The sequence below is a fragment of the Chitinophaga sp. MM2321 genome, from assembly GCF_964033635.1.
GTDB lineage: Bacteria > Bacteroidota > Bacteroidia > Chitinophagales > Chitinophagaceae > Chitinophaga.
The window spans coordinates 4,325,353-4,383,023 of sequence record NZ_OZ035533.1 but is presented as its reverse complement, the minus strand read 5'-3'; the positions used below and the strand labels follow the sequence as shown (position 1 = coordinate 4,383,023).

General features: G+C 46.8%; 46 protein-coding genes (2 of these 46 only partly in view). 32 read left to right on the top strand and 14 right to left on the bottom strand.

Annotated features, from left to right (window positions below):
* The 10 genes from ABQ275_RS16925 to tkt form a co-directional block, all read left to right on the top strand.
* Positions 1-498: the 3' end of a type III polyketide synthase gene (locus ABQ275_RS16925; protein ID WP_349314333.1), read on the top strand. 555 nt of this gene lie to the left of the window's left edge; 498 of the gene's 1,053 nt are visible here — the last part of the coding sequence; its start codon lies beyond the left edge, outside the window; the stop codon is at positions 496-498.
* Complete coding sequence (locus ABQ275_RS16920) at positions 492-1,289, top strand: SDR family oxidoreductase (protein ID WP_349314332.1); 798 nt, start codon at positions 492-494, stop codon at positions 1,287-1,289. The genes ABQ275_RS16925 and ABQ275_RS16920 overlap by 7 nt, the downstream gene beginning before the upstream one ends.
* A gap of 3 nt (positions 1,290-1,292) precedes the next feature.
* Positions 1,293-1,727 carry a hydroxymyristoyl-ACP dehydratase gene (locus ABQ275_RS16915; protein ID WP_349318798.1) on the top strand — a complete coding sequence of 145 codons (435 nt, stop codon included), beginning with the start codon at positions 1,293-1,295 and terminating at the stop codon, positions 1,725-1,727.
* Entirely contained in the window at positions 1,720-2,991 is a 1,272-nt protein-coding gene (locus tag ABQ275_RS16910) for a beta-ketoacyl-[acyl-carrier-protein] synthase family protein (protein WP_349314331.1), read from the top strand. The genes ABQ275_RS16915 and ABQ275_RS16910 overlap by 8 nt, the downstream gene beginning before the upstream one ends.
* A gap of 32 nt (positions 2,992-3,023) precedes the next feature.
* On the top strand, positions 3,024-3,278 hold the full coding sequence (locus ABQ275_RS16905; RefSeq protein ID WP_349314330.1) for an acyl carrier protein: 255 nt from the start codon (positions 3,024-3,026) through the stop codon (positions 3,276-3,278).
* Positions 3,275-3,835 (top strand): 4'-phosphopantetheinyl transferase superfamily protein, encoded by a 561-nt coding sequence (locus tag ABQ275_RS16900; RefSeq protein ID WP_349314329.1) that lies wholly within the window; start codon positions 3,275-3,277, stop codon positions 3,833-3,835. The genes ABQ275_RS16905 and ABQ275_RS16900 overlap by 4 nt, the downstream gene beginning before the upstream one ends.
* An 81-nt stretch (positions 3,836-3,916) precedes the next feature.
* Positions 3,917-4,582 (top strand): PIG-L family deacetylase, encoded by a 666-nt coding sequence (locus tag ABQ275_RS16895; RefSeq protein WP_349314328.1) that lies wholly within the window; start codon positions 3,917-3,919, stop codon positions 4,580-4,582.
* Positions 4,579-5,721 (top strand): glycosyltransferase family 4 protein, encoded by a 1,143-nt coding sequence (locus ABQ275_RS16890; RefSeq protein ID WP_349314327.1) that lies wholly within the window; start codon positions 4,579-4,581, stop codon positions 5,719-5,721. Before ABQ275_RS16895 ends, ABQ275_RS16890 begins: the two co-directional genes overlap by 4 nt.
* A complete protein-coding gene (locus ABQ275_RS16885; protein WP_349314326.1) occupies positions 5,718-6,902 on the top strand; it encodes a glycoside hydrolase 100 family protein in 1,185 nt (394 codons plus the stop codon). Before ABQ275_RS16890 ends, ABQ275_RS16885 begins: the two co-directional genes overlap by 4 nt.
* Positions 6,903-7,050: 148 nt before the next feature.
* Positions 7,051-9,066, top strand: a complete 2,016-nt coding sequence (gene tkt, locus ABQ275_RS16880; protein ID WP_349314325.1) for a transketolase — start codon at positions 7,051-7,053, stop codon at positions 9,064-9,066.
* 96 nt (positions 9,067-9,162) lie between these two features.
* Here the strand turns inward: tkt and bioB are convergent, their stop codons facing one another.
* From bioB to ABQ275_RS16855, 5 genes are all read right to left on the bottom strand, one after another.
* Positions 9,163-10,143 carry a biotin synthase BioB gene (gene bioB / locus ABQ275_RS16875; protein ID WP_349314324.1) on the bottom strand — a complete coding sequence of 327 codons (981 nt, stop codon included), beginning with the start codon at positions 10,141-10,143 and terminating at the stop codon, positions 9,163-9,165.
* Positions 10,144-10,279: 136 nt separating this feature from the next.
* The gene (locus tag ABQ275_RS16870) at positions 10,280-11,380 is read right to left on the bottom strand and encodes a M42 family metallopeptidase (RefSeq protein WP_349314323.1); all 1,101 of its coding nucleotides are present in this window, start codon (positions 11,378-11,380) and stop codon (positions 10,280-10,282) included.
* A gap of 43 nt (positions 11,381-11,423) precedes the next feature.
* Entirely contained in the window at positions 11,424-12,257 is an 834-nt protein-coding gene (locus tag ABQ275_RS16865; protein ID WP_349314322.1) for a UbiA family prenyltransferase, read from the bottom strand.
* Between the two features lie 119 nt (positions 12,258-12,376).
* Positions 12,377-13,915: an acyl-CoA carboxylase subunit beta gene (locus ABQ275_RS16860; RefSeq protein ID WP_349314321.1), complete on the bottom strand. Its 1,539-nt coding sequence runs from the start codon at positions 13,913-13,915 to the stop codon at positions 12,377-12,379.
* Between the two features lie 131 nt (positions 13,916-14,046).
* Positions 14,047-14,493, bottom strand: a complete 447-nt coding sequence (locus ABQ275_RS16855) for a hypothetical protein (protein WP_349314320.1) — start codon at positions 14,491-14,493, stop codon at positions 14,047-14,049.
* A gap of 150 nt (positions 14,494-14,643) precedes the next feature.
* Between ABQ275_RS16855 and ABQ275_RS16850 the strand changes: the two genes are divergently transcribed.
* Both ABQ275_RS16850 and ABQ275_RS16845 read left to right on the top strand, forming a co-directional pair.
* On the top strand, positions 14,644-15,627 hold the full coding sequence (locus ABQ275_RS16850; protein ID WP_349314319.1) for an acyl transferase: 984 nt from the start codon (positions 14,644-14,646) through the stop codon (positions 15,625-15,627).
* Positions 15,628-15,705: 78 nt separating this feature from the next.
* On the top strand, positions 15,706-16,569 hold the full coding sequence (locus ABQ275_RS16845; protein ID WP_349314318.1) for a hypothetical protein: 864 nt from the start codon (positions 15,706-15,708) through the stop codon (positions 16,567-16,569).
* 11 nt (positions 16,570-16,580) lie between these two features.
* Here ABQ275_RS16845 and ABQ275_RS16840 read toward each other — a convergent pair whose 3' ends face one another.
* Entirely contained in the window at positions 16,581-17,294 is a 714-nt protein-coding gene (locus ABQ275_RS16840; protein WP_349314317.1) for a hypothetical protein, read from the bottom strand.
* 284 nt (positions 17,295-17,578) lie between these two features.
* Here ABQ275_RS16840 and ABQ275_RS16835 point away from each other — a divergent pair, with 284 nt between their 5' ends.
* The 12 genes from ABQ275_RS16835 to ABQ275_RS16780 all read left to right on the top strand — a co-directional run bounded on the left by ABQ275_RS16835 (position 17,579) and on the right by ABQ275_RS16780 (position 34,482).
* Positions 17,579-17,926, top strand: a complete 348-nt coding sequence (locus ABQ275_RS16835; RefSeq protein WP_349314316.1) for a hypothetical protein — start codon at positions 17,579-17,581, stop codon at positions 17,924-17,926.
* Between the two features lie 58 nt (positions 17,927-17,984).
* Positions 17,985-18,812, top strand: coding sequence for a DUF692 domain-containing protein (locus ABQ275_RS16830; RefSeq protein WP_349314315.1), 828 nt, complete (start codon positions 17,985-17,987; stop codon positions 18,810-18,812).
* A complete protein-coding gene (locus tag ABQ275_RS16825) occupies positions 18,796-19,545 on the top strand; it encodes a putative DNA-binding domain-containing protein (protein WP_349314314.1) in 750 nt (249 codons plus the stop codon). Before ABQ275_RS16830 ends, ABQ275_RS16825 begins: the two co-directional genes overlap by 17 nt.
* Before the next feature lie 83 nt (positions 19,546-19,628).
* On the top strand, positions 19,629-20,054 hold the full coding sequence (locus ABQ275_RS16820) for a PepSY-like domain-containing protein (RefSeq protein ID WP_349314313.1): 426 nt from the start codon (positions 19,629-19,631) through the stop codon (positions 20,052-20,054).
* 615 nt (positions 20,055-20,669) lie between these two features.
* The gene (locus ABQ275_RS16815; protein WP_349314312.1) at positions 20,670-23,666 is read left to right on the top strand and encodes a SusC/RagA family TonB-linked outer membrane protein; all 2,997 of its coding nucleotides are present in this window, start codon (positions 20,670-20,672) and stop codon (positions 23,664-23,666) included.
* A gap of 17 nt (positions 23,667-23,683) precedes the next feature.
* A complete protein-coding gene (locus ABQ275_RS16810) occupies positions 23,684-25,165 on the top strand; it encodes a RagB/SusD family nutrient uptake outer membrane protein (protein WP_349314311.1) in 1,482 nt (493 codons plus the stop codon).
* Between the two features lie 12 nt (positions 25,166-25,177).
* Positions 25,178-26,320: a carbohydrate-binding protein gene (locus tag ABQ275_RS16805; protein WP_349314310.1), complete on the top strand. Its 1,143-nt coding sequence runs from the start codon at positions 25,178-25,180 to the stop codon at positions 26,318-26,320.
* An 11-nt stretch (positions 26,321-26,331) separates the two neighbouring features.
* On the top strand, positions 26,332-27,375 hold the full coding sequence (locus ABQ275_RS16800; RefSeq protein ID WP_349314309.1) for a DUF5007 domain-containing protein: 1,044 nt from the start codon (positions 26,332-26,334) through the stop codon (positions 27,373-27,375).
* A gap of 40 nt (positions 27,376-27,415) precedes the next feature.
* Positions 27,416-30,646 carry a SusC/RagA family TonB-linked outer membrane protein gene (locus tag ABQ275_RS16795; protein WP_349314308.1) on the top strand — a complete coding sequence of 1,077 codons (3,231 nt, stop codon included), beginning with the start codon at positions 27,416-27,418 and terminating at the stop codon, positions 30,644-30,646.
* A 21-nt stretch (positions 30,647-30,667) separates the two neighbouring features.
* The gene (locus tag ABQ275_RS16790) at positions 30,668-32,149 is read left to right on the top strand and encodes a RagB/SusD family nutrient uptake outer membrane protein (protein WP_349314307.1); all 1,482 of its coding nucleotides are present in this window, start codon (positions 30,668-30,670) and stop codon (positions 32,147-32,149) included.
* A 17-nt stretch (positions 32,150-32,166) separates the two neighbouring features.
* Positions 32,167-32,865, top strand: coding sequence for a fasciclin domain-containing protein (locus ABQ275_RS16785; RefSeq protein ID WP_349314306.1), 699 nt, complete (start codon positions 32,167-32,169; stop codon positions 32,863-32,865).
* Between the two features lie 18 nt (positions 32,866-32,883).
* Positions 32,884-34,482: an IPT/TIG domain-containing protein gene (locus ABQ275_RS16780; RefSeq protein WP_349314305.1), complete on the top strand. Its 1,599-nt coding sequence runs from the start codon at positions 32,884-32,886 to the stop codon at positions 34,480-34,482.
* Between the two features lie 47 nt (positions 34,483-34,529).
* On the opposite strand, the gene ABQ275_RS16775 is transcribed toward ABQ275_RS16780, so the two are convergent.
* From ABQ275_RS16775 to ABQ275_RS16740, 8 genes are all read right to left on the bottom strand, one after another.
* Positions 34,530-35,369: a ThuA domain-containing protein gene (locus ABQ275_RS16775; RefSeq protein WP_349314304.1), complete on the bottom strand. Its 840-nt coding sequence runs from the start codon at positions 35,367-35,369 to the stop codon at positions 34,530-34,532.
* A 13-nt stretch (positions 35,370-35,382) separates the two neighbouring features.
* On the bottom strand, positions 35,383-37,290 hold the full coding sequence (locus ABQ275_RS16770) for an AAA domain-containing protein (protein WP_349314303.1): 1,908 nt from the start codon (positions 37,288-37,290) through the stop codon (positions 35,383-35,385).
* A 178-nt stretch (positions 37,291-37,468) separates the two neighbouring features.
* Positions 37,469-39,007 carry a sulfatase gene (locus tag ABQ275_RS16765; protein WP_349314302.1) on the bottom strand — a complete coding sequence of 513 codons (1,539 nt, stop codon included), beginning with the start codon at positions 39,005-39,007 and terminating at the stop codon, positions 37,469-37,471.
* A gap of 41 nt (positions 39,008-39,048) precedes the next feature.
* Positions 39,049-40,458 (bottom strand): alpha-L-fucosidase, encoded by a 1,410-nt coding sequence (locus ABQ275_RS16760; RefSeq protein ID WP_349314301.1) that lies wholly within the window; start codon positions 40,456-40,458, stop codon positions 39,049-39,051.
* A 28-nt stretch (positions 40,459-40,486) separates the two neighbouring features.
* Positions 40,487-41,869, bottom strand: a complete 1,383-nt coding sequence (locus ABQ275_RS16755) for a RagB/SusD family nutrient uptake outer membrane protein (RefSeq protein WP_349314300.1) — start codon at positions 41,867-41,869, stop codon at positions 40,487-40,489.
* A 124-nt stretch (positions 41,870-41,993) separates the two neighbouring features.
* A complete protein-coding gene (locus ABQ275_RS16750; protein ID WP_349314299.1) occupies positions 41,994-45,068 on the bottom strand; it encodes a TonB-dependent receptor in 3,075 nt (1,024 codons plus the stop codon).
* 93 nt (positions 45,069-45,161) lie between these two features.
* Positions 45,162-46,193: a FecR family protein gene (locus ABQ275_RS16745; RefSeq protein WP_349314298.1), complete on the bottom strand. Its 1,032-nt coding sequence runs from the start codon at positions 46,191-46,193 to the stop codon at positions 45,162-45,164.
* A 121-nt stretch (positions 46,194-46,314) separates the two neighbouring features.
* Complete coding sequence (locus tag ABQ275_RS16740; protein WP_349314297.1) at positions 46,315-46,866, bottom strand: sigma-70 family RNA polymerase sigma factor; 552 nt, start codon at positions 46,864-46,866, stop codon at positions 46,315-46,317.
* 114 nt (positions 46,867-46,980) lie between these two features.
* Here ABQ275_RS16740 and ABQ275_RS16735 point away from each other — a divergent pair, with 114 nt between their 5' ends.
* The 8 genes from ABQ275_RS16735 to ABQ275_RS16700 all read left to right on the top strand — a co-directional run.
* Positions 46,981-47,544, top strand: a complete 564-nt coding sequence (locus ABQ275_RS16735) for an RNA polymerase sigma-70 factor (protein WP_349314296.1) — start codon at positions 46,981-46,983, stop codon at positions 47,542-47,544.
* 94 nt (positions 47,545-47,638) lie between these two features.
* Entirely contained in the window at positions 47,639-48,781 is a 1,143-nt protein-coding gene (locus ABQ275_RS16730; RefSeq protein ID WP_349314295.1) for a FecR domain-containing protein, read from the top strand.
* 34 nt (positions 48,782-48,815) lie between these two features.
* Positions 48,816-52,328 carry a TonB-dependent receptor gene (locus ABQ275_RS16725; protein WP_349314294.1) on the top strand — a complete coding sequence of 1,171 codons (3,513 nt, stop codon included), beginning with the start codon at positions 48,816-48,818 and terminating at the stop codon, positions 52,326-52,328.
* Positions 52,329-52,338: 10 nt separating this feature from the next.
* Complete coding sequence (locus ABQ275_RS16720; protein WP_349314293.1) at positions 52,339-54,162, top strand: RagB/SusD family nutrient uptake outer membrane protein; 1,824 nt, start codon at positions 52,339-52,341, stop codon at positions 54,160-54,162.
* A gap of 43 nt (positions 54,163-54,205) precedes the next feature.
* Positions 54,206-54,589, top strand: a complete 384-nt coding sequence (locus tag ABQ275_RS16715) for a BACON domain-containing protein (RefSeq protein ID WP_349314292.1) — start codon at positions 54,206-54,208, stop codon at positions 54,587-54,589.
* A gap of 78 nt (positions 54,590-54,667) precedes the next feature.
* Positions 54,668-56,224 carry a sulfatase gene (locus tag ABQ275_RS16710; RefSeq protein WP_349314291.1) on the top strand — a complete coding sequence of 519 codons (1,557 nt, stop codon included), beginning with the start codon at positions 54,668-54,670 and terminating at the stop codon, positions 56,222-56,224.
* Positions 56,225-56,722: 498 nt separating this feature from the next.
* Positions 56,723-57,292 (top strand): RNA polymerase sigma-70 factor, encoded by a 570-nt coding sequence (locus ABQ275_RS16705; RefSeq protein ID WP_349314290.1) that lies wholly within the window; start codon positions 56,723-56,725, stop codon positions 57,290-57,292.
* A gap of 75 nt (positions 57,293-57,367) precedes the next feature.
* Positions 57,368-57,671 carry the start of a FecR domain-containing protein gene (locus ABQ275_RS16700; RefSeq protein WP_349314289.1) on the top strand. The gene runs 884 nt beyond the window's last position, so the window shows 304 of its 1,188 coding nt (coding positions 1-304); its start codon is at positions 57,368-57,370; its stop codon lies off the right edge, out of view.

Here is a 57,671-nt window from a genome sequence, read left to right as displayed (position 1 = left end):
GTCAGTGCCGCCATCTTTGGTGATGGTGCGGCCTGTGCGATCCTGTCTTCCCATGAAGCCGACAAAGGTCCTGCTATCATGGCGGCAGAGATGTATCATTTTTATGACGCTACCCACCTGATGGGTTTTCAGCTTACCAATGCCGGGTTGCAGATGGTACTGGATGTAGCCGTGCCGGAACAGATTGCTGCACAGTTTCCCGATATCATCCATCCTTTCCTGGCCCGCCATGGAAGCAGCATGGAGGCGGTAAAACACCTGATCTTTCATCCCGGCGGGAAAAAGATTATTCAGACTGTAGAAGAACTTTTTAAAAATAGTGGTAAAAATATTGACGAGACAAAGGAGATTTTACGTATGTATGGTAATATGTCCAGTGCAACGGTGTTGTACGTACTGGAGCGTTTCCTGGATAAACAGATCCCTGCGGGCGACCAGGGGTTGATGTTGAGTTTCGGACCAGGTTTTTCTGCACAACGAATATTATTACAATGGTAAAAGAATTTGAACAGCATGATTACTGGGCACTGATCCTGGGCGGCAGCAGCGGCCTGGGGCTGGCGGCGGCATTGAAGCTGGCCGCACATGGCATGCATATCTGTATTGTACACCGCGATGTAGGTGCAGATATGGATCAGGTGTCGGAATCTTTTGAGCAGATCCGGGCAACAGGTGTACAGGTGATTACCTTCAACGCCAGTATTACCAATGTGGAAAAACGGGCGCATATTGTGACAGAGCTGCAACAACAAATGGGGAGCGGGGGCAGGGTGAGGTGCCTGCTACACAGTGTTGCCAAGGGCGCGCTGAAAGCGATGGATCAGCCAGGCAGTGCCTCCCTGCAAACAGATGATTTTATGATCACGCTGGAAAGTATGGCCGTTAGTCTTTACGACTGGACAAAAGCACTGGTGAGACAGGCATTGTTTGCCGCCGATGCGCGGGTGCTTTCTTTTACCAGCGAGGGCAGCAGCAAAGCATGGAAGAATTACGCCGCTGTATCAGCCGCCAAAGCAGCACTGGAAGCGGTGAGCCGCAGTATCGCGCTGGAGTTTGCACCATATGGACTACGCTCCAATTGCCTCCAGGCGGGCGTTACAGATACGCGCTCCCTGCGCATGATTCCCGGCAGCGAGCAACTGCTGGCTTATAGTAAAAACAGGAGCCCTTTTCACCGGCTCACCACACCGGAAGATGTAGCCAATATGGTGTATCTTTTGTGTAAAGACGAGGCCGCATGGGTGAACGGGGCCGTTATCCCGGTAGACGGGGGCACACATATTAACTAGGTGATGACAACAGACGAGATCTTACAACAGCTGCCCTATGCAGCACCTTTCCTGTTTGTAGACGCATTGGATTATATCGATGCAGAAAAGGTGACAGGACATTTTACCTTTCACCGCGAAATGGCCTGCTATAAAGGTCATTTCAAGGACTATGCGGTAACGCCGGGCGTGTTGCTCACAGAAGTGATGGCGCAGATAGGCCTGGTATGCATGGGCATTTATTTAACCGGTAACGGGGGACTGTCCTTTGCATTAACAGCTACCAATATAGAATTTATGCAACCGGTTTTTCCGGGAGAAAAAGTAACGGTAACAGGAACAAAAATATATTTCCGCTTTGGGAAATTAAAGTGCAGTGTGGTCATGAATAATGAACAGGGGCAGGAAGTTTGCAGTGGTACTATTGCCGGTATGGTTGTAACAAGAACACATGAATAATCGGGTAGTCATAACAGGATTGGGCGTTGTGGCGCCCAATGGCACAGGGGTGCCTGCTTTCAGGGATGCCGTGAAGAGCGGGATCTCCGGCATCCGTAATGATCCGCAACTGGAAGCGTTACAGTTTTCCTGCCAGATCTCCGGTACGCCGGAAATCCCCGAATCCCTGAAACAACAATATTTTGATCCGTTGGAGTTGCGGAGTTTCAATAGCAGTGCTATCTTATATGGTGTACTGGCGGGCATGGAAGCCTGGCAGGATGCTGGGTTGCCTCCCGGAGATGAAAGCGGCCCCGATTGGGATAGTGGCACTATTTTCGGTACGGGTTCCTCCGGTATCGACAAGTTGCGGGAGGCCATTTATAAAGTAGATGAATTACAGGTGCGTCGTCTGGGAAGTACCGTAGTGGTGCAAACCATGGCCAGTGGCATCAGCGCATGGCTGGGCGGTAAGCTGGGACTGGGTAACCAGGTAACCACCAACTCTTCCGCCTGTACCACCGGTGCAGAAAGTGTACTGATGGCATATGACCGTATCAAAGCAGGCAAAGCCACGAGAATATTGGCGGGCAGCACCAGCGACAGCGGTCCTTATATCTGGGGCGGCTTTGATGCCATGAAAGTATGTACTTTTAAAAACAAGGATACACCTGCCGCAGGTTCCAGGCCCATGAGCGCCACCGCCGCCGGCTTCGTGCCGGGTGCAGGTGCAGGCGCCCTGCTAGTGGAATCATTGGAAAGCGCCTTGTTGCGCGGCGCTACGATCTATGCGGAAATTTTAGGCGGGCACGTCAACTCCGGCGGACAACGTAGCGAAGGCAGCATGACGGCACCCAACAACATGGCGGTGCAGCGTTGCATCCGGCAGGCCGTACAGGAAGCAGGCATCGATGCTGCCGATATTGACGCGATCAACGGCCACCTCACCGCTACCGGTAAGGATGCCACGGAGATCCGCAACTGGAGCATAGCACTCAACCGGCAGGGAAAGGACTTTCCGTATGTGAATGCCCTGAAATGTATGGTGGGACATTGCCTCAGCGCATCCGGCAGTATTGAACTGGTAGCAGCGGTGTTGCAGTTGCAGGAAGGTTTTTTATTTCCCAATATCAATTGTGAAGACTTACACCCGGAAATACTGGAGATCATTGACCGGGAGAAGATTCCGCAGCAATTGCTGTATAAAGACGTAAATATAATTGCCAAAGCCAGCTTTGGCTTTGGTGATGTAAACGCCTGTATCATTTTAAAACGATTTCAATAAGGTACCTGTCTCACAAAAAAAAATAACAGCACATGGATAAAGTAGCATTATTAGCCGGGATCAAAGAAGCACTGAGACCTTATACCAAAAACCAGGAGGCACTGGAAAATATCAGTGAATCCACCGACTTCATCAAAGACCTGAAAATTAACTCTGCCAACCTCGTAGATGTAGTGCTGGATGTGGAAGAGAAATTCAATATTGTGATCGATAATGAATCGATGGAAAAAATGATCAACGTACAAACTGCCATGGATATAGTAGCCAATAAACTGGCGGCATCATGATAGGGAATGATGTAGTAGATCTGCAACTGGCTGCTACAGAAAGCCGGTGGCAGCGTAAGGGGTATCTCGACAAAGTGTATACCCCTGCCGAACAGGCGCGTATCCTGGCGGATGAAGTGCCGGATACTGTTGTGTGGCTGCTCTGGAGCAGCAAGGAAGCAGTATATAAAATTGTGAACCGTGCTACGAAGACAAAATTTTATGCACCATTAAAATTTGAATGCACCTCACTGGAGATGCAGGGGCAAATGATCAGGGGAACCGTGCAGTATGAAAACCGGCAATACCCTTTCCGGAGCGAAATAACCGGCGCCTGTGTACACACCATCGCTGTGGCCACCGAAACACTTTTTACAAAAATAAAGACAGCGGTTGTACCGTATAACGGTAACGATTATACGGAGATACTGCGTCGCGCCGGTATCCTCCAGCAGCATCACCAGTTATTGAAGAGTCACCTCGGTATACCCTATTTGTGGGATGCACAACACCAGTATGAAAGCCCCGTTTCTGTGAGCCATCACGGACGATACCTGGGCATTACCATCCCTCTCTGAAAGCATACGGCAGCGCATGCCTCGTAATTCAGGTACATTTATTGGGGCTTGCGGAGCAGGGTATTCATTTCCCTGTTAATCATGCAAGATCCTTCTTCCCCGGTAACACCGCCACAGCATAACAAATCCGTTGTGATCATAGTGGCGCACCCTGATGACGAAACATTATGGGCCGGCGGAACCATCCTCAGTCATCCTGACTGGCACTGTTTTGTGATCAGTCTTTGCCGCGCCAATGATCCCGACCGCGCACCGCGGTTCTTCAATGCACTCGGTACACTCGGCGCCACCGGTGTAATCGCTGACCTGGACGATGGTCCCGAACAACTTCCCTTATCCGGCATGGAAGTAGCCGCACTCATACTGCAACTATTGCCCGACACACCGGCAGACCTGATCATTACCCATAACCCTTCCGGTGAATATACCCGGCACCGCCGGCATGAAGAGGTGAGTGAAGCCGTGATCAGTTTATGGTACAGCGGCGGCATCACCACTGATGAGCTATGGACCTTTGCTTACCACGACGGACAAAAAAAACATCTTCCCATAGCAGCAACAAATGCAGGTATTTATCTCCCCCTGCCGGAACATATCTGGCAGCAGAAATATAACATCATTACAAACATTTACGGATTTGATAGCAGTAGTTGGGAAGCCCGCACCACCCCGATTACAGAGGCATTCTGGCAATTTTATACGGCAAAGGACGCTAAAGCATGGCTGCACCAAAAAGGCGTATTATGAGAGCATTAATATTATATGATTATCCGCCGGCTCCCGGCGGTCTTTCCACACAAGGAGATCTGTTGTATAAAGGATTACTGGCATTGGGAATAGATGCACATGCCGCGCATGCAGAATCAGATCAGGAAAAAGAATGGTATTACCAGTGGTTTAAGCCGGATGTAGTAGTAGGTATTGGTTATTGGGGGCATCTGCCTCACCTGGTATTGCATCCGCAGCGTTTTGGCATTGCAGCGGTGCCCTGGCTGGTAGCAGATGGTTATATCGCCAATTACCAGGATGTACTTAATGCACTACCGCTGATCCTGGTTACTTCTCAATGGGTAAAGGAAATGTACCAGAGAGATGGTATTGACGGGCGTAATATTGAAGTGCTGCCGGTAGGATGTGACACGGATGCTTTCCGGCCTTATGATAAACAGGACCCAAAAATTACCGCTGTGCGGCAATCGCTGGGTATCAGGGAGGAAGAATTGATGATCCTCACCGTAGGCGGCGATGCTGCATCAAAAGGAGCGCAGGAAATAATGCAGGCACTGGCGCGCATCAATGGGAAAGTACCTCCCTGGAAATATGTATGCAAGGTATGGCCGCAGGCCAGAACGGAGTTGCAGAACTTCGCCGACTGGAAACTGGCAGTAGAGCTGGGTATCGACAAACAGGTAGTATATACCACCTGCAAAGTATCGCGCGACTTTATGCCTTTCCTGGTGAGCGCCTGTGATATCTATGCCGCGCCTTCGCGGCTGGAAGGTTTTGGTATGCCGCAGGTGGAAGCAGGCGCGTGTGAGAAGCCGGTACTCAGCCTGAAAGCGATGGGGATGCTGGATACGCTTGTGCATGGGGAAACCGCCTTGCTGGCGGATGTAGCGGAACATGTAGTGGTGCGCGAAGTGATCGTGGGAGAGGAAGCCGGTTTTGATAACAGGCACACAGTGATCTTTAACACCCCGCGTACAGTGGGTTACCGGGCTAGCATTCCTGATCTCGCCCATCACCTGGAGATGCTGATGACCAACTCTTCCCTGCGTGATCAGCTGGGCCACGCAGGCAGAAAACGGGTGGTAGAAAATTTCGATTACCGCACGGTTGCCCGACGGTTTTTGAAGATTGTTCACGAAAAACTGGGGATTGTATGAAAGCATATGTTGTTTCGGAAGAAGTAGCCGCTGCGAGCCAGGCGGCAATAGCTGTATTGTTACATAACCGCCGCGGGCCTTACAAGGGGCTGCCCCGTACCGCAGGCTGGGGTTATCCTGAACCCTACACCCGTGATCTGGCCTTTTCTATTTTCGGGTTGGCAGTATCCCATAATGAAGTGCTGACAACCAGCATCGGGGACATCCTGGAAGCCATGGCAAAAAACCAGACGGAGCACGGGCATATTCCTTCCCTCGTACACGATAAGGAAGACCGTGGCGCCAGCGACACCACCCCGCTTTTTTTGATAGGCGTAGGTATTTACAGGCGACTAACCGGTGAAACCGCTTTTCTTCAGGAAGCGGTGGACAGGGCGTTAACCTGGCTGGTGTATCAGAGTCCGTCTGATCGTTTCCTGGTGGCGCAGCTACCCACCAGCGACTGGCGCGATGAGCAATGGGTGCTTGGCTACGGCTTGTATGTAAATGCGCTTGTGTACAGTGCGCTGCGTTTATGCGGGCAACAGGAAAGAGCCAACGGGTTGCGGAAAGCTATGCGGCTTTTTACCATCAGCGCCGACGTGATGCACCGCCATGTACATGAAGGACTCACTGTGAAATACAAACCATACTATGCCTGTTGGTCGTATAAGATCTACAGCAGCGAAAGATTTGACCTGCTGGGCAACAGCCTGGCTATTCTCTCCGGCATCGCTTCGCCCGCCCGTGCTTCAGATATGATAGCATGGATAGAAGCCGAGTGCCTTGTCATGCAGGAACGCGGTGAACTGGGCCCGGATCTTCCTCCCAACTTCTTCCCTTTCATAAAGCCCGAAGATCCCGACTGGCGCCCGAGATATAAACAGTTCAACAATCCCGGCGACTACCACAACGGTGGCATATGGCCATTTATCTGTGGCGTATATATATCGGCGTTAGTAGCTGCAAAAAAATATGCGTTGGCAGAAGAAAAGCTACGCGCACTCACACACGCCATCAAAGCCGTCAATGATCAGCAACTGGATTATGGCTTCAATGAATGGCACCGTGCAAAGGATGGTCAGCCTATGGGGCAGAACTGGCAAACCTGGTCGGCTGCATTGTACCTGTATGCTGCAAAGTGTGTGGAACAAAGAAGGACGCCTTTTTTTGAGGAGATCAGGTTGGAACATGCGGAATGATTTTTTGATTTTGGAATTTTTTGATTTTGGAATTTACAAATGCAGCGGAGACCGACATTGAAGCCAAATCTCTAAATTCCAAAATTCCAAAATCAAAAATTTTAAGTGGTACCCTATTTGTGGAAAGACCGTCATAAACCTCCCGCTCATGAAAGCAATGACCATAGAAGAGAAGAGTATCAATACCATTCGCTGCCTGGCAATGGATGCTGTGCAGCAAGCCAATTCAGGCCATCCGGGTACGCCCATGGCTTTGGCGCCGGCAGCTTATGTGTTGTGGATGGATCACCTGCGCTTCAATCCGCAAAACCCGCAGTGGTTCAATCGTGATCGTTTTGTATTGTCAAACGGACATGCTTCCATGTTACAATATGCGATGTTACATCTCACCGGCTATGATCTTTCGCTGGACGATCTCCGGAATTTCCGGCAATGGGGAAGTCCTACGCCCGGTCATCCTGAGTATGGGCATACACCTGGTATTGAAACGACTACAGGGCCACTCGGACAAGGGATCATGACGGCTGTAGGCATGGCAATGGCGGAAGCGCACCTTGCTGCCTGTTTTAATAAAGAAGAAAAGATCATCGATCATTATACGTATGTTTTTTGCAGTGATGGCGACCTGATGGAAGGGGCTTCTCATGAGGCGGCTTCTGTGGCGGGACATCTCGGACTGGGAAAGCTGATTTGTTTGTATGATAACAACCACATTACGATAGAAGGAAACACATCCCTGTCTTATTCTGATGATGTAGCCAAACGGTTTGAATCCTATCACTGGCATGTACAGGATCTGGGTGATGAAGGCAATAACCTGGCGGCTATCTCCGTGGCATTTGAAAGGGCCAGGACGGTCACCGACCAGCCTTCGATGATCATCCTGCGCACGCATATAGGTTATGGCTCCCCGCATAAGCAGGACACACCTGAAGCACATGGGTCGCCATTGGGAGAAGAAGAGATCCGGCTCACAAAAGAATTTTATGGCTGGCCTCCGGATGAAAAGTTCCTGGTACCGGCAGATGTAGAGGCACATATGCACAAGGCCGTGGAAAGAGGGCAACAATGGGAGCAGGAGTGGCTGACCCTGATGGCGGAGTACAAAAAAAATTATCCCGACCTGGCGTCGCAACTGGATCAATACCTGGCGCAACAGCTACCACCGGACTGGGACAAGGCCGTGCCGGTATACCAGCCGAAGGATGGCCCCAAAGCCACGAGAGAAATCTCGAAAGACTTTATCAATGCCATCGCCGATAAGCTACCCTGGCTGATAGGCGGCAGTGGCGACCTGGAGCCTTCTACCCTGACGATGATCAAATCTTCCGGTTATATAGAGAAAGATAAATATGCCAACCGCAACATCGCCTGGGGTATCCGAGAGCACGTGATGTGTGCTGCCAGCTCGGGGTTGCAGTTACACGGCGGCGTACGGCCTTTTGCCGCTACCTTTTTCATCTTTACGGACTATGCCCGTCCCGCTATCCGGCTGGCCTGTATCATGGAGCTACCGGTTATCTATGTGATGACGCACGACAGCATAGGTTTGGGAGAAGATGGCACTACGCACCAACCCATTGAGCAACTGGCCTCTCTCCGGGCGATGCCACACCTCTGCGTTATCCGTCCGGCTGATGCGAATGAGGCGTCTTATGCATGGCGCGTGGCCATAACGAGAACAACAGGCCCCACTATGTTGGTACTTACCCGGCAAAAACTCCCCATTTTTGATCGGGATAAAGTAGCGTCTGCCGACAATGTTTCAAAAGGCGCCTATATTTTATCAAAGGAAAAGGGCGACCGGGCAGACATCCTCCTGATGGCTACCGGCTCGGAAGTGCAGCTGATCCTGGAAGCACAGCAACATCTCCTGGAAGCAGGTATCGATGCCCGGGTGGTGAGCATGCCCAGCTGGGAGTTATTCCGGGAACAGCCGAAAGAATACCGCTATGAAGTACTACCACCGGCTGTTAAAGCGCGGCTGGCCGTAGAAGCCGCTTCCCCTCAGGGTTGGGATGAATGGGTAGGAGAGCGCGGCGCCGTTATCGGTATTTCTATATTTGGTGTCAGCGCACCCGCCAAAGAACTCTTTAAGCGATATGGCTTTACGGTAGAAAATGTAGTAAATCATGCGACCAGGATTTTCAGATTAAAGGATTGACCGGATGGTTGTTTTTTGTTGGATATAAAAAAGCAAAGAACCCGTCTGGTATATTTTACCAGACGGGTTCTTTGCTTTTATTTTTTAATCAGCTGATTATACTTCCACTGATTCTTTAAATGCTTCCCTGGCTTTCAGTCCAAGCAGTTCAAACATCATATGGTCTTCTTCAAAAGAAGGGTTATCTGTTGTCAGTAATTTTTCACCGGTAAAGATAGAGTTGGCGCCTGCCATGAAGCATAATGCCTGGTCGGACATGCTCATTTCTGCGCGGCCTGCACTCAGACGAACCATGGCTTGTGGCATCAGGATCCGGGTGGTGGCAATCATACGCACCATATCCCAGAACTCTACTTTTGGCAGATGCTCCAGCGGTGTACCTTTTACACGGCTTAGTGCATTAATAGGTACGGAGTCCGGATGCTTGGGCAAACTGCTCAGGGTATACAACATGGCGATACGGTCTTCATGCGATTCACCTAAACCGATAATACCACCGCAACATACGCTTACACCGGCTTTTCTGACGTTGTCCAGCGTTTGTAAACGATCGTCATAAGTACGGGTGGTGATGATCTCTTCGTAGTGCTCCCTGGACGTATCCAGGTTGTGGTTATAGGCATATAAGCCGGCATCTGCCAGTTTTTTAGCCTGGTCGGCATTCAGCATACCCAGTGTACAGCATACTTCCATGCCCATTTCATTGACGCCTTTTACCATGTCCAGTACACGGTCAAAGTCGCGGTTGTCGCGTATTTCGCGCCATGCAGCGCCCATACAGAAACGGGTAGAGCCGGCATCTTTTGCCTTTTGGGCATAGCTCAGCACGTCCTCTTTTTTCATGAGACCATGAACGTTTATATCTGTATTATATCGGGCAGCCTGCGGGCAATAAGCACAATCTTCGGGGCAACCGCCGGTTTTGATAGAGAGGAGGGTGCAAACCTGCACTTCCGCTGTATCCTGGTATTGGCGGTGAATAGTGGCAGCACGATACACCAGCTCCAGCAAGGGAGTGTTGTAAATGGCTTTTATTTCTTCTAACGTCCAGTCATGACGGATCTGCACATCTTGCATACGTATAGATTATTAATTGAGAAGCAAACGTAGTAATAATATTCAGGGATTTACGAATTTTTTGATTTTTTGATTTTGGGGTTTTATATCCCCGAAATTCGTAAATCAGAAAATCCGTAAATCCCAAAATATCTATTTAGAGGTATTGAAAATTTGTTTTTGGTGTAATGTTTAGGAGTGTCTGATAAATCAGCTGGATGGTATTTTCAATATCATCTTTCTTCACCATTTCCACGGTGGTATGCATATAACGCAGCGGTAAACTGATCAATGCAGATGGTGTACCGTCATTGGCATAGGCAAAAGCGTCTGTATCCGTACCGGTGCTGCGGCTTACGGCGTGCAGCTGGTGGGGGATATCATTCTTTTTGGCTGTTTTAATGATCAGGTCGCGGAGGATGTTGTGTACAGCAGGGCCGTAGGTAATGCTGGGACCACCGCCACATTTGATCTCCCCTTCGATGTTCTTGTTGATCATCGGTGTGGTGGTATCATGTGTCACATCCGTGATGATAGCCAGGTTGGGCTTAATGCGTTTGGCGATCATTTCGGCACCACGTAATCCTACTTCTTCCTGTACGGCGTTTACGATATATAAACCAAAAGGCAGTTGTTGTTTCTTTTCTTTCAGCAGTCTGGCTACTTCGGCAATCATAAAGCCGCCGATGCGGTTGTCGATAGCGCGGCAGATATAATAATCGTAGTTTAGTTCTTCAAAGCCATCTTCAAAAGTAGCCACACATCCTACGTGGATGCCGAGGTCTTCTACTTCTTTGCGGGAGCGTGCACCGCAATCCAGGAAGATGTTTTCTACTTTAGGTTGTGGTTCTTTACCATCGCCGCTACGGATGCGGGTATGAATAGCCGGCCATCCGAAAACAGCTTTCACCGTACCTTTTTCCGTATGAATATTCACCCTTTTAGAAGGAGCAATTTGTTGATCTGAGCCACCATTGCGGATTACATAGATCAAGCCTTCCGGTGAGATGTAGTTTACAAACCAGGAGATTTCATCGGCATGCGCTTCAATCACCACTTTAAATGCCGCTTTAGGATTGATAACACCTACCGCAGAACCGTAAGGGTCCACGAAATGTTCGTCGATATACGGTGCGAGATATTTCAGCCAGAGTTTCTGTCCTTCTTTCTCAAAACCGGTAGGAGAAGGATTGTTCAGATAGCTTTCCAGGAATGTCAGTGATTCCTTGTTGAATATGGATTTCTGTTTTTTAGACATAATGATTTATAGTTCTGGTGGAGCAAAAATAAGGATTTAGGATTTAGTATATCGCTAAATGGAGCATGGCCGACAATGCCATGAATCCATCCAGCACAAAATAGAACATATAATCCGATTGGGTATGTTCTGCTTTGCGGGTGATCAGCGCGGTGGCAGCCACAGGTATCATCAGGGTGATAATAACCGGTATGGTGGTGTAGGGGCCCAGCAGGGCGGCGCTTACAGCAGCCATTGCCAGAGAGCCGTAATAGAGTTTATCAAGATCTTTTTGCGGGAGATACGTGATCAGGCTGCGGATCCCCTCTTTTTTATCGGACTCCCGGTCGCGGTAATCAAAGAGGATACAGATGGCATAGATGAGGAAGAAGCGGTGCAGCGTGATAAATGCCACGGGCCAGGTGATGGGCTGATCTGCCACCAGTGCGGGCAACAGCGTGGTTACGTAGGTCCATACAAAAGTGAGGAACAGTGTTTTGCCGATAGCGATGCGCCGCAGCCAGGTAAACGTTTTATGCGGCAATTTGGGCGCTGAATAGAGGAACGTCAATATGGCGCTGCCACTCAGTGCCAGCCAGTGTTCGCGTAGCAGCCAGAAAAAATACAGGGCGCCGATCATGCCGATACCACAGAGCAGGAGCATCAGTGGGCGGTGGTTTTCTCCCCAGCGAATTCTTTCGGAAGAGGAGTAAGTAGCCGGCGTCAGATACCAGTGAAAATTATAGCTGCATATAGTAGAGAAGAAGACAAAGAGATAGAAGGTATTTTGCTGATAGTGGAGGTCCAGCAATTGATTGGTTTGCCAGATCATCATCAGCGCACACAGCGAAATATAGATCGATGTGAAAAGAAAGAGATTAAATGCGGTTTTTAGCATTGATTCAAATTACTTTTTGTAAGCATTACCCTGATGAATAACGAATGACAGTTTGCGGGAAGATCTTTGTAAAGAGCTACGGGTAATGGCTGTCATTCGTTATTTGTCAGGCGTAATTGCTACAAAGGTATATTGCCATGTTTCTTTCTCGGCATATTTACCACTTTATTTTCAAGCATTTTAAAACCTTTGATCAGTTTTGCGCGTGTCTGGTCGGGTATAATCACTTCATCAATATATCCTTTTTCTGCTGCCAGGTAAGGATTGGCAAATCTTTCTTTATAGTCTGCCACCAGTTCATTCATGCGTGCTTCCGGATCCGGAGCGGCATCAATTTCTTTTTTGAAAATGATTTCCACAGCGCCTTTAGCACCCATCACCGCTATTTCTGCCTGTGGGAAAGCAAAGTTCAGGTCTGCCCCGATGTGTTTGGAGTTCATCACACAATACGCGCCACCATAGGCTTTGCGGGTGGTGACCGTTAATTTTGGAACGGTGGCCTCGCTGAGCGCAAACAACAGTTTGGCGCCGTTGGTGATGATCCCGTTCCATTCCTGGTCGGTACCGGGCAGGAAGCCGGGCACATCTACCAGTACGAGCAACGGCACATTGAAGGCGTCACAGAAGCGGGTAAACCTGGCGCCTTTCACAGAGGCATGAATGTCGAGCACCCCTGCCAGGATAGCGGGTTGATTGGCTACAATACCAATACTTCTCCCGGCAATACGGGCGAAGCCCACGATAATATTTTCTGCAAAATCTTTATGTACTTCAAAAAAGCTATCCGTGTCCGTTATATGTCCGATCACTTCTTTCATATCATACGGCTGATTCGCATTGGCCGGGATCAGCGTATTCAGGGCTTCCCTGACCTCATTGGCAGGTGTATATGGATATACCGGCGCTGTTTCCTCACAGTTTTGCGGGATATAGCTGAGCAGCTGTTTGATATTCTGAATACATTCTACTTCATTGGCACAGGAGAAATGGGTAACGCCGCTTTTGGTTGCATGGGTGTGTGCACCGCCCAGTTCTTCGGAGGTTACTTCTTCATGGGTAACCGTCTTCACTACGTTTGGACCGGTTACAAACATATAAGAGGTTTGTTCCACCATCATGATAAAATCGGTAATGGCGGGAGAATATACGGCTCCACCGGCGCAGGGCCCCATGATAGCGGAGATCTGTGGAATAACGCCGGAAGCGCGGGTATTGCGGTAGAAGATGTCTGCATAGCCACCAAGACTTACCACGCCTTCCTGGATTCTTGCACCACCGCTGTCATTCAGCCCTATCAACGGCGCACCGTTCTGCATGGCGAGGTCCATTACTTTGCAGATTTTACGGGCATGCGGTTCAGATAAACTGCCGCCGTATACGGTAAAGTCCTGGGAGAACACATACACCATTCGTCCATTGATGGTACCATAACCGGTTACTACGCCATCGCCCAGAAACTGTTCCTGTTCACTGGTGAGGCCACGGTTACGGTTGGCGACCAGCATATCCAGTTCTTCAAAAGAACCTTCATCCATCAACAGCTGTAATCTTTCCCGGGCGGTCAACTTGCCTTTCTTATGCTGGGAAGCGATACGCGCTTCACCACCGCCTAACATGGCTTCGTTTATCTTCGACTGTAACTCCTCTATTTTATCCATATGCTGAAAAATGAATGATAAAGCTAAACAATAAAAGGGGTTGTGTAAAGAGGAAAAAATCAGACCACTGAATAAACTGACGTATATAATTCAGTTTAATCAGTGGTCTGATCTATTATTCTTTTGTATGATTATGGTAATCTGTTATAAGGTATCTTGGGTGTAGAGATGGTATCGCTGGAGTTACCTGCATTATCAATGATATAAATGGCAAAATGCATGCTGTCATTCGGCCTGTCGCCTGTTCCCAGCAGGAAGTCTGATCCGATAAGTGGCAGGATGACGTCTGCATTTATTGATTTGCCTTTGTTGATACCTATGCCGGGCATTTTCTTGATGCCATAGAGAGAGTCTGCGGTGCCCATGCTATCATAAAAAACAGCCATTGCCAGGGTGTCTTCTATATCTCCGTCACCGTCCCGTACATTTAAGGTAACCGTCATTTGCTCAGTGGTGGCTGTTACACTATCAATGGAATAGCTTTTAAACGTGAGAATTGGTTTAGTGCCAACACCCTTATCTTTTTTACAGGCATATACAAGGCCGACCAGCAGGAACAAAAACAGAATTTTCTTCATAAAACAAACCTACATTAATTTAGGAAATATACAAATATTCAGCTATCTCTACCCATCTTTGACAAAACGTTTTTTTTGATACAATTGTTACTTCCTGCCGGTAAATTTATTCTTCTCCCTAACTTTGTACGATTTTAAACACAGCTATACATGACCGCCGTTTCTCCGGAACATATATTTTCATTGCAGCCAAATGGGCTGGAAGCCGCCGCCCTGGAGCTGTTTCACTATCAGTACCGGGAAAACGCCCTTTACCGCGCGTATGTGGATGCGTTGCACAAACGCCCGGAGGCTGTGAAAAGTATACTGGAGATTCCCTATCTGCCTATTCAGTTCTTCAAAACGCACCAGGTAGTATGTGGTTCATTTGAGCCGCAGCTGGTTTTTGAGAGCAGCGGTACTACACAAATGGTCAACAGCCGGCACCTGGTAAAGGATGCAGCTATTTACACACAGAGCTTTATGACGGCCTTTGAGCAGTTTTATGGGCCGGTGAGCGACTATGTGGTGGTGGGGTTGCTGCCTTCTTATCTTGAGCGGCAGCATTCATCGCTGGTACGGATGGTACAGGAGATGATTGTGCGCAGTGGCAGAGAAGAAAGCGGCTTTTACCTGTATGAGCATGATAAGTTGTATCAGGCGCTGAAGGCCCTGGAAGCGCGTAAGCAGCCCGTGTTGCTGATCGGCGTGACTTTCGGTTTGCTGGATTTTACCGAACAGTATCAACTGACATTGAACCATACCATTGTGATGGAAACCGGTGGTATGAAAGGCCGGCGGGAAGAATGGACCCGGGAAGAGGTGCATGCTTTTCTGAAAGAAAGGCTGGGTGTGGCGGCGGTACATGCGGAATACGGCATGACCGAGCTGTTATCGCAGGCTTATTCCAAAGGACAGGGATTTTTTGAAACGCCGCCCTGGATGAAGGTGCTGGTGCGTGATGAGAATGACCCTTTCCAGATTACAGCGGGCAAAGCCGCCGGTGTTATGAATGTAATAGATCTCGCCAATATTTACTCCTGCGCTTTTATTGCGACCGATGATATCGGCAGGATCCATGCCGATGGCCGGTTTGAAGTATTGGGCCGGCTCGATAATTCTGCACTAAGAGGCTGTAGCCTGATGGTTAGTTAACCGCTTATCCGTTTATCCGTTACGGTTATATTCATAGTAAATTTATTTAATGTAAATTGCTGCCGTAAATCTATTCCTATGAAAAAGCGGGCGTTGTTATTCCTGGCTTGTATCCTTTGCGGGTCCTCTATACAGGCGCAGTTCCTGAAAAAAATGAAAGAAAAGGTACGTAGCCTGGCTACAGCCAATGTTGATTCAACGCTGGAAGAAGGGCCTGAGGACATGCCCGGCAGGAAGCCACTGAATGAAAATCCATCTTTAATTATTGGTGGCGATGAGAAGGTACAGATAGATTCTGTATTTGAATTTGATATCGCGGTATACCAGGAAACCCGGGCCTGGCAGGGAAATCAGCGCGTTATTAAGGGAGGAGAGGATATTGTGATCTATTACAGCAGTGTAAAGCCGCAGCTGGGGGTACACCTGGTCAGCAAAAGTACGGGCGCACTTTACCAGTTTTATGCTGATTTTGCCAAAGCCTCCCAACTCAGCATTACCGCTATCCACAAAATAGGCAGTGGCACCAAAGAGCAGCTGGACCTGCAAACGATGGAGCCGGTATACCCGGGAGAGTCGGGATATCTGAATCAACTGATTAAGACAGGCGCTAAAAAAGTAATTGCCGGCGTGGCCTGCGAAGAATATACGGCCAACAATATGCGGGAGGACTCCGGGAAGGTAAATGTAACCAGCCGCTCCCTGCTGGGCGCCACTGTTTGGGTGCCGATGCAACCGCACACACTTTTCCCTGGTTATGCCTTTATACCCGATCATTACAAAGACCAGATGGAGGACATGCTCATCGAGGGGAGCTATCCGCCGGTAGCCATGCCACTGGAAATGCACCTCAAATATGCAAATGGCGACCGGGTAGATACCTACACGACGGACATTGTACGCGGTGAGAACCGGAAAATAGCCGTGATGGATGTGATCCGGTAAATATCCGCTTTTTACATAGCAGCAACCTCAAGCAACGCCGGCAGTTTGGCCGGATTATGCATAATAGTAGATAAAGTAGACATATAAGGAAATGACTGGTGATCCATCCCGAACTTATTCAGGAGGTAAACATCCAGTTGTTCCGGTGTGCTATGCCCCTGGATGAAGTCGCCCAGGTAAAAGAGGAAACGCTGCTTTTCCTTGTCGAAAATCAGCACCAGCGCCACTTTATCTTTTAATGGGTCCTGGCTGCCATGTTGCAATATTTTTAAAGCCTGTTCGAAATGCGCCGTTGTAAACTCTTCCGGCGGATTGGGCAGCAGGTGCGTACAGAAATAGTCGACTGCCAGGTCATCGAAATAGCCGGCGCCGGTATCGGTGTCCGGTTCGCTATGCCAGGTGGCCCATTGCAGCAATTGCTTCCGGGTAAGTTCGCCTGCCAGCAAAGCCTGGAGATGGTGGATCAGTCCGGCGCGGGATGGGGCCGAATCGGTAGCGTGTGTGATCGCTGTTATGATTTCATCATAATAGTGCTCATTGGTATCTCTGGCAACCTGCAACAGTATGCGGGTTACATCTTCGTCGGGATCCATTGCATCTTGCGGTAATAGGGATGGACCGTAGAGGTCCTGAATTACTTCTTCTCTTGTTTTAGTACCACGTAAATATGCCTTCATCAATGTAGCAAAGTAAATGGACGTTACAGGGGGCACTTTATGTTTCATGAGCCGCAGTTATTTCATAATTATTGGGTATAGACCAAAAATAGTATAAAAAGGTGAATCGTGACCATCTCTCATCTACCATTTAAACCACTATATACACCTTTTAACCGCATTAACATTTTTTTTTGGCCAACTAAAAACTAAAATATTTAAATTTCCGTAAGCTTTCTACAGTACTACTTCCAACAAAGGACGATAAGCAGGTACAAAATTTGATTCTCATCAGCACGTATTTTCTCTTGTAGCAAACAAACATTCTCTTCACTTAATTAAAATGCTTAAAAATGGAAAACAACAAATCTATCAGTAAAAAAGTTCTATTCTCGGGATCGCTCGTTGCCAGCGCCATCCTGGGACTGGCCTCTCTGCAGATATCTGCCAATCCTGTAAGCTACACTAATATGGGCGCAGGCGCTGCGGTGAGAAGTGCATTGACCGGTAATACCACCACTGCCAATTCCATTGAACTGTCCTGTGGTGCAAAAAAAGATTCTTCAGCAGTTGGTAAAACAAAAGAAGGTAAATGCGGACAAGGTAAATGTGGAGAAGGTAAATGTGGTAACAAGAAAGATAAGAAAGGGGGTAAAGAAAAACCAAAGGCTGATACCACCAAGTCTGGCCAAAAAATTTAAAAACAATTGAAAGGCCGGATAGCCCGCAGTTACCGGCCTTTCTTTTAAATATAAGATCATGGTAGGATTAGGTTTTCGTCGTGAATTTGCAGCAGAGATGATCAGTGGTGAACACATCACCCCCGACTTTATTGAGTTTGCTCCTGAGAACTGGATGAACATTGGCGGCTACTGGAAGAAAGTATTACACCAGGTGGTAGAAAAATACCCGGTTTTATGTCACGGGCTTTCCTTATCCATTGGTAGTCCCGAAGCGCCGGACAAGGAGTTTCTCCGGTATATCAAAACCTTTCTCGATGAATACAAGGTACAGTTGTATTCTGAGCACCTGAGCTATTCCAAATGTGACAATGCACATCTGTACGACCTCCTGCCTATTCCTTTCCGGATGGATGCGGTGAAGCATATTTCCGGTAGAATTCAACAGGTACAGGATTATCTGCAACGTCCGCTGGTCATGGAAATTGTTTCCTATTATACCCCGGTGGCGGCTGAAATGAGCGAGGTGGATTTCATCAATGAAATTGTTCGTCAATCCGGTTGTCAATTGTTGCTGGATGTGAATAATATCTACGTCAATGCTTTTAATCATCAGTATGATGCAAAGGCATTTATAGCGCAATTGCCGATGGATAAAGTGGCCTATATTCATATGGCCGGTCATGAGCAGGTGGCACCGGACCTGATCATAGACACGCACGGTGAACCTATTATAGACCCGGTGTACGACTTGTTTGAATGGACCATACAACGCCTGAAACCTTTGCCGGTACTCTTGGAAAGAGATTTTAATATTCCGGAAATGAACGAGTTGCAGGGAGAGTTATCAAGACTGAAAAATATTTGTCACAAACAATGGAAATTGAAAAATGAACTTGTTGCCTGACACCCATCATATACAGCAAACTTTTTCTGCCTATTGCCGCAACGGCAAAAAAGTGAACCTGCCCGGCGTAGCGCCGGATAGGCTGCAACATTATCGCCGTATGATCTTTAATATGATCGGCGATACCATGGAAAATGCATTTCCTATTGCTTATAAAAACATTCCTGCCCGCAAGTGGCAAAAAATGGTAAAAACATTTTTTGCACAACATGCCTGCCAGTCATACCAGATGTGGAAATTGCCGCTGGAGTTTTACACCTATGCAGTAGAAAATAACTGGGCAGAAACCTATGAGATCCCATATCTGAATGATCTGCTCAGTTTTGAGTGGGCGGAAATGGAAGTATACAATATGGAAGATATACCGGCTCCTCCTTTTAAATTAACGGGGAACTGGCTGGAAACGCCGTTGGTGCTAAATCCTGAGCATCGGTTGCTGGCTTTCCAATACCCGGTACACCTGGTAGCGAAAGCGAAAACGTTATCGGTATCCGGCGGCGCTTATTTTGTGTTGCTGTACCGTGATGCAGAAACCGGTCATGTACAGTTTACCGATGTATCGCCCTGGCTGGCCTTTGTAATTGAACAACTGGCAATGGGTATAACGGTGAAGGATATACTGGATTATGCCCCGCAGCTCAATATAACGGATACGGGCACACTGGAAGAAGATACGCTGGAATTTTTGCGGTACATGCAGGAACAGCATTTTGTACTGGGCTTTCCGGTTTAGAAGAGACCGCTTGCCACTGCCCGGAGAACTACAGAAAAATAACAGAATCGGGTTGTAGGTTGTGGATCATAAAACACAACAGTATGAAAAAGTATCTTTTGCTGACGGCTATTTTTGCCGGTATTGCTACTGCCGGCTTTTCGCAGGTAAAAGTACCTGCTACCGCCAGAACCGCTTTTGAAAAAGCGTTTCCGGGCGCTACCAACGTGAAATGGGGAAAAGAGGGCGCTACTGCGTATGAAGCCAACTTTGTGCAACATCACAAGCACATGTCTGCTGTATACGATCATAACGGCGTCTTACAGGAAACGGAAGAAACCATTGCAATTGCTGCGTTGCCCGCGGGTGTTACCGCCTATGTAAAGGAGCATTACAAAGGAGCGCCCGTTAAGGAAGCTGCAAAAATTACCAAAGCGGATGGTGTGGTAAATTATGAAGCGGAAGTAAATAAAAAGGATGTAATGTTTGATGCGCAGGGGAAATTTTTAAAAGAAGTAATAGAGAACTAAGCATAAACAATAAAAGCACCGGTGTACTATCATATAGATGGTACACCGGTTTTTATTTGGTAATATTTGTGCCGGGATGGATGTTGTATTCTCCTTTGAAGTATGAGAAGAATAATTGAGGGAGATAAAAGCAGTGTAAAAATTTATTTTTAAAAAATAACCCTAAAAGCTATGAAAAATCGGTTTAGCTAATTATATTTGATCAATAGTTTAACTGTAAGGCAACCAAAATTTGAATACATTGATGTACTGATGGGAGTAAAAAGTCCCACAAAGCAATAGAGAAACCCGCGTTATGCCCTTCAGCACAAAAATGATTGAAAAACCAGACTAAGATTTCACATTTCTTCAATTTTTTTCTCATGAATCACCTACTGTTATCCATGAAGGGGGAACCTGTCCTCTTTCCCAAACCACCTTCTTGTTATTCACTGTGTGAAGTTGTATCATATCCGCTGACAGCACAGTAAGAGAAGAACCGCCATACGCATAGGTTTAAAAAATAAGATTCCGCTCAGGAAGCGGGATTCCTATGTCTGAAAAATAACGTTGTATTCAATTGCCGGCGTAAAGTCACTTTACGCTATGGGATACTCATTCCTAAATATTGCATGTATGAAATACCTTTACTTTTTATTACAGCGGGGCATATGTTTGTTTGCAGCTTTCCTGCTGTCGGTCCTTACAATACAGGCGCAGAATGTATTGTTTAAGAATAAGGACACTACTGCAAATAATGCTGATTCCGCATTGTTTGCCAACATAGTAGTAACCGCCCGCGATTCAGCAGGCTTTATCCCCAACAATGAGTTGTTTCTGCGACGGGCCGTCAGTGGCGCCTACTCATCGCTTGATATTGATGAAGTAAAGAAGCTGCCTTATGTCAGCATTGATCAGATGCTGATAGGCCGTGTAACGGGGGTGGATGTACGAACACCGACGGCGGAACCGGGAAAACGCAACAGCGTATTTATCAGAGGTACTTCCTCACTGCTCCTCAAAAACAGTGACCTCTTTTATGCACAACCCATTTATGTAGTGGATGGTGTGCCACTCATCCAGGAGCATGCTTTTGCATATGATATCCAGCGGTTTGATTTTAACAGGATGGGTACAGAAACAAACCTGCTCACTTCCCTTGATATCAATGATATTGAAAGTATTGAGGTGCTCAAGGATTTTGGCGCCAGCGCCAGATACGGTCCCAATGCGGCTAACGGCATTATTAATATTACCACGAAAGGCGCGCGCGTAGGTAAGATGCGCGTGTCTGTAAATGCCTATGCCGGCCTATCGCTGAAGCCTTCCGTAGATGTGGTAAACGGAAAATATGAAAGTGATTTCAGGTTGCCTTTTTATGAAAAGTATGCGAATGAAACGCAGTGGCGCAACTTCCCGCGTTATCTGGCGGATTCTTCCCAACCCCGCTATTTCGGGCCGGCTAACTGGGACGACCTGTTTTACCGCAATGGTTTAAGTGAGGGTATCCAGGCCTCCGTGAGCGGCGGTACACCTTTTGCCAATTTCCGCTTTAGCCTGGGACAATCCGGTCAACAGGGAGTGGCCGATAAAACCGGTTTGCAACGGTATGATGTAAACTTCGGTATTAACATTGTACCGGTACGTAACCTGGTATTCAGCACTTTTATCGGTGTTGCTACTGTGAAGCGTAAAAGAAATGAATTTATAAGAGACAGAGCGGGTGATGAAGATTATCTCTTTAATTATGATGCACCGTTATCTCCCAACAAAGCATACCTGCAACAATATTATACTGACCTTGAAAATACGCTCAACAGGAATAAGAACAATTCTGCGCGCATTATTGCCAATGCACAATATAGTTTTGGCTCCCACTGGTCGTGGAATACACGCTTTGCCATTGATTACGGGCAGAATTTCCGCGACTACTTTGTACCCACTGCACTAAGTGAAGGGAATAGCTATGTTTCGAACTACGATGGTCTGAATAAGCGCCTGGTACTGGATAATTCACTCCGATATGAAAACACCTTTTCCGATAAACATCATCTGGAGATTACATTAGGGCAATATGGTCAATGGGATAAATGGCGCTATGATTATGGCAGGGCCTACAAAGGCAAGAGTGATTATGTAAAGATCTATGAACCCGCGAATATTGATAATCACCAGCAGCAGTTTGGTAACCTGCGGCTGATGTTTAACGCGAAAGACTATACGCAGTCTAATCTCGCTTCTTTTTATGCCAATGTTGGCTATAACTATGCACAGAAATATTTTGTAAGCCTGTATGTAAGAAGGGATGGCACTTCTTACCTGCCTACTGAAAACCGCTGGCTCATCTCACCTACCCTGGCGGCATCCTGGAAAATATCGCAGGAAGATTTCCTGAAAGAATCGTCCTGGATCAGTAACCTGAACCTGCGCGCCAGTTATGGCCGTGTAGGCCGCCTCGCAATGGATGAACTCTATAAAGGAGGCCCTGTTTATAATGTGGATGCCGGATGGAATGGTGTGCCGAATATGTCTACTTACAACGGCTTCCCTGCTATCAATGCGGCCTATGGTACCGGCTATATAGCGCCCGGCACTTCCTGGGCATATGTGGAACAACTAAACGGCGGCCTGGACATTGCCCTGTTTCATGACCGTGTACGGGCGTCGCTGGATGTATATGCCAAAACAGACCGTAACCTGATCCTGAAAATACCCACACTGGAAGAAGAAGGCTATACCGGCATCGTAAAAAGCGGCATGGCTATACGTAATTACGGTTATGAATTAGCTATAGATGCTGATGTGGTGCAAGGCAAAAAATTTCAATGGTCCACCGGCATAAGCGTATATACCAACCAGAATAAATTAATCGCCCTGCCGGATGGAATAAAAGACCTGGTGATTGATAACCGCCGCTTCCTGGTGGGTAAGCCGGTAGACCGGTATTGGTTATTGCTCAATGAAGGGATTTATAATTCAGATGATGAGGTGCCGGTAAATCCTGCTACCGGTAAGAAGATGTCTTACCAGGGCGTAACACTACAGAAAGGCGATCCCAAATGGACAGATCTGGATAAAAATTATGACATCAACGATAAAGACCGTGTGATGAAAGGCCGGCTGTCACCCGCTGCTATGGGTGGTTTCAGCAATAGCTTCCATTATGGGAACCTGGACCTGACGGTGTTGCTGAACTATTCTTTCGGCCGCAAAGTGATCAACGAAGTACTGGCCAACCGTTTTGATTTTGTAAACAGGGAAGGTATTGATGATCCGAAAGCGATCAAGGAAATTACCTGGTGGTCGAAAGTAGAAGGCGACTACAATAAAGTACCGCAATACAATCCCTGGAGTGCTGTGTATGCCTATCAGCCGGATCAGACGCTGTTCCTCGAAGATGCCTCTTATGTAAAGCTGCGCGCATTAACCATCGCGTATAACCTGCATTCTGCCTGGATGAAAAAATCCGGTGTGGACAACCTGCGGATTTATGCCACCGGTAATAACCTGCTCACCTGGACCAGGTACAAAGGCGGTGACCCCGAAGCAGTGAGTTATACCGGGTATGATGAAGGGTATTACAACTGGGCGGCTCCGCGTACGTTCACCCTGGGTTTCAATTTTCAATTCTGATGTTAAAAAACAAGCGTATGAAAAATATAGCTGTTGCCGGGATCATACTTTTCCTGGTGGTCGGTAACCTGTCCTGCAAAAAAATGTTGGATATTCCTTCTCATCGCGCGCTGACGGAAGAGAATATGTGGCAGAACAAGAATGATGCGCTGGCAGGATTATCTGCCTGTTATGCCCTGATGCGGGCTGCTATGGCAAATGAGAATGCACATTGGGTATATGGCGATATGCGGGGTGGTGATTTCCAGTCCACAAAGCGTGGCGACCTGCAGGCGGTGGTGGAAAGCAACCTGAATGCAAGTTTCACGACTATGAATGAATGGCGTGACTGGCGCAGGTTTTACGCTGCTATTGCACAATGCAATCTTACTATTGCGCGACTACCGCTGGTAACAGAGCGGGACTACCGCTACTCACCGAATGATATGCGGCTGGACAGGGCACAGGCCATGTATATACGCTCCTTTTTATACTACTATATTGTAAGGATCTGGGGAGATGTTCCCCTGGTAACCTTGCCAACTGATGGTGATGCGAAAGCCATTCCCCGCGAAAAGTGGCAGAAAGTATTGGACTTTGCTGCTACTGATGCGCAAAACTGTATAGAGGGATTACCATGGAAGTATAATGGGCAGTCGCCCGAACAGCAGGGCCAGTACAGGGGACAGGGCGAAGATCATCACCGGTCAATTGCCGCTACTAAAGGGATGGCCTATACGTTGCTGGCGCATATTTATCATTGGAAAGAAGATTATGCCAAAGCCCTGGAGTATGCAGATATCGTGATCAATAATCAGTCGCAGACCAGTTACACTTTTGCAACACTGGATGAACTGACCAGGCTGGGCGGCGGTTTCCGTGGCCGTACTTACGATAATATTTTCCAGGTGGATCTGAACTTTGATCACGCTGAAATTTCTACAACCGGCCAACTGGAAGACTGGACCCTCCGGGAACCTTTCATTCCTAAAAGGGAATCTGAAATATATGTTCCCAAAGACAGTGTGTTGAAAATTTATGGAGAAGCGCATGAACAACGCCCGGACTACTTCTTTACAAAAATGGAAGAAGCTTACCCGGTATTTTATAAGATGAAGCAGATAGATAATACGGTGCAGAACCCCGTCCTGAAATTATATTCCTCCTGCATTATTGTGTTCCGTTACGAAGAATTGTACCTGTTACGGGCAGAGGCTAAAGCCCGGCTGGGCATGGCTAATGCCGCGGATGATCTCAACCAGGTACGTAGCCGGCGCGCATTAAAGAACCTGAATGTAGCCATCACCGGGCAGGGATTACTGGACGCTATCTTATTGGAACGCCGCCGCGAGCTGATAGGAGAAGGGTGGTACTGGTATGATCTTGTTCATTTTAAAAAGATTCCGCAGTACACCCGGCTAACGGCAGCCGATGTAAGCAATGGCGCTGCCTATTGGCCACTGTCGCAGGCTGCGCTCTCTAACAACAAATCACTGGTGCAAAATAGTTTCTGGAAATAATAAATAGCTGCCATGAAAAAAATCTTATTACTGCTGGCGATCATCGGATGTTGGGCATGCAAAAAAGGCATGGACCAGTACCGTAATGCAAAACCGGCGTCTGAAGTGAGTGTCAGTACCTACGATTTCCTGCAACAACAGGGAGCGTTGTACGACACCTTATTATTACTGATAGATAAAGTAAAACTTACGGATACCCTGAAAAACCAACAGGTCACTTTCTTTGTTCCGCAGGACAACAGCATTATTACGGCTATCAGGAACGTCAATTTCGCGCGGGAGAAACTGGGTGATCCCGGCAACTGGACGCTCGATAGTATACCCGTTACCGTATGGGACAGCCTCCTGCGCCGGTACATCGTCAGAGGCATCGTAAATGCGGACTCCCTGCGATATGCGGATGGTACTGAACTGACTACACTTTACGGACATGAAATGAACGGTAAAACAGCGGGCACCAATGCATCCGGCGCAGTAGATGCGGGCACACAGGTGCTCATGTATAGTGATAAAAATAACTCCCGTTTCTCCAAAGACTGGTCGGTAGCCCTTACACAAAATGTAGATGTAAAAACAAAAAACGGCATGATGCACATCCTGGAAAGCAGGCATGTATTCGGCTTTACCTCTTTTGTAGGCATGGCTTATCCACGGTCGCTGGAACCCGCGCAGGGACCGTATCTCGGCTATCCGTTCAAAATTCCGGGTATTATAGATGCAGCTGACTACGATGATGGCGGAGAAGGAATTGCTTTTCATGATTCCAACGGAGATGGTAACCACTCTTATCGCCCCGATCGTCCGGGTACGGAAAACTGTTCTGAAGGCAATACCGATGGCGGCAGCCCAGGCGGCAATTATAATGTAGGCTGGACTGTAGATGGTGAATGGCTAAGATATACCGTGGATATAGCAGAAGCAGGCGCCTATAAGGTGGAGCTAAGAACCGCCAGCGGTTGTTGCGATAGTAATGTGCATTTCCTTATTGATGATGTAGACGTGAGTGGTGATATCATCACACATAATACCGGCGGCTGGCAAAACTGGAGCGGTACTACAGCTATCGTACAACTACCGGCAGGAAGGCATTACCTGAAGTGCTTTATGCAAGTTAGCGGCTTCAATATTCACCGGTACATCTTCACAAAAATTTAAAATGATTAACCATGAACAGGAAAGCATATAAGTACCTGGTCTTTGTGATGCTGGCGCTGGCCGTAGTCCTGTCGGGCTGCTATAAGGAGCTGTTGCCAAAAGAGAAAGACCACTTTAGTGATAATGCAGCTTTTGACAAGGATACCTATCTGGCAAATATTGGCCGCACTAATGTATTCATTGCCAACTTTAACCCCGACTATTCCACACAGCCGCTGACTTTTGAAATACAAAATATTCAACACGCAGATGGCTCACCTGCACCGGAATTGCTGGAACAGGTAAATACCTGGCAATGGAAAAAATACTATAGCGGTACAGAAAAAAGTATTGAAGAGATATATGCGAAACGCGAACCCGAAAAAAGACCGGTACTCGATATCCGGGAACATTCCGGTGACCTGATCTTCTGGAATACCGATTCTTCAAAAATAAAACCAGGGATCTACACATTCGATATACTGGTGAAGAATAATGGCGGACAAAAACTTTTTCAGAAAAGAAAACTGGATCTCCGGCGTCCACGCCCATACGATCCTTATGAGTTCTGGGATGATACCGGTGAACAGAAGGAAGAGAAAGACGGTGGTGTTATCCATCCTGAGATAATTGGGGTGAGAGATGACCTGAATAACGAAGTGAAACGGGAAGATATCAATGTGTATTTCCGGAAAACAACCATTCCCGGTAATACGGTTTCTTTTAAATTTTTTGATAAAGATTCCTTGCCGCTGAAATTATCCCTGTTTAATCTGATGAAATGGGATAGCCTCACTTACAGAAGTAATACGGTAGATGGAAAGATCTATTTCGGTTTCAACAGGAAGATGTCGGAAGATAGTACGGTGGTATCTTTTGATATCCCCAATCCTTTTCCTGTACTGGCTGATGTAGCCGGTGGTGACGAAAAAGCAGCCATCTCTTTTATGTATGAAAGGGTAGCCTTCGGGCTGCGGACACAGGCTGCTATCAGCCTGGGCTTTGCCATTTTCGAACCGGGCAGCTGGGAGGTGATCTTTAAGTGTAAGACAAATCCGCGGTTTGCGAATGATTAATCAGGTATTGTATTCCCGAAAAAAATTAAAATCTGGTGCCATGAACAAACGGTACATCATAAAGCTGGTCATCTTCATCCTGTTGTTTACAGGTGCCGGCCATGCTGTTTTTGCGCAGAATAATATCACCGTAAAAGGGCGTGTGACGGATGCCGTTACGCACGAAGGTATTCCCGGCGTAACGATCATTGACGTGAAAGGTAATAAGGGCCTGGGTGTAACAGACCCGCAGGGACATTTCAGTATTAACACGGAAGTGGATAAAGCGATACAATTCCGTTATATCGGCTATCGCTTTGAAACGGTGAAGGCGGGGAAAGCCATCCTGAATATTTCCCTTACTTCCGAAAATAAATCACTGAAAGAAGCAGTGGTAGTGGGTTATCAGAAGCGTACCAAAGAAACGGTATCGGGTTCGGTAGCTGTTATTTCCGGAAAAGATCTACAGGATGTACCGGTGTCAAATATACAGGAGCTGTTGCAGGGGAAAGTGGCAGGGTTGAATATCCAGAATAACTCCGGTGCACCCGGCTTCCGTGGTACCATTTCCATCAGGGGAATTTCACAGCTCAATGTTTCCGGTAGTGGTGATCAGGCGTACCTGGCTACTAACAACCCCTTGCTGGTAATAGATAATGTGCCGGTAGATTTTGATGGCGGCATATCCCAGTCCATGTTGCAGCCGGGTGCTGCCACGGGGCCACTGGCGCTTATTCCCCCGGAAGATGTGCAGTCTATTGAAGTGATGAAAGATGCGCAGGCCACTTCGTTGTATGGTTCCAGGGGCGCCAACGGCGTAATTGTGGTGACCACCAAACGGGGTAATTCCCCTACGCCTGTTATTGATATTAACAGCAGTGTATTCGTCAATTTTCCGCCACAGCTGAGGGCTACCATTGGTGGTAATGCGGAGCGGAGGTACCGTATTAATTCTATCCTGAAGAATAGCCTGAATGATTACGAAGCGCGGTCGATGCTGTCGGAATCCCAGTTCCTGACGGATAGTCTCAACACCTTCTATAATAACTCCACCGACTGGCAGGGATTATTTTATCAGACAACTACCAACACCAATAATAACCTGCAGATCAGTGGTGGTAATATGAAGATGAATTACAAAGCCAACTTTGCTTACCAGATGAACCAGGGTGTATTGAAAAATACCGGGTTCAATAAGTATAGTCTGAACATGCAGCTGAACATGCAGCCAAATAAGCGGTTGCGTATTGGTGCGCAATTGTTTAGCGCACTGGGACAAAAGCAACGTGGCAGCGGTGGCGGCTTAACAGATAACGGTGCCGGAGATGCCTTTACGTCCTCCCTGCTGCCCGGCCCTTCGCAGTTTGTAGGGAATCCCAAACTGGATGGCTATGAGAACAATATGGATGATAACAATACCATTAACGTGCGTGGTTTCCTGGATGTGGATTATGAGCTGGTCAATAACCTGCGTATTAACTCTACTACTTCCTACGATTATTATACGGATACAAGAGATCGTTTTAACCAGTCATTTTCCAATAACAACCAAACGGGATTGTATGGATATGTGGGCCGGCATGATGAGTTGAACACCCGCAACGGGGTGAATTATAATTACAGCAGTGACCACAGCAGTGTGGAAAAAGGACATAATATCTATGCGAGTGTGTTCAGCGAAATAAATATTAAATCAGATGATCAGCATGTGCGGGATGTACGTAACGGTCCTAATGATTTCTATTGGGGACCGCGTGGTTATTCTCCCCGTTTCTATCCCGGTAATCCGTGGAATGATCCGGATGGGATCAACGTAAATGGTACGCCGGTTTCCTATGTGTATCATGCCGCTTCGTGGGCCGGATTCCTGTCTTATAATTTCCGCACAAAATACAGTGTGGATCTTGCTTACCGGCTCGACGGCAACTCTGCTGCGGGTATCAATAACCCCTATACGAAAAATCCTTCTGTTGGCTTCAGGTGGAATTTTAATAAAGAAAACCTGATGCGTAGTCTCAGCTGGCTGGACTATGGATCTGTTCGTGTAACCTATGGCGTTAACAGCCGCCCTACCGCTACCATCCTTAATTCATTGGGGGTGTACCAGGGGTATGATAACTATAACAACAGTACGGCTATTGCACCAAATTTTGATGTATTGGCTAACCCGGCTATGGAGCCGGAGAAGTCGTCGCAGTTCAACTTTGGCGTGGATCTCGGTTTATTCAAAAGCCGCCTGGAAATTATCTACGATACTTATTATAAGCGCAATTATAATATTGTACGCGATAATTTCCTGCCGGATGCTACCGGGTATAAAAAGATGCAGATCAATGGTGGCGCCATGGTGAACTACGGACATGAACTTTCTATTACGGCACGCCCGGTTGTGCATACAAACCTGAAAGGTTTTCAATGGACGGTTACCATCAACGGTGCTTTCAATAAAGGTATACTGACCGCATTACCCGGTGGCTCACAGTTTTACCTGCAACAGGATGAGAATACCTATCAGTCTATGGCATTGAAAGTGGGCAGAAACCCGCTGAGCAATTTCATGTATGAAACCATGGGGGTGTATAAAACCACGGATGATGTGCCGGTAGATCCTGTAAGAGGTGTACGCTACAAGGCTTTCCTCGGACCGGGTATCCAGTATTTCCAGGGTGGTGATCCTATCTGGAAAGATCTCAACGGAGATTATAACCTGGGCGCTGCGGACTATGTGATCATGGGTAATCCCGATCCATTGGTGACCGGTGGGTTTAACAATACTTTCAGCTACCACAATTTTTCGATGAGCGTGTTTTGTTCTTACCTGATCAAACGAAGTATTTTAAATAATGCAGTAGCAGCGAGAATCTGGCGCTTACAATATCCCGACCTGCTGAAGAGCGAAGGCACCGCAAAGGGACCTGTGAATTTATATGATATCAGCAAAATTGATTATTGGAGAAATCCCGGTGATGATGCCACACATCCGGCTATCGTTGGTTCCTTCTATCATGATTTGCTGGTAGCGCCCAACCGCCTGGATCAGAGCCTGTACCAGGAAGATGGATCTTACTTCAAAATTAACCAGGTAACGCTGGCTTATGCTTTCCGCGATTTTGATTTTATGAAGAAGTTAAAGCTGCGGGTACTGCGTGCTTACTTTACCGCATACAATGTGGCGATGTTATCACACTATACCGGTCCTAATCCGGAAACGGTTACTTCACTGGGAAGGGATGATATCAACGGGTATCCGGCAGCCAGCAGTTTTACGTTTGGTATCGGCGCACAATTTTAATGACACCTAAATTATTTTCAGATGAAAAAATGGTATAAGATAGTGATTATAATATGCCTCTTTACAGGTGCTGGCGCCTGTAAGAAGTTTCTGGAAGTAAAGCCGCTGGACACACTTTCCGGGAAAGATTTCTGGAAAACCAAAGGCGATGCACAGAAAGCTATTAACGGCGTGTATACATTGTTGCTCCGCAAATTCCTGGATGGCACGCTGTACAATACCGGCGATTTCCGCGCAGGTAACTGGAACTGGTTCGGAAAAGATAATCTACGCGCACTGGGTACGAACAGGATGCTCAACACCGGTTCGGGAGATGGAACGGATGGTGGGCAGGATTGGTCCGGTTTTTACCGGGCTATCGCTGCTGCAAACCTGTGTATAGACAGGATACCAGGTATAGAAGACAATAGTTTCAGTACCAGGGAAAAAAAGGCATTGACTGCGGAAGCCAGGTTTGTCAGGGCTTTCATCTACTATTATATGGTGAGGATGTATGGTGATGTGCCCTTGCAGCTGGACCCCTATGATACCCAGCTCCGCAAACGGGAGGACATGATTAATGTACTGGATGTATGCAAACAGGATTTGAAAGATTGTCTGGATGATCTGCCGCTTTCCTATGAAGACCCTACCAACAGGGCTGTACGTGGAACAAAAGGCGCGGCATTGACCTTAATGGCGCATATGAATATGTGGCAGGCAGGTTTTGATAAGGCAAAGAAACAGCAATACTGGCAGGCAGCAGCAGACCTGGGAAAGGAAGTGATGGACCTGGGCGTTTATGAATTGCTGCCTTATACAAAAGAAACTTTTCAGACGATTTTTAAAGGCCGCTCTGAGGAAGGCATCTTTGAACTATCACTGGATGCCAACTATGGCGAAAAGTTCCACTCACTGATTTGTCAGTGGACCTTGCATGAACCGATCATTCATAGTGCCGGAAACGTGTATGGTGGATTCGGCAGTGAGATCACGCCGATGAAGAAACATCTTGACCGCCTGTATGTTCCGGGAGAACCCGACAAAAGATTTGAGCTGTGGTTTGATGATCCTTATTGCACTAAGAATCCGCAGTCGGCTATGTTCCTGAAATTTTCTGCGGTAACAGATCCTACATCGAGGGACTACGACGCCAACTTTATCTTTTTCCGGTATGCAGATCTGTTGTTGCTGAGAGCAGAAGCGTTAGCAGACCTGAAACAGGATACAGACGCCAGGAAGTTACTGAACATGATCCGTGAGCGGGCCGGCGCCAGGAGCTATATAGGCGGTGGCGATAAGGCTTTGCAGGATGCCATCTTTGCTGAAAGGGAAAAGGAAATGATGGGAGAAGGGCATCTGTGGTACGACCTGGTGCGTACCGGCAGGGTAACAGATCAGAACCTGACAGAGAACTATCTCACAACCGATCAGTTTAATAAGGGCGCCTGGACCTGGCCTATATACGATGGCGCGGTCAGGAATAATCCGCTGATAACAAAAAATCAATACTGGATCCAATAACCGCAAAAATATACTTTATGCGAAAGCTATTGCCCATGGCCGGCATCCTGCTGTTAACAGGATTATTATTTTCTGCCTGTAAAAAAGATTATTATGTAGATGGAGGACTGGCAGAGCCCCACTACAATGGCACCATCTATGACTACCTGGCAAATAATCCTTACCTGTTTGATACGGTAGCATATGTGATAGAAAGGGCGGGTTTAAAAGAAACATTGCAACATGATTCTGTTACCTTCTTTGCACCAACCGATCAAAGTATTAAGGAGGCAATGGATGACCTGAATTTCTACCGGTATATTACTGTAGAAGACAGCGTACACCTGGCTGATATAGATTCCACCATATGGCGGAAATTCTTATCCCGATATATCATCAGGGGAAAATATCCTGCTAAACGCTTTGCCCGGATAGACCCTGTTAACGTATATGCGTACCCGGGAATAAACTATGTGATGGATGACGGCTATATCCTGAACATCGGGCTGATCTATCAGAACTATAACAATGTGGAAGCAGTAGGTGCACGCATTATCCTGCTAACGGATATCACCTATGATCCTGCCACCTTTACCAACAACCCGGCAGTGACGGTGGCCACCTCAGATATCCTGCCTGTCAATGGGGTGTTGCATGTATTGAATCTCAGCCATACGCTGGGGTTTCGCCCGAATGAATTTTTGACGATAGCCGAACAGGACCTTCAGAACAGATAATCTTTTAATGCAAGTAGTATGAAAAAATATACCTATCTCCTGGTGCTCCTGCTTGGCATGGGCGCCTGTAAAAAAGAGGCGGTCAACTCTAACGGGAAAGATCCTTACCAGGAAACAGTGGTGCCTGCCATCAGCATCAATAAAGACGGGATCAGTCCGGGCAAGGGAAGCGTGAATGATGAAGTGACGATTGCCGGTAAAGGATTTGAGGCGAATAAAGATAAATTATCGATCCTTTTTAATAATGTGAAAGCTACGGTGCTGTCGCTAACAGATACGACTATACGTGTTAAGATCCCGGCGATGGCAGCTACCGGTAATGTATCTGCGCAGGTAGACCAGCAATATTTCTTTGGTCCGTTTTTCCGCGTGGAGGGTACTTTTGAGATGGACACGCTGTACCCCGGTTCCCGTGGGGCCAACGGCGCTATCTATGATATTGTTCCGGTGGAAAATGATAAATACCTGATCGTTGGTGATTTTACCAACTACGATAATGCCAACATAGATGGTGGTGTAAACAGGGTGGCGCGCATCAACCATGATGGTACGCTGGATGGCTCGTTTACCTATGGAAAAAATAAAGGGAGCAATAGTTTTGTGAGTACAGCCATAGCGTTACCTGATGGCAGGTACCTGGTAGCAGGCGGTTTTAGCAGTTACGAAGGCACCGGTTATGTGAGCAGTATTGCCCGGTTGTACAACAATGGCTCACTGGAAACAAACAAGATCATCTTACCGGTATCGCAAAAGGAACAGACGGTATCTGTATTGCGGGGCGGCGTTTCCGGGCAGGTGGGGGCCTTGCACCTGCAACCGGACAATAAAATAATTGCGGTGGGTGCTTTCCGTTATTATGTACAGCCGGATTTTAATCTTAAAACGGTGGATGGTACACTGGATTCTGTTCACCTGGATTCTATCATGGTCAATAATATGGTGCGGCTGGATGCTGACGGCGGTATTGACAGCACTTTCAATTATGACCTGGTGAATCACCGGGGGAGAGAAGGGGCGAATGGCAGCATCAATCGTTCCCTGTTATTACCGGATGGAAAGCTGCTGATTGCAGGCAACTTCACCAAATACAACGGACAGCCGGTAAACCGGTTGGCCCGCCTGAATACTGACGGCTCGCTTGATCCGTCTTTTAATCCCGGATCTGGTGCAGATCAGCCCATCTATAATTTTGAACGCCAGCCTGATGGTAAATATCTTATCGTGGGTGCATTCAACAATTATAATGGACAGAAAACACCGCATATAGTACGCATCAATGAAGATGGCGCCATAGATCCTTCTTTTAAAGTAACAAAAGGTGCGGATGGTAATGTGTTTGCTATTGGCATTATGCCGGGCGGAGAGATTGTACTCAGCGGAACTTTTAAGCAATTTGATGACCTGTCCCGGAATAACTTCATTGTACTGAAATCTGATGGGTCGGTTCATCCGGGCTATAATACCAATGGCGGCATCTCTCTCGGTGAAAACGCCGTACGTGGCGGCATCAACAGATTTGTGCAGCAGCCGGCAGAAAAATCTATGTTGGCCGTGGGAAGTTTTACAAGGTATGATTTCAGGACCAGCAACCGCATTGTAAGGATTACGTATAAATAAGATTAAAAAGATGCGGGTTTCCACCACGGAGGCCCGTAGCTTTTACCTTACTTCCGGCCACCCAGCCACAGCAGGCTGTTAATAATTAGTTTATTCTGCACTTCATTGGCAAAGGTAAAAGACAACGTTTTATTGGTCTTGTGTTCGTAGTCAATATCATTATGCCCCATGTTTACATACATCATCCTGTATTTTTTATTTGTCCACACAACCGGGTAATAGCCGCTATGCCATATTTCCTGTTGTTTTGGACCGGTGCCCAGTGGAAAGCTGCTGGCATCAATGGATAAAAGGATGTCGATGTCGGGGTTCTTACGAAGGTCGTTGGACCAACGGTACCATTCATTCGGGGAAGATTTGAATGTTTCCGGCAGGCCCTTTGTGGCGGGGTGTTGCCGGTCTTCCACCCGTAAAATGGCAGCCGTAGGGCGCCAGGTGTTACTGACATAAGAGCCGGCGCCTATGAATGTATCATGGTACCAGTTCCAGTTCTGCGGGAAATCAGAAGGAGTAAGCGCGAACCCGGCAAAATGAAACCCCATCCAGGCGCCGCCATTTTCCATATACTTTTTGAATGCTGCACGTTGCGCCGGATCATCGGGACGGGTATCCAAAAAAAGAACCACCTGGTATTGTGACAGAAACTGTTCATTCAAGTTATGCCAGTTACTGGTGGTATCATAAGTGAAGTGATATTGTTTCGCTATTTCCGGAAACCATTTGTTGGCCTCATGTACGAAACTGATATGCGCCTGGTCGTTCCTGGCCGTGAAAAAGGCGATAACTTTGAATGCGGGCCCGGATGCCTGTCCTTTGATGCCGGTAGCTGTAAAGAGGCTTATTATGCAAAACAGGATGACCCTGCGGGTCGTCAGGTGGCATTTCATGTTTGTGAATTATTTAATTATCTACAAATTCCCAGGCACTTTTATAAGCATCTTTATGCTCCGTATAAGTAATAAAATCAGCGTAAAACGGCAAGCGCGATAGGGTGCCGCTATCACCGATCACCACCAGCTTTTTCCGCGCCCTTGTCATCGCTACATTCATGCGGCGGATATCGGAGAGGAAGCCGATCTTGCCTTCTGTATTGCTGCGCGTCATGCTGATGTATACAATATCGCGCTCCTGTCCCTGAAAACTATCAATCGTATTGACCGCTATTTTATCTCCATAAGCCAGTAGCACCGGTGAATGTAACAGCTGCTCCTTCAGTATATGAATTTGTTGTTTGTAGGGAGAGATAATAGCGATCGTAGGAAAATCTTTTGGTTGATAATGGCTACCCAGTTCCGTCACAAGCTGCGTTAAATGTTTGAATAGAAATGCGGCTTCTTCCGGATTGGTGGTGCTGGTGCCTTCAGATTTTTCTTCAAAGCCACAGCCGGCGGTATCTATAAAAGCGAGGGGCGTGTCTGTTGAAAATAACAGATGCTGTGCTACGGAAGCATGTGCTTTTAATTTATCTCCATAAAATATGGCAGCAGAATAACCCATGATCATTTCGTTCATGCGGTATTGTTCTTCCAGCAAAACAACGGCTTCCGGATGAAGGGCCACACACTTTTCGAGGAGGGTGGTGCTTAATCCGTTACGGGCTGCTGCTTCCGACTTTACGGTAGGCGACAGCTGGCAATGATCGCCGGCTAAAATTACTTTCTGCGCTTTTATAACAGGAATCCAGCTGGCTGGTTCAAGCGCCTGTCCGGCTTCATCGATGACCACTGTTTTATATTTGACATTACGCACGGTGTAATGGTTGGCGCCTACGAGTGTGGCGGTGATCACCTGTGCTTTGGCTACCAGGTCATCAATAATATATTGTTCGGTGTTGCCTACTTCTTTCATGATCTTATGCGCTTCATCAAAGAGGGCTTTGCGCTGTTCGCGTTCGGCTTTCCCAAAACTGCGTTTGTATTTATGCGCCATATTCCTGAATTCGTTGGCCTGTTTCTTCAGCTTTTTGATTTCTTTCATCTGCGCATGCTCGGCCATTTTACTATCCATCGTCAATGACATCAGCCGCTCCGACACCCGTGCAGGATTGCCTACACGCAGTACATTGAGTCCTTCATCCGATAACTTTTCACTCAGCAGGTCAACAGCGGTATTACTGGGCGCTACTACCAGTATTTGCTGATGCTCCTGTTTGATGAGGGCTTTGATGGCCTGCACCAGGGTAGTGGTTTTGCCGGTACCGGGAGGGCCGTGTACAATAGCCAGGTCATTGGCCGACAAAATTTTATTTACCGCCGCCTGTTGCGAAGCATTTAATTTTTGATTTGTAAAAGCAGGAATATCAGTTTGAAAGGAGGGAGATTTTTCACCTGTCAGGATTTTTATCAGGCGGCCTTCTTCCGCTTTTTCGTGGAGAACGGCAGCCTGTTTTACGGCGTTCTGCATTTCATCATAACTGTTGTCATCAAAAAGCAGATCGATCCCTAACTTTCCGTCATTGGCCCATTCAGGCAATTCTTCGGTGCGTAAGGTAATTTTAAGCCGGTTGCCACCCTGGTAAGTAATGGTGCCTTCTACGCGGTCTTTTTTTGGATCATGGTTGGAAAAAAGCACTGCTGATACGCCAAAACGGAGTTGATGAGCAATATCCTGGTGCGTGGTACGCTCCACTTCTACTGTGAGATAGTCTCCCCGGCCCACTTCCGAACCCCTGATGGCAATAGGATACCAGGTGAGGCCATTGGCCCTTCGCTGCGATACAGTGGTGGTTTCGGTTAGTTTCAGGTAAGATTGCTGGTCCTCTTCCCGCTCTTTCTTCAGTAAATCCAGTAGCTTTTTGAAATAATCCATCCGCCAAAGATAACCAGAACCAGGATTAAACAGATAAAAGGATTAACCGGATGGGTGTTTTGTTAAGTATAAAAAGATAAAAAAGATTGCCGGAGATATCAGCGTCATCCCGCTTTTATCTCCGGCAATCTTTTTATAAATATAACAAAACGCCCATCCGGTTAATCCTTTTATCTGTTTAATCCTGGTCCGGGTATGGGACTACTTTATTCGTTTCCCTGTATACCGGCATTTGCGCATCATAACCCTTTAATTTCCGGGTTAATAATTTTGCCATTTCTTTTGTTTTGCCGGGATTTGTTTTGGCGAGATCATGTTCTTCTTTGATATCATCTTTCAGGTTATACAATTCCAGCCTGCCATATTTTTCAAAATAGATGAGTTTCCAGTCGCCTTGTCTTACAGCGGTCATCCAGGAATTATCTACGCCGAGGTTGCCACCAGCCCAATCGTTGGGGAAATTCCATACAAGCGCACGTTTATTATCCTGCAAACCGGCATCTTTTAAATACGGCCGGATGCTTTGTCCATCTACTTTCTGTACGGTCTTATACTTTTTTATTCCTGCCATTTCCAGGATAGTAGGATAAAAATCTTCGATGATCATATACTGACTGGAAACGCTTCCGGGTTTGGTAACACCGTTCCAGCGCACCATCATGGGTTCTCTTACACCGCCTTCATACAAGGAACCTTTGCCACCGCGCAACGGATAATTCTGCGAGTTGGGGGCACCCTGCCGGGGAGGATGAGAGAAGCCGCCATTGTCTGACATGAAAATAATGATAGTGTTGCTGGTTAGATCGTGTTTGTCGAGATAGTCCATCAGCTCGCCCAGGCTTTGATCCATACCTTCTACCAGGGCAGCATACGCCGCTTCGTGGTTGGTTAATCCCATATCCAGGTATTTCTGGATAAACCTTTTGTCGGCATTATAGGGGAGATGTACCGCGTAGTGCGACATGTACAGGAAGAAAGGCTGTTGCTTTAATTGGGCGGTATCCATTGCCAGCATGGCTTCCTGTGTGAGGTCTTCTGTCAGGAAAGTTTCGGTACCCCAGTATTTTTTCATGCCGGGAATATCTGCCTGCACGATATAACGGTCAGGGTTATATCCAAAATCTTTTTCGGCGAAGTAGGAAGCGGGATTGCCTGCTGCGCTACCGCCGATATTTTTCACAAACCCTAAATTGAGCGGATCAGCACCTAATGTCTGATGTGCACCGAAGTGTGCTTTACCACATTGGATCGTATAATAGCCGTTGTCTTTTAAGATCTGTGGAAGTGGGGTGGCATGAACGCTGCGCTCCTGGGTACTTTCAGGCGACAGTCCGTTTACATTCCATTCCGGGATGTCCAGCACACTATCTTTTTGGTCTACCGGTTTATTCCTTAGATGGATCCAGTTGCTCACACGGTGACGGGCCACATTCATACCTGTTAATAAACTTACCCGCGAAGGCGTACACACGGATGCCGCATATGCGTTGGTAAATTTCATGGAAGTAGCGGCGAGCCGTTCCATGCTGGGGGTATGAAATTTTTTGTTGGAAGTGGTCACGCTGTCCCAGAAAGGTACTGAGGTATCCTGCCAGCCCATATCATCTACCAGGAAAAAGATCACATTGGGTGATTTTTGTGCGGGCTGTTGCGCCATTGTACTACAGCTGACGAGCAACGCAGCACATACACCACCGATTTTTAATTTTGCTTTCATCTGAATATTTTTTTACGGTAGAAGATCAGCGGGATTACCCGCTAATCTTTGTCAGTATTGATTTTTAGGCTGCTATCATCAACAAGATAGGCCCTGAAAGATTGAATGACCGGCTTGTCCGTGCTGGTGACTATCTGCAACCGGAGGGCGCTGGCAGTTACTGCAGGAAAAGTTTGTATCCGCATATTTCCTATCGCTGTTCCTGTACAGATATTTTTCCAGCGACCTTTCACTTTTGCCTGTACGGTATAAGACCGTACGCGTTCTCCTTTGGTAATATCTTCACTGATCGTTACCTGGTTTATGGGTTGCGTTGTGGAAAAAACCAGGTCCATCACTTTGCCGGTTCCTTTTGTTTCTTTTAAAGGCGCATCAAAACGTTTTTTTATTTCGTCGCCGAAATCTTTTAAACGCGCAACGTCCGGAGCAGGGACCAGGCCCGTGGTATCAGGTGTAATACCCAGTATCAGGGTGGAATTGCGTCCAACTGACCGGTAGTACATATCCACCAGGTCTGATAAAGGATAGATATGCGCTTCGTCACCAGGCTCCCAGAACCACTCGTGGCGGCCATTGTAGCCCCGCAGCGGTGCATCTGCCATGGCCGGTACCCAGTATTTACCGTTTTCATCACCATGTTTTGCGAGGTAAAAATTGTTGGTACTGATGGCAGGATACCGGTCTGTGAGCATACTCGGATAAGGGAAGGTAGACCAGCAGGGATAACCTACTGTACCGGTTTCAGAACCACCCCACCTGGCATCAGACAGTTGTGCATTCCAGTAAAATAAACAATCTGGCTGGTATTGCTGCACAATGGGCAGTACGTCGGGAGCGCCCAGTGCAGGGTCTGAAGCGCCGCCATCAAACCATATCTCAAATAATTTGCCGTAACGGGTACACAGTTCTTTCACCATCCCTTCACAAAGCCGGTTGTAATACTGTTGCCGTTGCTGCCGGAACAGGCTGTCGCCACCCTGTACTTTAAAATCATGCACGCCTAAAAAAGCATTCCAGCGGATGCCGATATACAAGCCCGGCTCAATGCCGTACTTCCGGCAGGAAGCCACGAAATCAGCTACGATGTCACCTTTGCCGTCTTTCCATTTTAAGGCTTTCAGGCAATAGGGGTTTACATCAGACTGGTATAATGCAAAACCTGTTTCGTGTGTAACGGTCAGTATAGCGAAACGTGCACCGGCATCTTTGGCTGCTTTCACCCACTGATCTGTATTCAGCGCAGCAGGATTAAAAATATTATAATCAGCTACCGGTGTAATCCTGTTTGTTGTCTGATTATATTTTTCTTTATCAAAAATATGCAGATCGTAATGAAATACGACGCCGAGTGATGCTTGTTGCCAGGCTGCCTGTCTGGCATTGGGTAATACCTGCGCCTGCGCACAGCAGGCAATAAGCAGCCCGGCAAGTAATAAAAGCCTGTTGATCATTCTTTATCTATTAATGTGCGATTGACGATTAATATTCGCCGTTCTGTGCCAGGTTTTTGTCTGCATCAATTTCTCTTTGCGGAATAGGATACAAAACATGATAGTCTTTTGCATTCACGCCTCTTGCTTTTGCACCGGAGATGAATTTACCCATCCTGATCAGGTCTTCCCTTCTCTTTCCTTCTGCAAAAAATTCACGGCCTCTTTCTTCCAGTATAAAATCGCGCAACTTTTCTTTGGAAGGATAAGCCGCCAGTTTGATGTCTGCAACGCCTGCCCTGTTCCTTACCTCGTTGATAAGATCAATAGATGCGATAGTGGCGCCATTCAGTTCATTTAATGCTTCTGCTCTTGACAGCAATATATCGGCATACCTGATTACCGGAATATCATTTCCCATATCAGCTGATAACCCATTCGGGTCAGGCACAAACTTAAACGACCTTGCATTGTCCAGGCTTTTGCCGGTGGCATCCCGCACCATTTCATGATGGGTGCCTTTTGTATCCGTATACTCCGTCAGGATCATTTTGAACCTTTTGTCGGCAGGCTCAAAGGTATCCACGAAGCTGGTATACAGTTTGAATTGTGCGCCGAAAATAATCCAGTTGGTCTGAATAGGATAAGAGGCGGGGAAAGTATGTGCCATCACAATGTTGCCATAACCAGACTGGTTGATACAGGGGAATGTGTAAATGTACTCGGCATTATTTTCATTCTCCACTGCAAAGAGCCTGCTGATATCCGGGAACAAACTGTAAGCAGACAAGTCGATGATCTGTTTTGCTGCATCGGCGCTTTCCTGCCATTGGCGTGTGTTTAAGTAAAATTTGGTCAATACCGCCAGTGCAGCGCCTTTGGTGGCCCTGCCACGTATGGCCTGGGTCACCGGCAAATCCTGTGCAGCTGCGGTGAGCTCGTCGATGATGAACTTTTTAATCTCATCATCAGTAGCCCTGGCTTGTTCTGCATTTACATTCTTTGTGCTGGTAATAAGCGGTACCGGTCCAAAGAAATTATACATGTAACTGTAAGCGGCTGCCCTGATAAATCTTGCTTCTGCCACAAATCCTTTCAGCTTGTCGGCCGGAATGCCGCTGTTGTTATCTTTGTTGTCGAGGATAACATTTGCATCCCTTACAGCTGCGTACGACTTTGTCCAGGAAGTATTAAAGAAGTCGTTGGTAGCGTTCCAGGTAAAGTTGATAAAGTCTTTTGCCTGTGCTTCAAAGCCACCGCCTGTTTCCAGCATTTCATCGGTACAGAATTCGCCGAAGCAGTACATGTCATTCCTGGCGGCGTAGTCTCTTACCTGTAACTGGCTGTAGGCGCCATTTAACACCTTTTCAAAACCATCTACGGTATTGGTAAAAGATGCCGGATCGTATTGTGTATAAATGTCTTCTTTCAAAAACTTTTTACAACTGCCAAACATAATTGCAAGTGTAAAAATTGATAAGTAAACAAATAATTTTTCCTGTTTCATCCCTGTATTTTTATAATGTTATGATGATAGATCTTACCTGCGGATACGTTTAAAAATTCACTTTAACACCGAGCCTGAACACTTTTGTTAATGGATAACTATTCTGGCTCACTTTTGTAACGCTTGTTCCGAGTGCATTTGCATCGGGATCATAGCCGTCGTAATTAGTGATGGTGAACAGGTTGTCCGCAGCGAGGTAAGCATACAATCCTTTTATAGTATTATTCTTCACGGGTATATCGTAGCCAAGCGTCACCGTTTTAAGGCGCAGGAAGGAAACATCCTGCACGGTATAGGAGTTTACGGAGTATTGCCCGCCATACCTGGAAGCGTTGATGCCGGAAGGATATTTTGCTGTTGTGTTTTCAGGTGTCCATCTGTCCAGGTAATATTTTGCCATGTGGTTACGCTGGAAGTTGATGGGATAAATAGATTCTATTACGTTGGCATCCAGGGTAGAAATACCTTGTACACCCAGTAACAGTACATTTAGTGTGAAACGTTTGTAATTAAAGTTGTTGGTAAAACCCCAGGTGAATTTTGGTAAAGGGCTACCCAGTACTTTCCGGTCGTTTGGATTGATCACCTTGTTGCCGTCCTGGTCTTTAAAGATAGGATCACCTGCTTTTGCACCTGCCTGTCCGGAAGCAGCGGCTTCCTGGTCGTTCTGGAAGATGCCGGTTACTTCATATCCATAGTAGGAGTAGATCGGCAGACCTGTTTGTACAAGGGCGAAGTTGGGGATAAAGGCAAAGGCGCCGGTCAGTACCTGCGGAATAAAACCAGGTAATTCAGTCACCTTGTTTTTGAGGAAGGAAGCTGACATACCGCTTTCCCAGGTGAAATTCTTTTTCACGATATTTTTTGTGTTGATCTGAATATCCATTCCGGTATTCTGCACACTTCCGAAATTCACAACCTGCGAAGAGAAGCCGGTAAAGGCAGGAATGGGTTTGCTGAATAGCTGATCCCTGGAATTTTTTACGTAGACTTCTATGGCACCGTAGATCCGGTCGTTAAAGAAACCGAAATCGAGTCCGAGATTGTATTCTTCTGTTGTTTCCCATCTCAGGTCTTCGTTCGGGAACCTGGCTGGTTCAGCACCCTGGTACAGGTTATCACCAAATACGGCTTTCCCGCCGGCAATATATGTTTGCTGAGTGGCGAAGTTGTCGATAGCCTGGTTGCCTATTTGTCCGTAACCAAAGCGCAGTTTCAGGTTGGAAATAGCTTTGGCACTTTGCATAAATGCTTCTTTATAAATATTCCATCCTACTGCGGCGGAAGGAAAGAGGGCGTATTTATGTTTATCAGAGAAGCGGGAAGTACCATCTGATCTGAAGGAAGCGGTTAATAAATATTTATCCTGGTAGTTGTAATTCAACCGGCCCAGGTAAGAATTCAATTTATTGGAAGTGCGGGAACTGGATACATTGTCGCCGTTGATACCATCGCCACTCTGCAACAAATTGGTGTTGGTGATGTCTGATAAAAAGTTACGGCTGCCAGCCATAGAACTTTTGTAGTCGTATCTTTCCGTAGTGGTACCCAGTAATAAAGAGAAGCTGTGGTCGTTGAACTTCTTATCATATTTAGCCAGGTATTCCATGATCCAGTGAGTGTTTTCCTGGTTCGTGATAGTACCTATTCCACCGGCAGAAAGCCCCAGCTGGGTGATGCGGCTGTTATAATAATCATCCCGGTAATTGAGAATGTCCACACCCAGACGAGCCGTAAAGGTCAGGTCTTTTATGGGCGTGTAGTTTGCGATAACTGTTCCGTAATTATTATTGGTGATTCTTTTTTGTGTGATCCCGTTAACCACGGCTAAAGGATTTTCCATGGAGATAAGCGGGTTAAAACGATACCTGCCATCTGCATCTTTGTCCGGTGTAACAGTAGGATCAAAATTCAATGCGGTGTTGATAGCACCTGCATTTTCATTGAAGGAGGTTTCGCCGTAAGGCTTACTGTTATTGGATCTTGTGAGGTTGGCAGACAGCAGCATGTTAAACTTGTCTGACGGTCTGATCTCATAATTAATACGGGCATTGTATTTTTCATAACCGGTATTCAGCAAAATACCCTGCTGATTAAAATAGTTTAATCCTACATAGTATTTATTGGTAGCCGATCCGCCGGAGAAGGACAGCTGATGATTTTGCGCAATCGCTGTTTTGAAAATTTCATCCTGCCAGTCGGTACCGTTGCCGATAGAGTCAATTTGTTTTTGTGTAAAGACGGCCGGTTGGTTCTGTGCTGCTGACAACTCATTCAATACGTTCATGTATTGTGGTGCATCCAGCATATCCAGTTTTTTGGCAATCTTTTGTACGCCTATATAGCCGCTGTAGGTAATGGCGGCTTTTCCTGCGGTCCCTTTCTTTGTGGTGATGAGTACCACGCCGTTGGCCGCCCTGGAGCCGTAGATAGCGGCGGAACTGGCATCTTTCAATACCTGTATGGATTCAATATCATCCGGACTGATAGACGAAGGGTCTACGTTGGATAGTCCATCAACTACCACCAGTACATCGTTGCCGCTGTTGATAGAGCCGGCGCCTCTTATCCTGATATTCACACCACCACCGGGTGCGGAGCTGGACTGGCTCACATACACGCCCGCGGCCTTACCATTAACGGCTTGTATGGCGTTGTTGTTAACGCCCTGTGTAAGATCTTTCTGATTAATGGTAGCGATGGAACCGGTGAGATCTGTTTTCCGCTGGGTACCATAACCTACCACAATCACTTCATTTAAAGCGGAGGTACTGGTCTTCAGTTTTACCAGGAGAGAAGTAGATTCTCCCGCTTTTAAAGTATAATTCGCCAGTGTTTGGGTTTCATAACCGATATAACTGATGGTAAAGGTATAACTGCCATTTACCGGTAACCGGGAGAAGATGAATACCCCGTTAGAATCTGTTTGTGCACCGGAACTAAGGTTGGTGGTGTTGTTTTTGGCAAGAACGCTTACATAGGGCATTGTTTTCCCCGCTTCGTCCCTGATAATGCCTCTCACACTGCCTGTCCGCTCCTGTGCCATGGCCATTGAATGTACTAATACGAATACCGAACATAAAAACGGTAGCAGCCTGGTTGATAAAGAAAGTCTTTTTCGCACGTGTAGTTGTTTTTGATTTAAATTATAGGCAAAGGACTCCTGTTATGCCCTGCAGTGGCATTTCAACTCCTGTTGCTATCCTGTATTAAGTGATTATTTCTTTTTTATGGTATACCCCTTACCCGTTTTTGTAACGGAGAGATTGTTCAGTAATGCGATATCTTTTAAAATATTCACAAGAGAATCCGCTTTTTCAATCCTGCCGATAAAATTCATTCCTTTCACATCTGCCTGGTTGTAATAAAGTGGCACATTATATATGTCTGCTAACTGGTCAAATACGTGGGCCAGGTCCTGGTTGTCGAACATATACCAGTTGGATACACTGGCCTGATTATTTTCAGTGACGCTTTTGCCGGCCACCACTGGTTTTGCTGCTTTTGCTGTTATCAGTGCGGCGATACCGGTGATCCGGTTGTAACTGAATTCATCACCTGGCAGGAGGTAGTAGTCTTTGTTTAATCTTACCTGCATACTGTCGGCAGATTTCACCACTACTTTTCCCTGGTACAAATGTACTTTTATGTTGTTGTCGCCGGGAAAGGCGGTTACCCCGAATTCGGTGCCCAGTGCGGTAGTAGCGATGGCATTGCTGAATACTGTAAATGGTTTGGCTACATCCCCCGCTACTTTAAACCGTGCTTCTCCTTCTAAATAAATATTCCTTTTGTCCTGTTGAAAAGGCGCATCATAGCGTAATATTGATGTTGGCAACAACTCCACCACTGAGCTATCCGGCAAAATAATCCGCATCGCCTGGTTGGTGGTATTGGTGATCGTTTTATAATTCGGTTGCACCATGGCCACTTTGTTTCCCTGACCTTTATCTGCTGTAAACCAGAGATAGCCTGTCAGTAAAACGCCCACCAGGGAAGCAGCTACGGCTACCTGTTTCAAACGGATGATGACGGCACTTTTTTTCTTTTGCTGTTGAATGATGTTCCAGCTTTCCTGCCAGAATTCCTCCGTTTTATCAGCTACCACTGTTTCATCCCATTCCTGTTGGCCCAGGTATTCGTTGAGCAGTGCAGGATTATCTTTCAGATATTCACTTACCTGCGCTGCTTCTTCCGCAGTGCAATCTTTGCTTAAAAAATTCTCTATTAGTTCTTTTGAAATCTGCATTATTCAATAGTGGCCTCTGATAAAGTAATACGCTGCAAAAGGTAAAACTCCTGCGCGTTAAATAAATTTATTTCTACTTAATGTATAATTAATTTATAATGAGATGATTGTGTGTTATTTTTTATTTGAAAAAATGACTGCATAAGAGAAGGATGATCAAATGAAGATATTTTTTCAGTTGTCTTACCGCTTTGGCAATATGGTTATCAACCGCTTTTACAGAGATGGAGAGATGGGTGGCTATTTCTTTATAGGAATAACCTTGCAGGCGGTTCAATACAAATGCTTTCTTTTGAACTGCCGGCATCTTTTCCAGGAGTTTGTGCAAACGCCTGTTGATATCCCGTTCATCGGCATTATCACCGGCGGGGTCCTCTACCTGGCTGGTATCGTCGGATACAGCAGTGGCGCGGAACGACCTGCTTTGTTTTCGGATAGCATCAATAAAAACAGTGCGGGCAATATTGAATAAATGCTGGTCGAGCGAGTAATGTTCGGAGAGGGAATGGCGGTATTGCCATAATTTCAGGAAGGTAGTTTGCAACAGGTCTTTTGCTTCTTCCTCAGACTTTGTTTTCTTTAAAAAATAGCCATACACTTTTCCGCGGCAACTAATATACGCCTGCTCAAACGACAATTCGTCCCCCTGTTTTATAGCTGCTATTAAATCCACGACAAAACGAAAATAGCCTTTTTCAATTACTTCCGCCCATCATATCACTGGATTATTTTTATATTTGGACGGATCAACCAACTATTTCTTTATAGTGAACACGTATTTACGGGGATGGAGGAGCTGACTGACATCATATTACTACAACGACTTAAAAACAACGAAGAAGAAGCATTTACCGGAATTTACAACCGGTACTGGCAACCTTTGTACAGTACCGCCATGAGTATTCTGCAACAGGGCCCGCTGGCGGAAGACCTGGTACAGGAGGTGTTTATATCCCTGTGGCGGCGGCGTAATGAGCTGGAAATCGAACACCTGAAAGCCTACCTTGCCAAAGCCGTAAAGTTCCAGGTACTGAAAGCCATCCGTAATAATAAGGCGGATGGCCAGTTCTATGAACGGTTACAACATGTTACGGCAGTTATTATAAAAGAAGACCCCCTGCTGGGTAAAGAGATGCAGGCAATATTTGCCCGCCTTACCGGTACCCTCCCCGACGATTGCAGGGAGATCTTCCGGTTGAGCCGGGAAGAGGGGCTTACCTACCTCGAAATCGCCACCAGGCTGCATATCTCTGTTAAAACCGTTGAGAAAAAAATGTCCTTTTCATTAAGACATTTCCGCACCGGCCTGGGTAAGGCACTGTTACTGCTCCTCCTGGCCAGGATCAGCTGATATTTATCTCCCACCTTGTTCTATCCATGATTTAAAAAAAAATCTGTTCCTGCCGTAGGGTACACCTCCCTTTTTGGTACTTAAAGACGTAACAATGGAAAAGGACCTTTTTATACAATTAGTAAACCGCTACCTGGATGGTACTGCAACAGCGGAAGAACGCCGTCTCCTGGACGCCTGTTACCACAGGTTGCAGCATGATGTGCCCGTTACATTGCTGCCACAGGAAGAAGCTGCTCTGCGGGAAAGAATGCTGCATAATATCAATGCTGCGCTGCTGGCGGATGAAACACCCGTCGTGAAAATGAAAACCCGGTACTGGTGGAAATACACTGCTGCCGCCGCATTGCTGGGCGCTATCGTAGCTGTAAGTAGCTATTTTTTACTTCGCCCGCAGGAGACAACACGCCACCCATTGGCTACCATAAAGGAATACAAGGGACCGGTACCGGGTTATAACAAAGCCACACTGACGCTGGGAAATGGTTCGGTGGTACAACTGGACAGCACTGGCAATCAGGTGATCCGGCAGGGGAATGTCAGCGTATACCAGCAAAAAGGGCAACTGCGGTATGAAGCGAAAGGCAGCGCAACAGCAACGGCATTTAATACACTCACAACGCCGCGGGGCGCGCAGTTCAGGCTCACACTGCCGGATGGCTCCATCGTATGGCTCAATGCCGCCTCGCAGATTAAATTCCCCACTTCTTTCCAGGGCGCTGAAAGAAACGTGACACTTACCGGCGAAGCCTATTTTGAAATAGCCGCCAATGCACAACAACCATTTATGGTAACCGCCAACGGGGTAGCCGTAAAAGTACTGGGCACACATTTTAATGTGATGGCATATACAGATGAACCTTTTGTGAAAACAACCCTGATGCAGGGCAGCGTGAAAGTCTGCAGGGAGAAAAAGGAAGTGCTGCTCGCACCCGGACAGGCGGCCATCGCCAGCTACCAGCGTACAGATATCCAGGTACAGCAGGCCAATACTGTGGAAGCGGTAGCCTGGAAAAACGGATACTTTGTTTTTAATGATGAAAACCTGGAAAGCATCATGAAGAAAATAGTGCGGTATTACGATGTGGAAGTAGTATACAAAACAGATATCAGCCATAAAAATTTCGGAGGGTCAGTAGCCCGTTTCAGTAGTCTCACCGAACTGCTGGAAACACTGGAACTGACAGGAGATGTACATTTCAATATTGAAGGAAATAAAGTGATCGTTTTGCCATAAAGAGAATTATAAAACCTATAACCAAACAACCAAAATGCTCAAGAAGTCCGTGTTATTCACACGCAGGAAGTACGGCTACGCCTATACGAAGCCATTACTGAAAATGAAGTTTTCATTTATTTTCCTGTTAGTGTTCATGGTGCAGGTAAATGCTGCATCCTATGCCCAGAAAGTAAGCCTGTCTGCCCGCGATGCTACCCTGGAGGAAGTATTCGGGCAACTCAAAGCACAGAGCGGCTACGATTTCCTGTACAGCTCCCAGGCGCTGCACAATACCGGGAAAGTAAACATCCAGGTAAAGAATACCGACCTTTCCAGCGTCCTCGAAAAATGTTTATCAAACCAGGATCTTACTTATGTCATTCACAACAAAACAGTGGTGATAAAAAGAAAGACAGCTGTTACTCCGGAAAGTCCGCTACAGAACCGGAAAGTAACCGGATCAGTAACAGATGAAAAGGGACAACCGCTGTTAGGTGTCAGCATCAAACTGAAAGGCACCAGCATTGGCGTGGTAACGGATGCAACGGGGAAGTTTTCTTTGACGGTACCCGGCGACAACAGCGTGCTTGTTTTCAGCTACATCGGTTACATCACACAGGAAGTAGCGGTACAAAATAACAGTACGGTAAATGTATCGCTGAAGGAGCAGACCTCTTCGCTCAACCAGGTAGTGGTGGTAGGTTACGGCACACAAAAGAAAGTAAACCTGACAGGCGCCGTTTCCGTGGTAAGAGGTGCTGATCTCGAAACCAGGCCGGTGGTAGATGCCACGCAAAGCCTGCAGGGAATGGTACCCGGACTAAACGTGAATGTAAGCGGCAACACCAAACCCGGTCAGAGCTTTGGCCTGAATGTGAGAGGTATGGGCAACCTGAGCGGAACAGATAAACCTTATGTACTGGTAGATGGATTGGAGATGCCACTCTCCGATGTAAACCCGAATGATATAGAATCGATTTCGGTACTGAAAGATGCGGCGGCTTCCGCGATATATGGTTCCAGGGCTGCTTACGGCGTAATACTCGTTACCACAAAAAGAGGAACATCCGGCAAAACCCTGATCAACTATTCCTCAAACGCAGGACTCACTTCTCCCATTAAATTACCGGACATGGTGAATTCACTGGAGTTTGCAAAATATTTCAATGCCGCTACCTTCAATGCATTGGGCACCAAACAATACACAGATGCCAAGCTGGCTTTGCTGGAACAGTATATAAAAGACCCCAGCAACATGTCTGTATTCCCGGAAGTAAACAGCAACAATTATGCTGACTGGGAAAACAGTTCAAATGGTGTGGCCAACACCAACTGGTTTAAGCTGCACTACAAACCCTATGCTTTCCGGCAAAATCATAATATCAGTTTAAGTGGTGGTAACCAGGCTACACAGTTTTATGTATCCGGTGGTTACTACGGCGAAGGCGGCACCCTGCGCTTTGCCGATATTGATTTTAAACGTTACAATTTCAACGCCAGCGTAACTTCCCAGTTGGCAAGCTGGATAAAGATCAAGGCGAATACAAAATATACGAAGTCCAGTTTTGAAACACCTTTCGCAGGATTTGAAGACATGATCTTTCATAACCTGGCGCGTATGCGGCCCAACGTATCGGCGTATGACCTGAATGGTAACTGGACAGAACAATCCATGATTCCTTACCTGCAATCCGGCTCCAAATCACAAACGGATAACACGAAGCTGGCATTGCTGACAGGTGTGGAGATCACACCATTAAAGAACTGGAAAATATTTGTGGACGTAAACCTCAGTCAGCTGAATACTGAAGCTTCTGCGCTGAAACTGCCGGGTACTATTTACGGGATCGATGGCACGCCTATTATGGTGAACAGGGCCGAGTACAATATTCCGCCCAAAGGCAGCTATTCGCGCGATATGATGAATACGCTCTATATTTCTCCCAATATCTACAGTACCTATGCTTACTCGCTACATGATACACATAACTTTGAACTGACAGCTGGTTTTCAGCAGGAGTCCAATCAATATAAAAGTTTATCTGCCAGTGCACAGGATCTGATCAGCAACGAACGTCCCGGTATCAACCTGGCTACCGGTACCAAGCTGGTAACGGAAAGCCGTACCCATTGGGCTACGCAGGGCTTCTTCGGCAGACTGGCCTACAACTATAAAGAAAAATTCCTGGCAGAAGTAAATGGCCGATATGATGGCTCTTCCCGTTTTGCTACAGACAGCAGGTGGGGATTTTTTCCTTCCTTTTCTGCCGGTTATAATATCAGCAAAGAGAATTTTATACAGGATATCGCTCCCTGGCTGGATCTGCTGAAGATCCGCGGGTCTTATGGTTTCCTCGGTAATCAGGCCGGTGCGGGACTTTATTCCTTTTCAGAAAATATGAATGTGGTGGTGCCGGGCATCGGTAGCGGTGGCAACTGGTACTACAACACCGGTCGTGAATCCTATATTCAACTGCCGGGTTCCTTTAATCCGTTCATTACCTGGGAGAAAATTGAGAACACCAACGTAGGGCTGGATTTCATGGCATTACAAGGCCGCCTTTCCGGTAGCTTCGATGTATACCAGCGTAACACCCGCGATATGTTGGGCCCCACACTGGATGTTGCCGATATGTACGGTGCTACGCCTCCTTTAAGTAATAACGCGGATCTGCGTACCCGTGGATGGGAATTATCGCTCAGCTGGAAAGGCCGTATCAGTAATGATATTACCTATACAGCAGGTGCACTCGTGGCAGATTATAAATCAGTCGTAACAAAGTACCAGAATCCTACCAAATCAGATCCTGCCAATTCCTGGTATGAAGGTAAAGCAGCCGGAGAGATCTGGGGATACCGGGCATCAGGATTAATACAGGATGAACATGAAGCAGCGGAGTATAATCAGCTCGACCGTTCTTTTTTATCTGCGAGAGACTGGCTGCCGGGAGATGTAAAATATATTGACCTGAACAATGACGGCAAAATAAACCGCGGCGCCAACAAGGAAGGAGATATGGGTGATATGACGATCATTGGTAACAGTACACCGCGTTATTCCTATTCCGTAAATGGTTCCCTTTCCTGGAAAAGGCTTACCCTGTCGATGATCTGGCAGGGAATAGGTAAGATGGATTTTGCACCGCAAACAACAGATGCTTACTTCTGGGGCTCCGGATCACTGGCGCAGGTAACTGTGTTTAAGCAGCACCTGGATTACTGGACACCTGAAAATCCAAACGCCTATTATCCCAACCCATATGCGTCACCGGTAGGTTCCATCAATTCATACGTCAACAAAACACAGCAGGTGTCAGACAGGTACCTGCAAAATGCCGCTTATCTCCGCTTAAAAAATCTTACGCTCAATTATGCGTTGCCGGTAAATCTGTGTGAAAGGATAAAGCTGAAAAAGCTCAACGTATTTATCACAGGGGAGAACCTGCTCACTGTTACAAACCTGGCAGAGATGTTTGATCCGGAAACGTTGGTGGGCGGCTCTGCTCCGGGAAAAATTTACCCGTTGAGCAAAGTGTATTCTGTTGGCCTGAATATTAATTTTTAATACAAGTTATATGAAATATAAGATACATTTTTTTATATGGATCACCTGTGTTGTTGCGATGTCCTGCAATAAGGACTTCCTGGACAAACAGCCGCTGGATGTATTGTCTACCGCGGGCAACCTGGCATCTACCAATGAACTGAGATTATACCTCAACCAGTTCTACGAAACATTGCCGGGGCAACCTACCGTTACCGGTGGTATTGGTATTGCCTTTGATGATACCAACAGTGATAACCTGATGCTGACCAGTGTGAATGCCCGCATCAATGGTGACCTGGCATTAAGCAACGCGGCGAAGATGGATGAATACAGCAGGATTCGTGCAGTGAATTATTTTTTGGAGAATTATACCAATGCAAAGGGTGAGCAGGCGCTCATTAATGGTTACCTGGGAGAAGCGAAGTTTTTTCGCGCGTGGTTCTACTTTAGCCTGATAAAAAAATACGGGGATGTTACCTGGGTGAGCAAAGTATTATCTTCTGATGATGATGCGATGCATGTGCCACGTACCTCACGGGTACTGGTGATAGACTCCGTGCTGGCAGACCTGGACGCTGCCGCCGCCTTGTTGCCGCTGCGTACCAACAGTGCCACCATGCGGGTACACAAGGATGTAGCCCTGGCATTTAAATCAAGGGTGGCATTGTACGAAGCCACCTGGCAGAAGTATCATAAATTAAAAGCAGATCCTTTCTGGACGAAAAATATCAGTGATGAAAAGATCCGGGATTATTTCACACAGGCGAAGAATGCAGCACTGGAAGTAATGAACAGCAAGCGTTGGTCCATTGCATCTACCGGCAATCCCCTGGAAGATTACAAGAACCTGTTCCTGACAAAAGATCTCTCCGCCAGTACCGAAGTGATGTTGTGGCGTAAATATAACCCCGGCGAGAATATCGGTCATAGTATCAGCAAATACCTGTCTACCGGTGGTGGCGATATCGGTGTTACGCTTTCACTCGTAGATGATTACCTGACACGTCAGGGCGCTCCTTTCACAGGTACCGCGCGTAGTCAGGCGCAGGCTACGTATGCCGCTGAGCTGATGCCCACGCTCCGCGATCCCAGGTTGTCGCAGACAGTAGCCATACCGGGACAACCATTGCGGCCGAATGGGGGCGTGGTGGCTGCTTTACCGCCTGTCAACCAGAGTGGGTTTAACAGAAACACCACCGGCTTTCCTTTATATAAATACATTGAATACGATGACGTAGCTGCCACCACTGATGACTTTAAAAGTTCGGTGCCTGCTATCTATTTCAGGTATGCAGAAGTGTTGCTGAACTATGCGGAAGCAGTAGCAGAATTAGGGGAAGATGCCACGCTGATTAAAACGGCGCTGCAACCGCTGCGCGACCGTGCAGGCATGCCGGGTGTTGATTTCAACAGGGAGTATAATACCGATCCGGCTTATCCGTTTAAAGACCTGAGTCCGGTGTTGCAAAGTGTAAGGCGGGAACGCAGGATTGAACAGGCAGCTGAAGGAACCAGGCTGGATGATATTTTGCGCTGGGCCGCAGCGGATGTGCTGCTGGCAAAAAAACGTCCATTAGGGGTATTGTTCACTGGTAGTAATATGGCTGATGAAAATACTGCGACCGGTTTTTATAAAGATGCCATGCTGTATTATGATACGCCACCGGCGGGCAAGTCTGTCAACTTTTACCTGACAGGTACGCCGGGTGATGCGAGACGGTATATGGACCCTTATCAGAAAGTATTGCCCAATGGATTTGGCTTCAAACTACAAAGGGATTACCTGTTGCCTATACAGGATCGCATGTTACTGTTAACCGGTGGGGAATGGACACAGAACCCCGGCTGGTAACAGGGAATAATTGTTTCGATACACAATTTATAAATTGAGAATTATGATAACTGGAACGACCATACGTACTATCAGTACACTTTTTATAATGGCGATAATAATTGTATTTTCGTCCTGCCGGAAAGATGAGATGCCTGCAAAGCCGCAACCATCACCATTTACGGCCAGTATTGACGGAAGCACAACCTTTCCTGCCACCGGCGGTACGGCGAATATCGTTATCAGCGCAGGCGCTGACGGCTGGTGGGTAACCGTTCCCGCCACAGAAAAAAGCTGGTGTGTGATAAAGAAAATATATGGCTCCGGCGATTTTACCGTACCGGTAACAATAGCGGAAAATACCACAGGCACAGCACGCAGGGTAGCCGTAACCGTGAGTCCTACTTTTGGCCTGCCACCGGTGGAACTGGTATTTGAGCAACAATAAATATAAAGGAAGCTGCTGCGGTATACCGCCATTACCGGCTGGCAGTACATCAATAACCACATGAAAAATGCTGAATGTATGACAGGTTTAAGAAAAGCAGGGCTGGTGACAGCCCTCGCTATAGCAGGACTGGCGCCCGCGTGTAATCATCTTTTTGCACAGGACAAAGCAGGCAGTCACAAAAAAACGAATATCATTATCATCGTGTCAGATGATCATGCCTACCAGGCTATCAGCGCCTACGGCGGCAAGCTGGCGGAAACGCCGAATATAGACAGGATAGCCCGCGAAGGCGCTATCTTCAATAATGCCTGCGTCACCAATTCTATCTGTGGTCCCAGCAGGGCCGTGATCCTCACCGGCAAATACAGTCACAAGAACGGTTTCAAAGACAACCTCTCCACCTTCAACAGCGGGCAGGATGTATTTGTAAAACGGTTGCAGGCAGCAGGCTATCAAACAGCGTGGATAGGGAAGTGGCATCTGGGTAGCAAACCGCAGGGATTTAACTACTGGCAGATATTACCGGACCAGGGAATGTATTATAATCCCGACTTCCTCATGATGGATGGCAGCACCAAAAGAGTAGAAGGCTACGCCACCAACATCATTACGGATGTAGCAGAGGACTGGTTGTCGGGTCGCGATACCACAAAACCTTTCTGCATGGTGATAGGCCACAAAGCCACACACCGCACCTGGATACCTGATACCACCGACCTGGGCAAATATGATGACCGTACTTTCCCCCTGCCGGATAGTTTCTATGATACCTACGAAGGCCGTTATGCAGCCAAGCATCAGGACATGAACATCGCACATACCATGCGTTTGGGTTATGACCTGAAAATGATGCCGGACACCGGTTTTGGCAAGGGTAACTACACCCGTCTCAACAAAGCGCAGCGCGCCCGGTTCGATGCTTACTATAAACCTATTGAAGCAGAACTGGCAGCAAAACATCTCAGTGGCAACGCACTCACCGAATGGAAGTTTCAACGCTACCTGAAAGATTACCTGAGCACCGCCGCTGCCCTCGACAGAAACATCGGCCGCATCCTGGACTACCTGGACGAACATCATCTCACCGAAAATACGATGATCGTTTACTTGTCAGATCAGGGTTTTTATATGGGCGAACATGGATGGTTTGATAAAAGGTTTATGTATGAAGAGTCGCTCCGCACACCAATGGTGATGCGTTATCCCGGTGTGGTAAAGCCAGGCACAAAGATCAACGACTTTGTACTCAACCTGGATATTGCGCCCACCTGCCTGGACGTTGCAGGGGTGAAAGCACCGGCAGCTATGCAAGGGAAATCTTTCTTACCGGTAGTTACACACACCGTTAATAACTGGCGTAAAACAGTATACTATCATTATTATGAAAGCGGCGAACACTCCGTTATCCCGCATTTTGGTGTCAAAACACAGCGGTATAAACTGATCCGCTTCTACCAGGATGCTGATAAGTGGGAACTATACGACCTGCAAAAAGATCCCCATGAAATGCATAACCTGTATGGAGAGAAAGGATACGAAAAAATACAGACCTCCCTCAAAACCCAACTGACAGCAGAAATAAAACACTATGATGATAAGGACGCAGCTCTTGTAATGAAGCAAAATATTTAGGAATTTAGGAATTTACGAATTTAGTTATTTAAAATGCAGCGGAGATTTAAGCGGAAATGTTGGCATATGTACCTACATCTCCGCTTAAATCTCCGCTGCATTTTAAATAACTAAATCTCTAAATAACTAAATCTCTAAATAACCAAATCCGTAAATATTTTATCCGCTGCATTTTAAATAACTAAATTCGTAAATTCCTAAATCCGTAAATATTTTACTATACTTGTACTAATAAAAATGTTCGCCTTACAAAGGCGGTTTGTATTGTCATAATTGATTATTCCTGTATTTTCCCATCCATTGTAGATATCCCGGTATCTTAAATAATTTCACGTATCTGAAGAATATCAACCAAAGGGCTGGTAAGCCGAACAATGAAATATATTGCCGGATTGGACGGGTAGTATGCTGATAGCAGTGCTTGTCCTCCCCCTGAAATTTGCATTCATCAAGAAAAGAAATGAGCGTTTGTCAGCAATTGATGAAAAAAAATATCTAATGGCTATATACCAAACACTATCAGATAATGAGTTATTGGTGTTACTTAAAAAGGATGAGGAAGCTGCCTTTACCGAGATTTATAACCGATATTGGGAAACGCTTTTTGCCATCGCCTATAACCGTGTTAAAGAAATACAGGTAGCCCAGGATATTGTGCAGGATCTGTTCACCAGTCTTTGGCTCAACCGGCATAAAACAGCATTGTTATCTTTAAGAAATTACCTGGCTACTGCTATCAAGTACTTGGCCCTGGCCCATCTGCGTAAAACAGACCGGGCTGGCATCTGTACAAATGAAGCAGATGTGCCGCTTGCTACCGCTGCTACAGTAGAAAACGACCTCCATTATAAATACCTGCTGCAATTATTACGGGAAGAAACCAACCAGTTGCCCGAAAAATGTAAACTGATATTCAAATACAGCCGGGAAGACAGCATGACGGTGGCCGAAATTGCCCGTCAGCTGAATATATCACCCCGTACCGTTGAAACCCAGATCTCCAAAGCATTGCGCCATCTCCGCAAATCATTTAAAAGCAAGGTTGCCAACCTTTTTTGCTGGTTCTGATCTTTTTTAAAAAAAAGTTGCCTTTGGCGTACGTGTAAAACGTTGCCCGGATCACTTACTAATAGAACTGCGACTATGCAAATACCTGAACAACTCAGAAAAGCAATTGATAATTACCTGGCTGGCATGGCCACACCACTTGAAAAACAGCAGGTGAATGACTGGTTTTATGCTTTCCATGATGAAGAAGTGGAGGTGCCGGCCGATGTGGCCGATCTGCGGCTGCAACTACAGGAAAGTATGAGAGCGGGCATCCGTGCGTCCATACAGCAACATGAAAAGGCGGCAAAACCTGCCCTGGTTATATTTCTCTGGAAACACCGCTGGATCGCTGCTGCCAGCATCCTGTTCCTTGCCTGCAGCAGCTATTTTTATTTTA

What these genes read in the sequence shown, in the direction of transcription:
- ABQ275_RS16760 (WP_349314301.1), bottom strand. Translation starts at nt 40,458, where the DNA reads ATGATCAACAGGCTTTTATTACTTGCCGGGCTGCTTATTGCCTGCTGT.
- ABQ275_RS16800 (WP_349314309.1), top strand. Translation starts at nt 26,332, where the DNA reads ATGAACAGGAAAGCATATAAGTACCTGGTCTTTGTGATGCTGGCGCTG.
- ABQ275_RS16795 (WP_349314308.1), top strand. Translation starts at nt 27,416, where the DNA reads ATGAACAAACGGTACATCATAAAGCTGGTCATCTTCATCCTGTTGTTT.
- ABQ275_RS16835 (WP_349314316.1), top strand. Translation starts at nt 17,579, where the DNA reads ATGGAAAACAACAAATCTATCAGTAAAAAAGTTCTATTCTCGGGATCG.
- ABQ275_RS16770 (WP_349314303.1), bottom strand. Translation starts at nt 37,290, where the DNA reads ATGGATTATTTCAAAAAGCTACTGGATTTACTGAAGAAAGAGCGGGAA.
- ABQ275_RS16870 (WP_349314323.1), bottom strand. Translation starts at nt 11,380, where the DNA reads ATGTCTAAAAAACAGAAATCCATATTCAACAAGGAATCACTGACATTC.
- ABQ275_RS16765 (WP_349314302.1), bottom strand. Translation starts at nt 39,007, where the DNA reads ATGAAAGCAAAATTAAAAATCGGTGGTGTATGTGCTGCGTTGCTCGTC.
- ABQ275_RS16725 (WP_349314294.1), top strand. Translation starts at nt 48,816, where the DNA reads ATGCTCAAGAAGTCCGTGTTATTCACACGCAGGAAGTACGGCTACGCC.
- ABQ275_RS16920 (WP_349314332.1), top strand. Translation starts at nt 492, where the DNA reads ATGGTAAAAGAATTTGAACAGCATGATTACTGGGCACTGATCCTGGGC.
- ABQ275_RS16805 (WP_349314310.1), top strand. Translation starts at nt 25,178, where the DNA reads ATGAAAAAAATCTTATTACTGCTGGCGATCATCGGATGTTGGGCATGC.
- ABQ275_RS16915 (WP_349318798.1), top strand. Translation starts at nt 1,293, where the DNA reads ATGACAACAGACGAGATCTTACAACAGCTGCCCTATGCAGCACCTTTC.
- ABQ275_RS16785 (WP_349314306.1), top strand. Translation starts at nt 32,167, where the DNA reads ATGCGAAAGCTATTGCCCATGGCCGGCATCCTGCTGTTAACAGGATTA.
- ABQ275_RS16790 (WP_349314307.1), top strand. Translation starts at nt 30,668, where the DNA reads ATGAAAAAATGGTATAAGATAGTGATTATAATATGCCTCTTTACAGGT.
- ABQ275_RS16905 (WP_349314330.1), top strand. Translation starts at nt 3,024, where the DNA reads ATGGATAAAGTAGCATTATTAGCCGGGATCAAAGAAGCACTGAGACCT.
- ABQ275_RS16745 (WP_349314298.1), bottom strand. Translation starts at nt 46,193, where the DNA reads ATGCAGATTTCAAAAGAACTAATAGAGAATTTTTTAAGCAAAGATTGC.
- tkt (WP_349314325.1), top strand. Translation starts at nt 7,051, where the DNA reads ATGAAAGCAATGACCATAGAAGAGAAGAGTATCAATACCATTCGCTGC.
- ABQ275_RS16815 (WP_349314312.1), top strand. Translation starts at nt 20,670, where the DNA reads ATGAAATACCTTTACTTTTTATTACAGCGGGGCATATGTTTGTTTGCA.
- ABQ275_RS16860 (WP_349314321.1), bottom strand. Translation starts at nt 13,915, where the DNA reads ATGGATAAAATAGAGGAGTTACAGTCGAAGATAAACGAAGCCATGTTA.
- ABQ275_RS16720 (WP_349314293.1), top strand. Translation starts at nt 52,339, where the DNA reads ATGAAATATAAGATACATTTTTTTATATGGATCACCTGTGTTGTTGCG.
- ABQ275_RS16895 (WP_349314328.1), top strand. Translation starts at nt 3,917, where the DNA reads ATGCAAGATCCTTCTTCCCCGGTAACACCGCCACAGCATAACAAATCC.
- ABQ275_RS16705 (WP_349314290.1), top strand. Translation starts at nt 56,723, where the DNA reads ATGGCTATATACCAAACACTATCAGATAATGAGTTATTGGTGTTACTT.
- ABQ275_RS16890 (WP_349314327.1), top strand. Translation starts at nt 4,579, where the DNA reads ATGAGAGCATTAATATTATATGATTATCCGCCGGCTCCCGGCGGTCTT.
- ABQ275_RS16825 (WP_349314314.1), top strand. Translation starts at nt 18,796, where the DNA reads ATGAACTTGTTGCCTGACACCCATCATATACAGCAAACTTTTTCTGCC.
- ABQ275_RS16710 (WP_349314291.1), top strand. Translation starts at nt 54,668, where the DNA reads ATGACAGGTTTAAGAAAAGCAGGGCTGGTGACAGCCCTCGCTATAGCA.
- ABQ275_RS16900 (WP_349314329.1), top strand. Translation starts at nt 3,275, where the DNA reads ATGATAGGGAATGATGTAGTAGATCTGCAACTGGCTGCTACAGAAAGC.
- ABQ275_RS16730 (WP_349314295.1), top strand. Translation starts at nt 47,639, where the DNA reads ATGGAAAAGGACCTTTTTATACAATTAGTAAACCGCTACCTGGATGGT.
- bioB (WP_349314324.1), bottom strand. Translation starts at nt 10,143, where the DNA reads ATGCAAGATGTGCAGATCCGTCATGACTGGACGTTAGAAGAAATAAAA.
- ABQ275_RS16715 (WP_349314292.1), top strand. Translation starts at nt 54,206, where the DNA reads ATGATAACTGGAACGACCATACGTACTATCAGTACACTTTTTATAATG.
- ABQ275_RS16850 (WP_349314319.1), top strand. Translation starts at nt 14,644, where the DNA reads ATGACCGCCGTTTCTCCGGAACATATATTTTCATTGCAGCCAAATGGG.
- ABQ275_RS16910 (WP_349314331.1), top strand. Translation starts at nt 1,720, where the DNA reads ATGAATAATCGGGTAGTCATAACAGGATTGGGCGTTGTGGCGCCCAAT.
- ABQ275_RS16820 (WP_349314313.1), top strand. Translation starts at nt 19,629, where the DNA reads ATGAAAAAGTATCTTTTGCTGACGGCTATTTTTGCCGGTATTGCTACT.
- ABQ275_RS16830 (WP_349314315.1), top strand. Translation starts at nt 17,985, where the DNA reads ATGGTAGGATTAGGTTTTCGTCGTGAATTTGCAGCAGAGATGATCAGT.
- ABQ275_RS16855 (WP_349314320.1), bottom strand. Translation starts at nt 14,493, where the DNA reads ATGAAGAAAATTCTGTTTTTGTTCCTGCTGGTCGGCCTTGTATATGCC.
- ABQ275_RS16810 (WP_349314311.1), top strand. Translation starts at nt 23,684, where the DNA reads ATGAAAAATATAGCTGTTGCCGGGATCATACTTTTCCTGGTGGTCGGT.
- ABQ275_RS16845 (WP_349314318.1), top strand. Translation starts at nt 15,706, where the DNA reads ATGAAAAAGCGGGCGTTGTTATTCCTGGCTTGTATCCTTTGCGGGTCC.
- ABQ275_RS16885 (WP_349314326.1), top strand. Translation starts at nt 5,718, where the DNA reads ATGAAAGCATATGTTGTTTCGGAAGAAGTAGCCGCTGCGAGCCAGGCG.
- ABQ275_RS16865 (WP_349314322.1), bottom strand. Translation starts at nt 12,257, where the DNA reads ATGCTAAAAACCGCATTTAATCTCTTTCTTTTCACATCGATCTATATT.
- ABQ275_RS16735 (WP_349314296.1), top strand. Translation starts at nt 46,981, where the DNA reads ATGGAGGAGCTGACTGACATCATATTACTACAACGACTTAAAAACAAC.
- ABQ275_RS16775 (WP_349314304.1), bottom strand. Translation starts at nt 35,369, where the DNA reads ATGAAATGCCACCTGACGACCCGCAGGGTCATCCTGTTTTGCATAATA.
- ABQ275_RS16780 (WP_349314305.1), top strand. Translation starts at nt 32,884, where the DNA reads ATGAAAAAATATACCTATCTCCTGGTGCTCCTGCTTGGCATGGGCGCC.
- ABQ275_RS16840 (WP_349314317.1), bottom strand. Translation starts at nt 17,294, where the DNA reads ATGAAACATAAAGTGCCCCCTGTAACGTCCATTTACTTTGCTACATTG.